Origin of the sequence: Paraburkholderia sp. BR14312 (assembly GCF_040948675.1) — a bacterium.
Taxonomy (GTDB): domain Bacteria; phylum Pseudomonadota; class Gammaproteobacteria; order Burkholderiales; family Burkholderiaceae; genus Paraburkholderia; species Paraburkholderia nodosa_A.
In genome coordinates this window covers 450,947-502,358 of record NZ_JBFPKI010000006.1, presented here as the reverse complement: position 1 = coordinate 502,358, position 51,412 = coordinate 450,947, and the positions used below count along the sequence as shown (strand labels likewise).

Sequence of the window (51,412 nt, the reverse complement as noted above, 5' to 3'; positions counted from 1 at the left end):
CGATAACCGTCGCGTATCAGGCTCGCCATCCCGCACCAATCGCGGCGCCGCGGTACGCAAACCGAAACCATTGCCTGGCGCACGGAAGCAGCGCGAAGTGACGCTCGAGGACTTGAATGCGGCGGTAGGGGACTCACCGCAACCAGGGAGGCTCGGTGCTAAAAACCCCCTCCAGATAGATATAAAGGACTGCGAAACAACCACACCCAGAACCAACCTCAACCCCGACATCTGTATTTAGCCGGGACCCCGACATCTGAAAATGGCTTTGACATTTGATTGTAGTGGCTAAGTAGATGGAATGGTCGCCTCCCGCCTTAACGGGCCGTCCAGCGCGCGCACGCCGACTCACTGCCCCTGTTGCTGAGCCGCCTGCTCGATCAACGCGGCGACTTCCTTCGGATGCGACTCATAAACCGAATGGCTGGCGCCATCGATTTCCACCGCCTGCGCGTGAGCGCGCTTCGCGTACATGCGTTCGAGGTCCGGGTTGATGATCTTGTCCGCCTTCGCGACCAGATAAAACGTCGGCTTGATCTTCCATGCCGGATCCGGGATTTCCGACGCGAATACACCTGCCGCGGTCGGCATTTGCTCATGCGCCTCGAATTCAGCCTGCGTAATCGGAAGATCGGCTGCGAAATCGCGCGGATAGTCGACGGGATTCAGGTACAGATAGTCGTCGGCTGTCTTCACGATGTCCTCATGGGGCGTCGCATTCGGATAACGCTTGCCATTCGAGACTTCAGTCTCGCCGACATCGAGCGCATGCGCGGCAATGTAGACGAGCGACTTCACATGTTCGTCGTTGCCCGCCTCCGTGATGATCGCGCCGCCGTAGCTATGGCCGACGAGCACGCACGGTCCATCCAGGCTATCGATGACGCGCTTCGTCGCCGTCACGTCGTCCTTGAATGACGTCAGCGGCTCTTGCACGAGCGTCACGTTGTAGCCGTCCTTCGTGAGAATGTCGTACACCGGACGCCATCCGGCGCCACCCACAAACGCGCCATGCACGAGGACGACGTTCTTGATGGGCGCGGCCTGCGCTGTCGTCGCGGCACCGGCAACCAGGCAAAGCGCCGCTGCAGCATGAGCAACGGCAGAACGGAAGGAAGGGAAAGACATGGCAGCTCCTTGGAATGACGCGGTGTGAACGAATCGATTGACAACACGGCCAGTCTAAAAAGCTGCCTCGAACGAGAGGGTTACCCGGTCATTACGAAATAATGACGTGCCCGCGCCGGGCCATCCAATCAAAGGGACGGATGATTCGTTATTTTCTTGTAATCACCGGGTAACCTTGGCGACCGAAGCGCCTACCTACACTGCAACCACGCAGTAACGCCTTGCCCCGCTTAGCCATGTTTCAAGTCGCTCGGTCCTAAGCCTGTCTTCGCGTCTATGCACAGTCGATGCTGCGGCTTTCCTTCCCGACTCATCCGCTCTGCGGATATATAGGAGTATTGATCATGTCCAGGCTTCTTCTCAGCATTCTCGTCGCGGCTTCTGCGGTCGCCGTCCCGGCATATAGCTTCGCGCAGTCCACTCAACCGCTGACCCGCGCCGAAGTGCGTGCGGATCTCGTGCGTGTCGAGCAGGCCGGATACAGCCCGGGCCGCGGCGACGACATCGACTATCCGGCCGACATTCAGGCAGCCGAGGCCAAGGTCGCAGCGGCACAATACGCGCAAGCTTCGGTGCAACGCGATATGGGTGGGGTATCGATGGCGGGCAGCTCGGCCGCGGGTTCTCGTTCGCATACGCCCGCACCGACCACCTGTGTGGGCCCGGCCAGCTTCTGCATGACGTATTTCGGCAGCTGAACCCCGGCGCAGCGTATTTAGTGGCCCTACCTACTGAGACGGCTCGCCTACCATGGACGGCGAGCCGATCTCGCCCGTTGCCAGCGCAAGCGTCGCAGCGGCAGAAAGCGCGGCGCTGTAGCTGTCGGCATACGCGTTCTGCGCGGCGAGCAGCTGATTCTGCGTGAGGAGCGCGTCGGTGATGGTGCCGACGCCGTGCCGGTACGCGGTGAACGCCGCGTCGTAAGTCGTCTGCGCGGCCTCGACCAGTGCCTTCGCGGCGTCGTTCGACGCGAGGCTCGTCGAAAGCCCGTTCTGCGCGGCAACGATCTGCCGGACGGCTTCTTGCCTCGTATGGGTCAACTGCGCGGACGCACTGTCTGCATCGTTGCGCGCCTGCATCAGCACGGCGGAGCGCAAGCCGCCGTCGTATAGCGGAATCGTCACGCCGAGGAATATGCTGCCGCTGCGGCGGCTGCCGTTCAGGTTCACCGTCGCCGCCTGATCGCCGACCGGGGGAATCGCCGTGATCGACGTCGTGCCGGTGCCATACGCGGCCGCGGCGGAGAGAAATATCCTCGGCATGAAGGCGGATTCGGCCGCGCGGATCTTCGCCTGGTTGGCCTGTTCCAGCGCATAGGCGCCCTGCACGTCCGGCCGCCGCGCAATCGCATCGGTCACGATTTCATCGACGCTCTGGTGCAGCGCCGGCGTGAGCATACGCGCCGGCAATGGGGCGATCAGCGGTTTCGACAACGGCGAGATGCCGAGCGCCGAGACGAGGCTCAGATAGCTGTCACTCAACGCGCCGTCCGCCTGCACCTTCAGGAGATTGGCCTGGGCGCGGTTCTGCGTGGCCTGTGCAACCTCGACGACTGTGCCCACGCCCTGCTTCCGCCGTGCGCGCGCGGCGCTGAGAATGCCGTCCGCGTTGTCGAGCGCCTGCTGCGCGGTATGCTCCCGCGCGCTCGCGGCTGCGTACGCGTAGTACGCGATGCTCACGTCGTGGATCACGTGCTGGTGAACGGACGTGAAGGCGACGTTCGCCGCCACGGAAAGCTGTTTGGCCGCATCGACGCGCGCACGACGGCCGCCGAAGTCGAATAGTAGCCATTGCAGCGAGAGTACCGAAACCGTGCCGTGAATATTCGAGTTGGTCGATGTGGTGCCGAGCAGCGGCGTCGATGCGGCGCCGCTCGCCGCCTGGTATCCGCCCATGGCGGTCGCGGTGAGCTGCGGCAAGTAGGTGGTCTTCGCGATGCCCGCCGCGAGCGCCGCATTGCGCGCGTCGTTCCAGGCGATGCGCGTGAGCGGGTTCGTCGACTCCGCTAGATCGATCAGCTCGGGCAGCGTGTACGCGTGGTTCGCATCGAGCGCCGCCGCGGGTTCGATCGAAGCGAGCGCGGCGCTGCGCGGCAACGTGTAGCCCGCCTGCGTCGCCTCGCTGGCGCTGCGCGGCGGCCCGGGCACGATGTTGCCGCCGGCGTCCGTCTGCGGCTGCCAGGGGCGGTCCGGCGCCGCAGGTGCAAGATCGATCGACGACGTCGCACAACCCTCGAGTCCCGATATAGCCAATGCGGCAGCCAGCGTGGCGGCCAATACCATGAGCCGGGGCGTCGGTTCAGGGGCGCGCATCGGTCGTCGTCTCCGTGGCCGAAGCTGGGCGCGTGATCTCGGCGATCTGTCCGAACCGCCTGGCGATGACGCTTTGGAGCGCATCGAGCGCGGGGTCGGCCGTGCGGTCCTCAACGGCCTCGGCACCTTGCGTCTGCATGTCGGCGGCATGCTGTGCAGCTTGCCCGTGCGTGTCGTCGCCGGCAGCGAGGCGCTCGGCGATCTCAGCCAGCCGCGACGCGCCCGCGCGCCCTGCCGCCAGGACCAGCGGCGCCTCCAGCGCCTCGATTTCCGCAAGTGCACGCCGCCGGCTCGCCACCCACTCCGGCTCGGGACGCACCCACGAAGGCTCGTAATGGATCAGCCCGATATCCTGGCGCAGTCCGCCGTACTGGGCGAGCGCGCCTGCCGCGAGCGCGCTGCGCGTGCGGGCGTCCGCGGCGCGCGCGATGCGGCTCCATTGCGCCACGAGCGCCTTGAACGTCGCGTCGATCCGGCTGGCGATGCTCACCGGCCAGACGCGCGTGAAGACCAGATAGATCACGACGTTGCCGATCAGGATGCCGATCACGCGGTCGCGCGCGAGCGTCAGGTCGAACGCGGGCGCCGCGCCCTGGATCACGCACAGGAAGAACGCGAACGCGATCTGCATGCCCGCGTAGGCGATCCGGGCGGAACCCATCGCCACCCACGCGGCCAGCCAGGCGCCCGCGAACACCAGCGCCATCAGTTCGCCCACCGAGGTCAAACGCGGCGTGACGAACACGATCGCCGCCGTGCCGAGCAACGCGCCGACGAGACAGCCCGCAATGCGCAAGGTCAGCTTCTCGACGGTTTCGGCCGTGGTGCTGAGCGACACCATATAGCAGGTGATGAAGCACGTATGAATGCCCTGCCAGTCGAGTTGCTGGTACAGCACGTAGCAGAACATCGCCGCCGCGGTAGTCTTCAGCGCGTAACGGACGTGATCGGGGTTCGAGAAGGCATCGGCGTCGAAAAAGCCGCTGCGTGCAGGAGGGTCGGCGGTTTTTTCGGAAGCCGGAACAGGCGCGGCGGCGCCTTCCGCAGGCGGCACCGCGAAGCCCTCCAGCGCAGCGCGCAGGTCGGCAAGCACGAGCGCCGGTAGCGCGGCTCCCTCGGGCAGCTGCGGCATATCGAGCTTGACATCCACGGGATAGCCGCCCGCCTCCAGCATCGCGGCCATCTGCCTCATCGTTTCGGCAGGCTGTGCCGCGCACGCGTCGGGCAGGCGCGCGCCGGGCTCGCTCGCCGCAAAATCCGTCGCGACCAGGATCGCCGTGGTGGACGCCGCCGCCTGGCGCAGCGCCGCGCCGTCGGCCGGCGTCAACGTGCCTTCGAGCGTCGAGAGCTTCAGCCACGTGAGGATCTGGTGATCGCCCTCGCGCATGCACGCTTCGAACGCGGCGCGCTCCTCGTCGCTCGCCGTGCCCGTGAGGCGGTGCGCAGCGAGCCTCAGGCGCCGCGCAAGCTGCGCGGTAGCCAGCCGGCGCGGCGACGGTGCGATCACGAGGTTCACGACGATCGCCACGCCGATCGGAATCGCAACCATCAGCCATGCGTACATCAGGCCACGCGTCGCCGCTTCGCCAAGCGGCGCGAGGCCGAGTTCGTCGAGCCCGAAGCCGACGATCATCGCCAGGATCGCGCCGATCGGACGAAGCTTGCTTGCCGACGTGGCGAATAGCAGTCCGAACGACAGGAGCGCCATGCTCGCCACGCGCAGCGGCGGCTGGTCGATCGTGAAGATCGCGAAGATCATTACGATCCCGATGATCACGGTCACGAGCAGCATCAAGGCGAACGACATGACCACGCTCGTCATGCGGTCGGGCCGGTTCAGGAAGAACACGATATAGACGGCAGTCGCGGCACCGGGCGTGCCGTAGCCGACCGTCACGAGCGCCGTGAGCGCGCAGATCAGCGCAATGCGTGTAACGATCGCGGCGCGGCCGGGAAACGGCGCGAGCAGCCTGGCGATTTCCCGCGGACCGGGCCGCCTGATGTCACCGGCAAGACTGGCCATGCCGGACCTCGACGATCGCACTGGCGCCGATGCGCACCAGTCTGTTGACCGGCGCGTCGATGCGCACGCGAACCGGGAAGCGTTGCGCCACGCGCACCCAGTTCACCGACTGCTGCACGTAAGGCAGGCTGCGCGGCAGGTTCACGCGGTCCGTGTCCATGATGCCCGCGCCGATGCCGATCACCTTGCCGCTCATTGGCTGTCTGCGGTCGATCATCGAGTACACGGTGGCGCAGTCGCCCACCTCGATGGCGCCGAGCGCCGTCTCGCGGAAGTTCGCCACGGCAAACCATTCGCCCGAGTGAACCAGCGTGAAGATGGACTGGTTCGGCGCGACGGTCTCGCCCGCGAGGATCGTCAGTCCCGTCACGTAGCCGTCGAACGGCGCGCGTACGACCGTATCGTCGAGGCCGCGCTGCGCGATCGCCAGCGCGGCCTCGCGCGCATGCAGCGCCGCGATCGCGTCGGTGTCGTCGCCTATCGTCTGCGCAGAGGAACGCTGCTGCACCTTCGCCTGCGCGAGCGAGACGCTCGCGTCGCGCTGCGCCACGACCGCCTGGTCGAGTTGCTGCGCGGACACATAGCCTTGCGCCTCGAGCGGCCGCAGGCGCTCGACGCTGCGCGTCGCGAGGTCGTAGTTGTGCGTCGCACGACGAGTCTGGTCGGCCGCGATCGTCGCGTTCGACGTCTCGCCGATCAGCGTGCGGCGGCGCGTGGCGAGCGAGGCGCGCGCCAGCTCGACTTCGGCCTGCGCCTGTGCGACCGCGAGCCGGTACGGCACCGGATCGATTTCGAACAGCACGTCGCCTTTGGCGACATGCTGGTTCTCCTCCACGGGAACACGTATGATGCGGCCGCCCACCGGGGACGCGACGTGGACGACGTCAGCGTCGATGGACGCATCGTCGGTGGACGGATAGCGCGACGAGCGGTCGTACGCGTACCAAAGCGCCGCGGCGCCGAGCAGCACGATCACGACGGCGAGCGCGCGGCCCTTCCATGCATGTCGAGGATTCTGGCCGGCCATTTTCATGTCAGAGCTGCCCCGTTCCCCACAGCCAGACGAGCACCCCGGCGACGATGCCGATCGCGGTGCAGACGGAAAGCTGGTACGGCACCACGCGAATCCAGCCAGTCGAGATGAACACGCGATGCGCGACGAGCGCACCCACGATGCCGATCATGGCGCTCACGAGCCAGTACGGAAAGTACGCACCGAAGAGCGACCAGGACGGCGCACCGCGGGCCACGCAACCCGCAAGCGGCATGAAAGCCACGAATGAACAAACGAGAGCGAGTCTGGGCCATGTACGTTGTTTCATCGTTTCTTCTACGCTTCATGACTGGGCTTCATGACTGGAACAGATGCTGAATTCCACTCGTACCGGCAACCCACGCGCGCATCGATGAGTTGCGTCCCGCATTCCCCAATTCACGGCAGCCCATCATAGCGCGGTTTGTCGCACCGCCGCCCCTGGGGCGCCTACTGGCTGCGCCGCTCGCGCTGCCGCGGGAACACGAGCGTAAAGCGCGTCACGCCGTTGCTGCTGGATGCTTGCCACGTGCCGCCGTGCAGCAACATGATGCTGCGCACGATCGAAAGCCCGAGCCCGCTGGACTCCGACGAGCGGTGCCGTGACGGATCGGCCCGATAGAAGCGGTCGAAGATCCGTTCGAGATGATGCGGCTCGATCGTCGGTCCGCGGTTTTCGACATGGAGCGTCGTGGCCTCCGGTCCTTGCTGCGCCACGGTCGAGATGGCCGTACCCGGCTCCGCATACCGCAAGGCATTCGCAAGCAGATTGCCCAGCGCACGGCGCAGCAGATCCGGATCCGCGCATACGTGGCCTTCGCCGCGCCATTCGAGGCTCACGTTGCGGTCCTCCGCGAGACCTTCGAAGTACTCCTGCATGCGCTCGAATTCCACCGCGAGCGGCACGTCCTTGCGCTCGATGGCGTTATCGGCCTGCTCGGTGCGCGCGAGGAACAGCATGTTGTCGATCATCTTCGACAGGCGTTGCAGCTCCTCGTAATTCGAACCAAGAAGCCGTTGGTAATACGCGATGTCGCGCGTCTGGCTCAAGCCGACTTCGGTCTGCCCGAGCAGATTGCCAATGGGCGTGCGGAGGTCGTGCGCCATGTCGGCCGATACCTGTTTCAACTGGGTGAACCCGCGCTCGAGCCGGTCGAGCATGCCGTTGAATGCGGCGATCAGTGCGTCGAGTTCGGGCGGCGTGGCGCGCTGCTCGATGCGCGTCGAAAGCGTGCTGACGCCGATCGCCCCGGTTTGCGCCGCGAGAACACGCAACGGCTGCATGTTGCGGCGCGCGAGGACGAACGCGAGCAACGCGACGATAGTCGCGCCAGCGGAGGCGAATAGCAGTATCTGGTTCCGATATGCCCGCAGCAATTGCGTACGCTCGGTCAGCAAGCGGCCGGAGATGATCTGCAGGTCCTGTTTCCCGGCTACGTCGTGCGCCGCAGCGGCGACGTAGATGAACGGCGTCCCATCAGCCGCAACCGTATGCTGCACGGCGCCGAGTGTGAGCGGCATGTCGACCGGCACCGGCTTCATGTCCGGCACCGCCCTGTGACCGGGATTCACCGTAATGAGCGGCGCTTCACCCGGAAAGCCCACGATCAGCAGCGATTCCGTATTGCCGAGCATGTTCGCGAAAAGATGGGGCTTGTCGCGTATCAGCTCGCGCACGTCGACATCGTTCATCAGCGTGCGAAGCTGGTCCACACGCGTCACCAGCGCCGCGTCGTCGCGCACGATCAATTGCCGCTCCAGCCCGCGATACAGCAAGGTGCCGAGCAACGCCATCGCGGTAAAAACGATGAGCGCGTATAACACCGCAAGGCGCGTGGTGAGCGAAAGCCGCTTCATGCTTCGTACTCGAAACGGTATCCCACGCCGTGAATCGTATGAATCAGACGAATCGGGAACGGGTCGTCGATCTTCTGCCGCAGCCGGCGCACCGCCACATCGACCACGTTGCTGTCGCTGTCGAAGTTCATGTCCCAGACGCGCGAAGCGATCAGGGCGCGCGATAGTACCTGACCTTGATGCTCCAGAAAGAACGCCAGCAGGTTGAATTCCTTGTTGGTGAGCGTGAGGCGCGCGCCGCCCCGGTCGACTCGCCGCTTCGGCACATCGACCCGCAGATCCCCGACTTCGAAGACCTGCTCCTCCTGCTTTTGTGGCTGGCCGCGCCGCAGTATGATGCGGATGCGCGCCAGCAACTCGGCAAACGAGAAAGGCTTGACGAGATAGTCGTCGGCGCCGAGATCGAGGCCCTTGAGCCGGTCTTCCAGCGTGCCCCGTGCGCTCAGGAACAACACTGGAGTCTTGATGCGGGCACCGAGCTTCTTCATGACGGTCCAGCCGTCCATCTCCGGCATCATCACGTCGAGCAGGATCAGGTCGTAAGCCATCTCCTGTGCGAGGTGCAGCCCGTCGATGCCGTTCGTGGCCACGTCCACCACGTAGCCGGCTTCCGTCAAGCCGTTCTGGATGTACTCGCTGGTCTTGGCTTCGTCTTCGATGACGAGGATTTTCATGGCGTCGATCCCTGCACTCTCATGCGCGTGTCACTGATTCTGTGCTCGTTTGCGCCCCTATGCCAGCCGGGCGTGATAGCAGTCTAGGCAGTGCGTTCCAACAGGGCCGTTACTCAATCATTACAGAGAAATGACGAAGTGCAGCGTGTTCTCTCCCTGATATTTTTTTGTAATGACTCAGTCACGCTGCTGTTTTTGCCGCACGCCTAGACTGCGAATCCGTTGTACCGCAGACCGACTTGCGCAGCGCCATTTCCGCGGAGTGCTATCGATCACCGGTACCGCACATTCCTCCAATGACCCAGATTAGGAGTCCTCCATGGAAACCACGCAAAACATGGCCAAACTCACCCAACGCATGACGATTGGCGACTTCCTGTTGCGCCGCCTCGAGGAAGCCGGCATTCGTCATTTGTTTGGCGTCCCTGGCGACTACAATCTCGCGCTGTTGCAGCAACTCCACGATACCGGTGCGCTGGAATGGGTCGGCACCACGGGCGAGTTGACCTCCTCTTATGCCGCGGACGGTTATGCGCGGCTCAACGGCCTGGGCGCGCTGCTCGTCACGAACGGGGTCGGCGCGTTGAGCGCACTGAACGGCGTGGCCGGCGCCTACGCCGAGCACGTCCCCGTCATCTGCATCAGCGGTTCGATCCCGCTGCGCTCCATCGATCGCGGCCTCGGCATGCATCACACCATGGCCGACGGCAACTTCGACCACTTCCTGCGCGCCTATGCGCCGGTGACGGTCGCCCAGGCGAGGATCACGCCGCGCAACGCCGTCGTCGAGATCGACCGGCTGATCCTCACCGCCTGGCGGGAAAAGCTCCCGGTCTATATGGAGCTGCCTTCCGACATCGCCTACCTCGAGATCGAGGTGCCGGCCGCGCCGCTCGTTCTTGCCCACGTTCCGAGCGATCCGGAACGGTTGCAAACGTGCATCGCCGCGCTCGCCCAACAGTTTTCCGCAGCAACGGCACCGGCGATCCTCGTGGATACGGACGCCGACCGGTTCGGCGTCGCCCCCGAACTCGTGGCGCTCGCGGAAAAGCTGCAGGCCCCGGTCGCGGTGATCAACGCCGCCAAGGGCGTGATCGACGAATCGCACCCGCAGTATGTCGGCATCTACGCCGGCAACGGCAGCGAGCCTGGGGTACAAGAGACGATCGAGAGCAGCGACTGCCTGCTCGCCGTGGGCTACCGGCCGATCGAAGTGACTACGGGCGATTTCTCGGCAACGCTTCCGGCCCGCACGATCCACGCGCGTGCGCACGCCGTTGACATCGGCGAAGACAACTATCAGGCGGTGACGCTCAAGGAGGTGCTACGGGGCGTGATCGATGCCATCCCGCTGGTTGCGACGCGCGTGCAAGGCCCGGTCGACGCGCCGGCCGCCCGCATGCACGTCGAGGCTGCCGCGAAGCTGACACAAGCCGCCTACTGGCAGGCTGTCCAGGATTATCTGCGGCCCGGCGACGTCCTGTATGTCGACAACGGCACGTCGTTTTCCCTGCTCGGCCTGAAGTTGCCGCCGGGCTGCACATTCATCGGATCGATCAACTGGGGATCGATTGGCTATTCGGTCGGCGCCCTGCTCGGCGCGCTGACTGCGGCGCCCGAACGCCGCCACGTGTTGCTCATCGGCGATGGTTCGTTCCAGGTCACGGCGCAGGAGTTGTCGACCATTCTGCACCACGACCACAAGCCGGCAATCCTGCTGATCAACAATGGCGGCTACACCATCGAACGCGGCTACCTCGGCAAGACCGAGCCCTACAACGACATCGCGAACTGGGCCTACGCGGAGCTGCCGAAAGTGCTCCATCCGGGCGCCGCCGTGCAGTCGTTCGTGGCCAGGACCTGCGGGGATCTGCAAAACGCCCTCGCCGCGCCGAACGACAGACTGGTTTTCGTCGAATCGATCATGGACGCCTGCGATGCGCCCGCGCCGATCACGCGCAGCAGCAATCTGGGCGCCGAACTCGACTACGGTCCGCGCGGCCCCCAGCACCGCGAAGGTCTCCAGCTGCGGTAAAACGAGAACGCCGCCTCGCAAAGACTCAGGTCTGCGATGGCGGCGCGTGTTGTTTCTCGCGCAAGAAGCCGGGCACGCAATCAATGCTGCGCAATCTTCCCGCCGAGTTCATCGTCGACGAACGCGCGCACGATATCCTTGAACGACGCGTCGCCTTGCAGGCCAAGCTGGGTCGCGCGTGCAATGTCCCACTGCGCGGGCCAGCTGCCGACGATCTTCTCCACACGCTCATCCGCCTTCCATTCGATCCGTGCCGCGACGGCATCGCCCGCCACGTCGCGCAGCGCGACGATCATCTCGTCGACCGTCACCGAGACGCCCGGCAGATTCACCGTGCGCCGGTTGCCGAGCGCGGCGCCGTCGACCTCGCATCCGGCAACGAGGCATTCGATGGCCTTGCGCGGCGAGAGCAGCCACAGCCGCGTCGAACCGCTCACCGGGCACACCGTCGGCTCACCGTTGAGCGGCTCGCGAATGATGCCGCTGGCAAACGAGGACGCCGCTGCATTCGGCTTGCCTGACCGCACGCTGATGGTCGGCAGACGCAGCGCGCGGCCATCGACGAAACCGCGCCGCGAGAAATCGTTGAGCAGCAACTCGGCGACGGCCTTTTGCGCGCCGTACGACGACTGCGGATTCAAGGCGGTGTCGTCGTGGACGACCTCGGGCAGATCGCCGCCATAGACGGCGACCGAACTCGTGAACACGACGCGCGGCCGATGCCCGCGCTCGCGGCATACGTCGAGCAGCAGCCTCGAGGCGTCGAGATTGATCCGCATGCCGAGATCGAAGTCCGCTTCCGCCTGGCCGCTGACGATCGCCGCGAGATGAAAAATCGCCGCCGTCTTCTCGTCGATGACGCGTTCAAGCACGCTGCGCTCGGCGATGTCGCCGACTTCCACACGCACGCGTTCGTCAGCCGGTCCCGGCGCCGCGACGACGTCGAGCAGCACCAGTTCGGTGATCGGCTCGCGCTGCCCGTCCGCGCCCTTCAGTTCGCCGCGTGCGAGCAGCTCGCGCGCGAGACGCTGGCCCAGAAATCCCGCACCGCCCGTGATCAGTACTTTCATGTCGCTGTGGTTCCTCCAGTGTGTCCGTCGAATGCGCTCAGGTATGTGCGCTCAGCTGCGCGCCTTCAGGTACGGCCTGATCCATCCAAGCCCTTCCGATGTTCCTGCGCGCGGCCGATATTCGCAACCGACCCAGCCGTCGTAGCCAAGTGCGTCGATCAGCGAGAACAGATACGGGTAGTTCACTTCGCCAAGATCCGGCTCGTGCCGCTCGGGCACGCCCGCAATCTGGATATGCCCGATGCCCTTGATGTCACGCTTGAGCTTGACGGCGAGATCGCCTTCGACAATCTGGCAGTGGTAGAGATCGAACTGCACTTTCAGGTTCGGCGCACCGACTTCCGCGCAGATCGCCTGCGCGTCGTCTTGCCGGTTCAGAAAGAAGCCGGGAATATCGCGTGTGTTGATCGGCTCGATGACGACGGTAATGCCGTCCGCCTGGGCGGCCTGCGCCGCATAGGCAAGGTTCTTCAGATACACCTCGCGATGCGCGGCGCGCGATTGCTCCGGTTTGATCAACCCGGCCATCACGTGCAGCTTGTCGTTGCCGAGTACACGCGCGTATTCGAGTGCGGTCTCGATACTGCGGCGAAACTCGTCATCGCGGCCCGGCAGCGACGCGGTCCCGCGCTCGCCCGCCGCCCAGTCACCCGGAGGCGCATTGAACAGCGCTTGCGCGAGGCCATTGTCGTCTAGACGCTGCTTGATGTCGGCGGCCGGAAACTCATAAGGGAACAGAAACTCCACGGCCTCGAATCCGTCGCGCGCGGCAGCAGCGAAGCGGTCGAGAAACGCGTGTTCGTTGTACATCATCGAAAGATTGGCGGCGAAGCGTGGCATCGAAGCGACTCCTTGAATACGGTAAGCGTTACCAGCGCGCGCCGAACACCGTGCGCAACTCCTCGAGCGCGGTGTCGTCGAGCGGCGCGGGGCGCGGGTTCGTCATCAGCCACAAACGCGCCGTCTCTTCCAGTTCTTCGATCACGTACGAAGCCTGCGAAACGGAACGCTCCCACACGACCGGCCCGAGCCGCTCGAGCAGCACGCCGCGCACGCCATCGGCGAGCGAGGCGATCTGTTGCGCGACTTGCGGATCGCCAGGACGCCGGTAGCGGATCAGCGGAACGTGCCCGACCTTCATGACGTAGTACGGCGTGATGGGCGGCAACACGTCGGCGTCGCTCCAGACGCCTGCGAGCGTCAGCGCGACAAGGTGTGTCGAATGCGTGTGCACGATGCCGCGCGCTTCACGGTTGCGCTCGTAGACGCCGCGATGCAGCGCCAGCGTTTTCGACGGCTTGCCGCCCGACACCGCATTGCCGTCGAGATCGACCTTCGCGATCTCCGCGGGATCGAGGCGGCCGAGGCAGGCATCCGTCGGCGTGATGAGCCAGCCGTCGTCGAGCCGCGCGCTGATGTTGCCCGCGCTGCCGACGGTGTAGCCGCGCTCGTAGAGGCTCGCGCCCGTCACGCAGATTTCCTCGCGGACTTTCGCTTCGCTGCTCGTGTGAATGGCCGCCGTCATTTCGCACCTCCGTCGAGCATATGCAGCGCCTTCGCGAAGAAGTCGACTGCGCCGAAGTTGCCGGACTTGAGCGCGAGCGCAAGCGGTTCGGCCGCGATCGTGGCGGTGGCGGGCACGCCTGGATCGATCTGCTTGCCGATGCGCAGCATGTCGACGCCCAGCGCCTGCACCACCGCGCCCGAGGTCTCGCCGCCCGCGACAACGAACTTGCGTACGCCGAAATCGCGCAGCCCGCGCGCAATCGACGCGAGCGTGCGCTCGACCAGTTCGCCGGCTTGCGCCACACCGAGTTCGCGCTGTGTCGCCTTCACCTCGTCGGGCGATGCCGTCGCGTAGATCAGCACGGGTTGCTGTGCCGCGCGCATGTGCTCGCGCGCGAAGGCCAACGCTTGCTCGACGACGGGCTCGCCGCGCGCCGCCGCGAGCGGGTCGATGCGGAACGCGGGACGCGTTTCGCGCCATGCGGCCACCTGGGCATTCGTCGCCTTCGACGCACTGCCCGCCAGCACCGCCGACGCGCCGTCGATACGCGGCAATTCGCCTGCATCGGCGGCATCGGCGAGCAAACCGGCGCGGCGGAAATTCGCGGGCAACCCGAGTGCGACGCCCGAACCGCCCGTGATCAGCGGCAGGTCCGCGCACGCCTCGCCGAGCGTGTAGAGATCGGCATCCGAGACGGCATCGGCGATTGCCATGCGCACGCCGTCGGCCCGCAGCGCGCCGATCGAGGCGCGCACGGCTTGCGCGCCTCGCGCCACGGCGTCGTAGCGCACGAGGCCGACTTTCGAGCGCGTCTGACGTTGCAGCACGCGCACGAGGTTCGCGTCCGTCATCGGCGTGAGCGGATGATGCTCCATGCCCGACTCGTTCAGCAGCACGTCACCAACGAACAGATGCCCGCGATAAATCGTGCGGCCGTTTTCCGGAAACGCGGGACAGGCGATGGTGAACGGCACGTCGCCTTCGATGGGCGACAGCGCGTCGAGCAGCGCGCCGGCCACGGGCCCGATGTTGCCTTGATCGGTCGAATCGAAGGTCGAGCAGTACTTGAAGAAGAACTGGCGGCAACCTTGCGCGCGCAGCCATTCGAGTGCGGCAAGCGACTGCGCCACGGCGTCGGCAGCAGCGATCGTGCGCGACTTCAGCGCGACCACGAGCGCGTCGGCTTCGATGCGCGTGTCGGCGGCGGGCACGCCGATCGTCTGCACGGTGCGCATCCCGCCGCGCACCAGCATGTTCGCGAGATCGGTCGCGCCCGTGAAATCGTCGGCGATGCAGCCGAGCAGCGGCTTGCCCGCAGAGGCGTTCGTGTTTGTCATGTTGTTGCACCCTTCCCGCTCAGCGCTTCGCGGGCACATCGATGCCCGGGAAAATCTTGATCACGGCCGAATCGTCTTCGCCACCGTGACCTGCCGTCGAGGCCATCATGAACATCTGATGCGCAGCCGCCGACAACGGCAGCGGAAACTTCGAGCGTCGCGCGGTATCGAGCACGAGGCCGAGATCCTTGACGAAGATGTCGACCGCTGACAGCGGCGTGTAGTCGCCGTTGAGAATGTGCGGCACGCGATTTTCGAACATCCACGAGTTGCCGGCGCTGTGCGTAATCACGTCGTAGAGCGCGTCGGGATCGACGCCTTCGCGAAGACCGAGCGCCATCGCCTCGGCGGCGGCGGCGATGTGCACGCCCGCGAGCAACTGGTTGATGATCTTCACCTTCGAGCCCGCGCCATGCTGCTCGCCCAGCCGGTACACCTTGCCCGCCATCGCGGCGAGCACGTCCTCGCACGCGGCATACGCGGCGGCGGGCCCGGACGTCATCATCGTCATTTCGCCCGATGCCGCGCGCGCTGCGCCGCCCGATACGGGTGCATCGAGCAGTTGCAGGCCGGCCGCTTCCACGCGGCGGCCGAGGTCGATCGCGAAGTCGGGCGCAACCGTCGCGCACGCAATCACGACGCCGCCCGGCTTCATCGAATGCACCGCACCCTTCTCGCCGAACAGCACCGTTTCCGTTTGCGCGGCATTGACGACGAGCGTGACGACCACGTCGCACCGCGCGCCAAGCTCGGCGGGACTCGCACAGGCCGTGCCGCCAGCGGCCACGAACTGGTCGAGCACTTCGCGGCGCACGTCGCATGCATGGACGTTGAAACCGCCGCGCAGCAGCGAACGCGCGACACCCATGCCCATCGCGCCCAGACCGATCACTCCGACATTTCTCGACATACCTTTTCCTCTACGAACAGGGCCGCAGACAGTGCGCCGCGGATTGCGCGAGCGAATGCATCTGCGACCTCAGCCGATACCGGCTTCGGCCAGACGGCGCGCCGCGTTGTACATGTGGGTTTGCGCGGCATTGCGCGCGGCCATCGGGTCGCCTGCGCGGATTGCGGCGGCGATCGCGGCGTGTTCGTCGCGCACCTGCCGCGAGAAGTCCTCGCGCAGCGCCTCGTTGCGGCGCGTGATGACCGTGCCCGCTTCGAGGTATTGATTGAGAAACGTCAGCGTCTTCAGAAAGTACGGATTGCCCGTCACGCTGGCGATCGCGCGGTGAAACGCGACGTCTTCGGCAACGCCGTCGCGGCCTTCGGCGACGGCCTCATCGATCTTCTTGAGTGCGGCGTCGATCGCCATCATGTCGGCGTCGGTGCGGCGCATGGCGGCTTCCGCCGCGACTTCGGCTTCGATCGCGCGGCGCACCGCGAGGATCTGCAGCACCGAGCCGCCTTCCATCGCTTCCGCGTAGTCAATGCGCAGCGGCCGGATCGCGCCATGCGCGGCCACGTACACGCCGCTGCCCTGACGCGGCTCGACCACGCCTTCGTTCTTCAGACGCGAAATGGCCTCGCGGATCACCGTGCGGCTGACGCCGAACTCCAGGGCGAGCACGGCTTCCGTCGGCAGCTTGCCGCCGCGCGCGAACGTGCCTTTGTCGATCTGTGCGAGCAGCTGTTGCGCGACCGTGTCGCTCAGCGCCCGGTTGGGAATCTTCTCGAACATATCAGCAGATTTGCCATGTCATAGGGTCATCATACAAATTTTGGGACATGGGTCTGCATTGGGGAGAACCCTTAAAGCTAACCCCGGGTGTCACACGGCGCCTTTCGGAAAGCGCGCCGTCATGCGGTCATTCAGGAAGGTCGTCTATTTCGAGATCGAGGAGCGCCATGCTCATCGACTTGCCGTGCGCATCCAGCGCCAGCGAACGCGTCACGCCCCCACCCAGCGCGTTGCCGAGCACGAAATTGAACGCGTCGAGAAGCGGTAGTTCGTAGCGCACGACCTCGCCTTTGACGACGTCGGCGAGATGCGCCTTGACGCGCTCCGGCGTCAAGACGTTGTGCAGATGGGCGTAGTGCTTCGCGTCGTAGCAAATCACCGAGATGTTCAGCGTATTGCCTTTGTCGCCAGTGCGGCCATGGGCCAGTTCACGCAGTTTCATCGCTTGCCTCGACAACCTGGAATGCCGGATTTACCTGTTCGCGTGGCAGCAAGACAGACTGCACGGCGAGCACCTCACGAGTCGATTTCGTGACGCCCCCGCCGCCCGCGGGCCCGTTGGTGTAGAGCGTTTCGACCTCGTTGCCGATGCGCGCCGCTTCCTTTGCGTTCGCCGCGCGCCCTGCCACGCGAACGCGCACTTCGTACGGCGCGTCGTGACGTGCCGCGAGGGCGTCGCCATAGAGCGCATTCACGCCGATCAGGTCAAAACGCAGTTCGCTCGTGTCGACGCCCGTGGTCGCGAGGCGCTCCCGCACGATGTCGAGCGCAAGTCGCGCACGTTCAACCGCGCCCGGTCCACCGTAGGAAATCTGCCCCTCTCCGATATAGCCATCGACATACGCGACCGATACCTTCAGTGTTTCCGTACGTGTACTGCCGCGCCCGCCGGTCACGCGCACGCGGTCTTGCGCCTCTTCCTCGACGCGCACCCCGCTGAAGTCAGCGACGACATCGGGCTGAAAGTAGCGTTGCGGATCGTGAATCTCGTAGAGCAATTGTTCCTTGCATGTCGCCTCGGTCACGCGGCCGCCCGCATGCGACACCTTCGTCACGACGACGCTGCCATCGGCGCCGACTTCGCCGATCGGAAAGCCTAGCCGCGCGAGATCCGGCACGTCCTTGAAACCAGGATCGGCGAAATAGCCGCCTGTCACCTGTCCCGCGCATTCGAGCAAATGACCGACGACGGTCGCCTGCCCGAGCGTGTTCCAGTCGTCCATGCGCCAGCCGAACTCGTGAATGAGCGGCGCGGCGAACAACGACGGGTCCGCGACGCGACCCGTGAGCACGATATCCGCGCCCGCCGCGAGCGCCTCGACAATCGGCGCTGCGCCGAGATACGCATTTGCCGAAACGATGCGGTCCGTGTAGGCGCTGACATCGTCGCCGGACTCTTCGAAGCGCAGTTGGGAACGCAGGACGACATCGAGCACATCGTCACCGGTGACTGCGGCAATCTTCAGTCCGCTGAGTCCAAGTTCCTGCGCAATCCGCGCCGTCTTGATCGCCGCCGCGCGTGCATTGGCCGCGCCCATGTTCGAAATGATGCGTACGCGGTTGCGCACGGCGACCGGCAGTACGGCGCGCATGCGGGCTTCGAGCAGCGGATCGTAGCCGAGAGCGGCATCGTGACGGCGCGTTTGTTGGGCGATCGCGACCGTGCGTTCCGCGAGGCATTCGAACACGAGGTAGTCCAGCGCGCCATGCTCGGCGAGTTCGACAGCGGGTTCGATGCGGTCGCCCGAGTAGCCTGCACCCGCGCCTATCCGTACGCGCCTTGGTGATTCGGTCCGGTTCATGACTTCTGCCACTCCTCTTTACAGCGGAAACACGCCCAGCACGACGCACGCGATCGTCATGACGATCGACGCGCCGAACAGCAGCGGAAACGTGAACTTCTGATGATCCGCGAGATCGATTCCACACAGGCCGACGACGAGAAACGTCGCGGGCGTGAGCGGGCTCACGGGAAAACCGGTGGTCATCTGGCCGAGCAGCGCGGCCTGCCCGATGTGCACCGCCGGCACGCCGAGCTGCGACGCCACTTCGGCGATCACCGGCAGCACGCCGAAATAAAACGAATCGGGGTCGAAGAGCATCGAGAGCGGCATCGACAGCACGCCGAGCACGACCGGAATGTGCCCCGCAAACGCAGGCGGCACGAAACCGACCGCGGCCTGCGCCATCGCCTTGAGCATGCCGCTGCCCTGCATGATGCCGGTGAACACGCCCGCTGCGAGCAGAATGCCCGCCATCATCAGCGCGGCGCGCGCGTGGGCGTCGATGCGCTTGCGCTGCATGTCGACGTTCGGGTAATTCACCATCAGCGCGACGCACAAGCCCACCATGAACATGATCGCGGGCGGAATTTTCTCGCCCATCACGACCATCGTGCCGAGCACGACGATCGTCAGCACGATGTTGAACCAGAAGTGCTTCGGGCGGCGCAGCGCCTGTTCCTCGGGTGTGAGCTCGCGTTTGGGTAGCGGAACTGTGCCGCTGGCGGAAGAATAGCCGAGGCGCTTTTCCTCGCGCCGGCCGAGCCACCAGGCCATGCTGAACACGAACACGAGGCCGATCGCCTGGACCGGAATCAACGGATTGAAAAGCGCCGAAATCGGCAGATGCAGCGACGCCGATGCGCGGATCATCGGCCCCGTCCACGGCAGGAAGTTGATGCCGGCCGCCATCGAAACGGCCGCCGCGAGCACGCGCTTGTCCATGTTCAGGCGCTCGTATAGCGGCAGCATGGCGGGGATGGTGACGAGAAAGCAGACCGCGCCCGAGCCGTCGAGGTGAATGAGCAGCGCGAGCAGCGTCGTGCCCATCACGATGCGCGTCGGCTTGGTGCCGACCGTGCGCAGGATGCGGTCGATGATCGGATCGAGCGTGCCCGCATCCGTGATCGTGCCGAAATAGAGAATCGCGAACACGAACATGCCGACGACCGGCGCGAGGCCTTTCAATCCGTCGATGACGAACTTGCTCGTCTGAAAGCCGAATCCGCCGATCAGCGACGCGACGATCGGCACGATGATGAGCGCGACGAGCGGCGACATACGTTTTGAAAGAATCGCGGCCAGCAGCACCACGATCGTCACGAGCCCCAGCAAAGGCAGCATGTTGTGTCTCCAGTCTTGTCTTTTAGTGCGGACCAGCGTAAGTTCGGCGCTTCAATAACGCAATTGAAATGAATTGATCGTAGCAATCACAGTTCGTTATGGATCTCAATCTACGCGACATTCGTGCTTTCGTGACCGTGGCGCACGCGGGCAACTTCACGCGCGCGGCGGCGCGGCTGCATTTGTCGCAGCCCGCGCTGACCGTGCAGATTCGACGCCTCGAGGAAACGGTGGGTGCGCGTTTGTTCGATCGCAACAGCCGCAGCGTTGCGCTGACCCAGACGGGCCGCGAATTGCTGCCTATCCTGACGCGATCGCTAAGCGATATGGAGCAGGCTCTTAGAGATGCGCGCGCGCTCGGCGACGGGTCGAGCGGCACAGTGCGACTCGCGTGCCTGCCGACCTTCGCCGCCAGCGCGCTGCCCGAGTTGATCCGGGCGTTTCGCCAGCGCGTGCCACAGGCGCGGTTTCAGGTTCGCGATGTCGTCGCGAGCGCTGTCAACGCGCTCGTGCGCAATGAAGAGGTGGATATCGGTCTGACGGGCGGGCACAGCGTCGATGCGACGCTCGATGTCCTGCAGACGGGCGAAGACCGGCTGGTGATCGTGTGCCCGAAGACCCACCCGCTAGCCCGCAAGCGCAAGGTGACGGTCGACGACTTCGCTTCGATGCCGCTCGTGCTGACCGCGCCGGGAACGAGTGTGCGCGCTGTCGTAGACGCCGCGCTGTCGAACGCCCGTTGCACGCCCGATATCGCGTGCGAGCCGATGTACATGATGACCGCCGTTGCGATGGTGCGCGGCGGCCTCGGGATCTCGGTCCTTCCGGAGTCCGCGCGCGAAGTGCACGCGGAGCGAGGTCTCGTTATGCGGCCGATCGATGATCCGGCATTCGTGCGCCCGATTGCGCTTGTCAAGAAACGTGGACGGACGCTGCCTCGTGTGACGGAGGATTTTGTCGATACGGTCGATCTTGGGGGCAAGGCGGCGGGGTAACGCGGCCTACACGTAGCGGTCGGCCCTCTGCACTGTCGTTCCGAAAATGGCGAGCAGTCGTTCGCGCTTGTCTGGTATGGGTGTGCCGTCCCAATCGGTGCGGCTCAACGACCGCCGCCGCGCCCCGTTCGTACCGTTAAACGATTCGAAACCGCTCTGACGCCGCGAACTGATCTTGCCGCGATACTGGCCCGCTCGATCTGCGAGCGCTGTGGTACCCACCCAGTCAGCGTAACGATGCCACCGCGCACCTGTACGTGAATATTCATCGAGTTCACCCCAGGATTGCGCACGAGGGCCCGACGGACGTCGCCAGCCAGCATGGCATCGGACCTCCGTCGCGGCGCGGACGTCGCAACCGCCGCCGTTTGTGCGGACGTGTCGACAGCTGGACTTACGCTTGTTTGTGCGCTGGCACGGGGCACGCCGCCCGCGATGGCAAATGCCAGCGTGACACAAACGACTTGTCCTCCAAGGCGACTTCCCATGCTCCCCCCAGTGTCGACTTACGAACGGCACCTCGCGACGAATGTTCTCGCGCGAGCCCAACAGCGTGCGCAACGCCAGGACGGACACCCGGCGTGCTCATACGTGAATGTCGTCACTGCTCAATATAGCTTCTCGTCGCACAAACGAGCGGCCGTGCGCCAGCAGGCGTACCGCAGGGAAGATTACCTGCGACGTAATTGCTCGAAATCGTCGCGAATCGATCATTTCCGCCGTCCGGTCGAGCGCGATTGCACATCGATCGCAACGGACCGTTTGTTCTCATACATACGGAAAGACCATGAGGGGTGGATTGCTCCGCGGTTGGCGAGAGGTGCGAGGCACGCGTCCCGTGACTGATTCGCTTCGCTGATTACCAGCGATGTAATTGGCGAGGCTCGTTTCTCTCACTAACCTGTGCTTGTCGCCTGATCGATATCAGCGATACCTTCGACTTTCAAGGAAATACCGTGGCTCACTTCCCCATCTATACGCTCGAATCCGCACCTGAACAATCGAAGCCCGCGCTGAACGGGCTTGCCCAGGCCTTCGGCATGGTGCCAAATATCGCTGGCGCAATTGCCGGCTCGCCGAAGCTGATCAATGGCCTCGTCGGCCTGTTTCAGCAGGCGCATGGCGGCAACTTTTCCGAAGCACACGTCCAGACGCTGCTGCTCACCAATGCGGTGACCAATGGCGCCACCTGGCCGGTCGCATTCCACTCATGCCTCAGTCTCAAGGAAGGCCTGAGCGAGGCCGACGTGCAGGCGATCCGCGAACGCCGCCTTCCGCAGGACCCGAAACTCGCGGCGCTCTCGCGTCTGGCACGCACGCTGATCGAAAAGCGCGGCCACGTCGACGATCACGACATCGCTGCGTTCACCGAAGCTGGCTTCGATCAGGCACTCGTGCTCGACGTCATCCTCGTGGTCGCCGCCTCCACGATCACGAACTACACCGCGAGCGTCACCCAGCCGCCCCTCGAAGAAATGTTCCAGCCCTACGCGTGGAAGGCGTGAAGCGAGTTTGAGCGGCGGGAGCCCCACCCAAACCCGCCGCCGCAGAATGCCTCGTTCAAGCCCTTTCCCCGTCGGGAAAGGGTCTTCGATCCGGTTCCTCTAAACCAGGGTATCGGCCGCCCAACCAGCTGCGCAGGCTCCTGGCACGTTGGTTGAAGACTGCGTGCGAATCGCAGGCGCGCACCCTATGCTTACACCCAGGTCACAAAACGTTTTATTCGCACTCTTAATCATATATGGTTTTCCAGGGAGTTCGGCATCAAAACGCGCGCAGTTCGAGTCGCGGTCTCTTTCGCGATCCTGCAGCGGCGATCGTTGAAGGGCAGAGGCCAGTCATGAAGGACGTGAGCGCACCCACGGCAGCTTCGTTTCCCTACACACTCCTCGTTGCGTGCAATCGTGGCTGACTGAAAAAAACCGTATCGCGCGCCCGCCTCATCGAAGCGCCTCGATTACCCGTGAGGTAATTGAATTGCAGTCGCGCGATCAATATGATTCGCTTACGTTCTCGGGAAGAGGAAAAGGAACAGTACACCAGCCAGACAGGACGATCGGTCGATCATGGAAAGACGAAATCAGGTATGCGAAACATTTCAGCGAATCAGCGACAAAGTCGCCTTCGACATCAAGTGGGAAGGCGTTGCCCGGGTTGTCCGACCGTGGTCTATACGTTGGAGAATTCAAATGGATGAATTTCGTGATAAGGGGCTCTCTCATCCCCTGGTAGCAGGAGCCGCGATCTATCTCACCGAGGTCATGACGAGTGTCGATTCGAGTGTCGGTCGCGCATTGATCGTTGTGGCCGGCGGGCTAGCGCTTCAGCTCTATCGCAAGTTCACGCGATGCAATTGCCGCGTCGAGTAACTCCGCACCGGCTCAGCGCGGCGAGACGACAATTGCGACCCGGCGGTTTTGTGCTCGCACGATCGATCGTCGGTGTTAGGTGGATTGGATGGGTCCTGTCGTCGGCAAATGCGTCAAGCGGCGAGTGATGGTTTGTATGCCTGCACACGGATTCCAGGAAAATCGCTTAAGACGCCTTGTGGATCCAGCCGAATGGATCTGCAATCTTGCCGCGCTGAATACCGGTGAGCGTAGTGCGAATTCGTTGTGTGACAGGTCCTTCGCCACCATCACCGATCTTGAATTCGCCCGCAGCGTGACGAACCTCTCCGATGGCCGTCACGACCGCCGCCGTACCGCAGGCGAAGGCCTCCTTGACGCGACCGCTGATCGCATCGGCTTGCCACGATGCGAATGCATAAGGCTCTTCGGAAACTGTGATGCCCTCCCGTTTGGCCAGCTCAATAATGGAAGCACGCGTAATACCGGGCAAGATGGTGCCCGAGAGCGGAGGTGTACGCAGGGTGCCGTCGTCCATCACGAAGAACACGTTCATGCCGCCCAGCTCTTCGATCCATTTGTGTTCCGCAGCGTCAAGGAACACGACCTGGTCGCAGCCTTTCGCGGCCGCCTCGGTTTGCGCAATCAGGCTGGCGGCATAATTTCCGCCGCACTTGGCCGCGCCTGTTCCACCTGGTGCCGCGCGGGTATATTGGTCGGAGACCCAAACAGTGACCGCCGTCTTGCCCGCCTTGAAATACGGCCCAACGGGCGAAGCGATAACACAGAACAGATACTCGTTGGCGGCGCGCACCCCGAGAAAACTCTCCGTTGCAAACATGAAAGGCCGCAGGTACAAACTGCCATCGCCGCCAGGAACCCAGTCCCGATCGATCTTCACGAGTGCATCCACTGCGCCGACAAAGAGTGCTTCGGGGAGTTCTGCCATGGACATGCGCGCTGCCGACGCGCGAAACCGCCTGGCATTCTCGTAAGGCCTGAAAAGCGAGATCGAGCCGTCGTCGCCGCGATAGGCTTTCATGCCTTCAAAAATCTCCTGCGCGTAGTGCAGGACAGCGCAGGCGGGGTCAATCTGAAACGGCCGACGCGGCTCAATCTTCGCGTCGTGCCAACCAAGGGCACTTGTCCATCGGACAGTCGCCATGTGATCGGTGAACACGCGACCAAATACCGGGTTGGCAATGCTCGCGGTGATCTCATCGTGTGCGGTCGGTGTCGTGCTGGGCGAAATAACAAACTGGGCAATCGTTTCAGTATTCATGGTTTCTTCGAGCTATGACGAAAATAACGCGGTCGCAGGGTTCCTGCTGTCCGGCGGTTTGCGATGTGAAAGCCTTGGTCGCTGACCGTCATGAATGCGCGCTGCCGCAATTCACGCCCTCGCCCTGACGTGCCAGGGCAACCAGCGCGCCATCGGAAACGATGGCCTCACGATCGGCGAGAGCCTTGAAGCGCGCGAACGCTGCATTCAATTCTGCATCGCTATCCATCATGACACCAAGCTCACTCAGGCGCTGTTTGAAGGCAGTTCGACCAGAAAGCTTCCCGAGCACGATCCTGTTTGCGCTCCAGCCTACATCTTCCGCGCGCATGATTTCGTAAGTATCGCGCGCTTTGAGCACACCGTCCTGGTGGATGCCCGACGCATGAGCGAACGCGTTAGCGCCGACTACCGCCTTGTTGGGCTGCACCGCAAATCCGGTAATCTCCGAGACCAACTGTGAAGCCGTGACAATCTGGCTTGCATCGACGCGCACGTCGAGGTCGAAGTGATCTCTCCGGGTCTTGACCGCCATGACGACTTCCTCGAGCGCCGTATTCCCTGCCCGTTCGCCAAGTCCGTTGATCGTGCACTCGATCTGCCTTGCGCCGCCCGATTTGACCGCGGCTAGTGAGTTCGCCACCGCGAGGCCAAGATCATCATGACAGTGCACCGAAAAAACCGCCCGGTCTGAATTTGGAATGCGCTCGCGTAGTTCGCGGATCAGTGCCGCATAACCTTCCGGCATGGCATAGCCAACGGTATCGGGTACGTTGATCGTAGTTGCGCCTTCGGCAATCACACCCTCCAGCACCCGGCACAGAAAGTCCATATCTGAGCGACTGGCGTCCTCCGGCGAGAACTCGATGTCATCGGTGAAACTGCGCGCCTGACGCACTGCGCGGCGCGCCTGCTCGTACACCTGGTCGGGCGACATACGGAGTTTTTTCTCCATATGTAGCGGCGATGTCGCGAGAAAGGTATGGATGCGAAAACGTCTGGCTGGCCGCAGCGCTTCGGCCGCACGTGAAATGTCACGCTCGTTCGCGCGTGCGAGAGAACAGATCATGCTGTCTTTCACTTCGCTTGCGATTGCGCGCACTGCCTCGAAATCGCCATCAGAACTCGCTGCGAAGCCCGCCTCGATTACGTCGACCCGCATACGCTCGAGTTGCCTCGCGATGCGGAGTTTTTCTTCTTTTGTCATCGACGCACCCGGCGACTGCTCTCCGTCCCGCAAGGTGGTATCGAAAATGATGAGTTGTTCTGCCATGCCAGTCTCCTGTAGGGATCGGCAACTGCATTGATCAGGGAATGGGGGGTAACCTTTCCCGCTGGCCGACGCTGGATCACAGCGCCCGACCGTTCGCGATTATAGCCAACAATATTTCAGGTGAACCTGGGGTCAACCCGCAACTTCAAAAGCCCGGTGGCGAGCCAATGGGCGGACCGGATGGGGACCTGCAGCACGACCGTCGCGTCGGGAAGCGGATGTGCGGGGCGAGATTGGGAAGCAACCCACGAGCGAGGCGAACTGTTCGCCTCGCGGACTTCATCCACGCGCTTGTGGCACGACGCCTTATCCATTTAGATAAGTATTCTTATCACAAGGCATTCATTCAATGTGAAAACATTCCATATTGAAAACGCGTCACGCCTCCAGGGGGCCGCGCCGGAGCGCCCAGGAATCAATTGAGGCAACCGCCTCCGGCACGCCCTCAACTGCGCACCGGGTCCAAAATATGCGCTGTTTCCATCAAGCGACAGCGCGCAAAACCGGGAGTGGTGTGATGAATCGGGAACGCAGAGCGAAGATCGAGGCGGTGGCGGGCAGGCTCATTCAGGAAGTGATGACGACCGGCCTCACATGGGATGAGGCGGTCGCTGTATTTGGCCTTGCCGCGAAGGCCACGGCACAAGCTGCAGTACGTCTCGGGGCCGGCACGCCCGCGGATTGCCTTACGGTGGCGCGCATTCGGTTCGAGGACGCCTTCGCGCAGGACGTGCGGGTGGTCGTTACGGAATCCGCCACCCAGTAGCGCCCACGTCGACCATGCTCGAGTCAGGGTTTCGTCTCGGCAAACTGGACTCGCAACTCGCGGATGCGATCGAGATCCTGGGCCACATCGCTATATAGCCGCGCCACCACGGCGTTCACATCAGCGGGCAAATTCCTTTCAAGCGCACTGTGAAACCGCTTCTCCGCGGTATCTTCGCCCTTTTCGCAATCTGCAAGGATGGCGTCGTCGGTGCGGGTGCCAACCGCGGATTTCACATTGAGCCAGCCGCGATGCAACGCGCCCGCAACGCTGCCGCCGTTTTCCGGCTTGCCGCCAAGCTTCACGACGAGTTCCTGCAACTGGCGCGCGCCACGCGAGCAGTGCACGGCACTTTCGAGCAGCGCTTCGTTCACGCTTGCGTGCTGTGCCCCGTCGGCTGCTTTCGTGAATTCGTGCTCGCCGTCCTTTGAAGTTTCGATCAGCTCGTTCAGCATGGCAATGACAGTGGTCGTCATGGGTTCGCTCCCGTCGAATAAACGCGTGAAAAGCTCCATGTTTCCGCATACGCCATGCCCGAACCGTCCTGCCAGGGGTACGATCGCGCCCGCCGCAACCTATGAGAGTTTCACCGCGTCGTGCCCCCGTACCTTCATCCCATTCGTCCTTAGCGAATCCCGCGCTTGATGAGCGGAATGAGCGAGTCGATCGTTGCGGGTGTCTGCACACCGGCGCCGGTGTTGATGGTCAGTCCCGCGAAGTGATAAGCCGCCGAGAGCACGCACTGCGTAACCGGCAGAAAGCCCTGCAGATAAAGCTGCTGATCGAGCGTCGCGGTGATGAATTTGCTCTGCAGCCCGGAAATCGTGGCAGGCGCAAGATCGATGCCGCCCACGATGATTTGCCCCGGCTTCTTGCCGGCCTGCTGGAGCGCCTGCGGAATGAACCCGGTCACGCCGCCGTGCTGGGTGCCGATGGCCTTCAGATCAGGGTGCGCCTGGATAAAGGCGACCAGGATCGGCACGGCGAGCGATGAATCGGAATCCACCTGAGGGGAGATATTGAGCCGGGTCACCTTCACACCGGCCTTTTCCAGCGTCTCGGCAAGGCCGCGGTCGGACTGGCTGCGCACACTCTCGTTGAAGACGCCATATTCGAGCGCCTCGTCGCCCTTCTTGAGCCCAGCGCTCAGCATGGCCTGAGCGGTAATCTGGCCGCCAACGTAGAGTTCGACGCCAGCGTAGCCGAAGCCCTTCGCGTCGTAGAGCTTCTGGTTATCGGGCAGCGGCGTATTGCCGACGGTCACGATGATGCCCTGGTCGACCGCCTGCTTGATCAGCGGGGCGAAGGCCGGATCGCCCGGGTGGCCCATGATGCCGATACACGTCGGCTTTGCCGCCATCGCCTGGCGGAACTGCGCAAGCATCGTCTCCGGGCTCCAGGCCGAGAACTGCTCGATCACCTTGATGCCGAAGGCGTGTCCCGCATCGGCAGCCCCCGTCTGACGTGGCAATGTCGCGCCGTCGCCGGGGTTTCCGCCCATCTGCATATACATCGTCATACCGGCGCCGAGTTGCCCTGACGTGGTCGGATCGGTCGCGCCGGCGTTCATCGAAAGGCCGAACGCAAGCACGCCCGCCCCCAGGAGGAATCCCGTCATGATCTTGTTCATCTCTCTCTCCTATCTCCTGATTTAACGGCTTTATCACCTCCCAAGCCTGAATCTTTCGCGCAACGCGCGCAGCCTGGCGGGATTCTCGACCAACAGATGCAGGATCACGGCGACGATGAACACCACCCCTTCGATCGCCTGTACCCAGAAGCCGGCGATGCCTGTCGCAACAATGCCGGCCTCCAGCATGCCAATCACGAAGGTGCCGAAGAAAGTCCCCACGATCGTCGCCGTGCCGCCGAACACCGAAGTTCCGCCAATGAACACGCCGGCCAGCGCCGGCAGCAGGTAGCCTTGCCCCTGGGTCGAGAAATAGTTCAGGTTCTCGAGCGTGAGCAGAACCGTGGCGAAACCGGCCAGCACACCCATCAGCGTGAACAGCTTCACCGTCTCACGCAGCACATTGATGCCCACGACCTTCGCTACGTTGCGGTTGTCTCCGATGAACAGCACGTGCTCGCCAAAACGGTGGCGATTGAGGATGGACCACATGAATATTGCGAGCCCGAGCGCCCAGAGCGATTGCATCGGGAGCACGCCGAACAACGTGCCCGTGAAGACTGCATAGGCTGAACCGCTGGCGAGCTGCTGTAGCGCATAGGAGAGCCCGCCGGAAAGAATCGAAGCAACACCTGCCCAGAGGAACTGCGTGCCGATCGTCACGATGATCGAGGGCATCCCGACCACCGCGACCAGCACCCCATTCACCACGCCGACCAGCGCGCCGCCTGCCAACGCCGCAACAATGGCTAGCCACGCGGATCCGGTGGTGTTCACGCACCAGGCGAACAGAAAACCCGAGAATGCCATCACCGAAGGGAAGGACAGATCGATCTCCCCCGCCGCAATCACCAGCGTCAGCCCGATCGCCAGCACCACGAGCGGCGGCACAGTGGTCAGGAAGGAGAAGTAGATTGGCCAGCCCAAAAACACGCGCGGTGCCGTTGCCATGAACAGGCCGACCACCAGCGCGAATACGACCAGGCTCGGCAAGCCCTCCATGCGGGCAAATCCCGGCAGACGCAACCCCACCGGGCGCACCGGCCGTTTTTCCTTGATCGGATCGCTCACGTCTTTGTCCCCGCAACCGGCGCCGGTCCGTGCCCGCTCTGCTGCAGCGAAATCAGATACCGCGTTAGATCCTCGAGGCTCATCTCGCCTGACTTGATATCCGCGACGATGCGGCCGCGATCGAGCACGACCAGCCGATCGGCAAGCTCGTGCACATGGGCGAGGTTATGTTCGATGTAAATGCAGGCGCGCCCGGACTCCTTAATGGAGCGCACGAAGTCGAGAACCTTGCGCACCTCGCTGATGGCAAGTGCCACCGTGGGTTCATCGAGAATGATCAGATCGCTGTCGAAATACATCGCCCGTCCGATCGCGATGCCCTGGCGCTCGCCACCGGAGAGTTTCGCAATCAACGAATCCGCGTCGATCCCCACGCCGCGAAAACCGAGCTGTTGCTTGAGAATATCGTTGGCAATGCGCCGTTCTTCGGCGACATTGATGAAGCCGAGCCGATTGGTGATCTGCCGGCCGACAAAAAAATTACGCCACAGCGGTTGCTTCTCGCCGAGCGATTTCTCCTGATACACCGTCTCGAAGCGCAACCGGTGCGCCTCGCGCACGGAAAAGCGGCTCCAGTCGACCTCTTTGTCGCGGATGAACAGCTTGCCCGTGCTCGGCCGCACGACACCGGTCAACACCTTGATGAGCGTCGATTTACCCGCGCCGTTATCGCCGATCAGGCCAACGATCTCGTTGCGGCCAATGGCGAGGTCGATGCCGGAAAGCGCGCGTATCTTGCCGTAGGACAGGCTGATGCCCTGCGCGCGCACGATATGCCGCCAGTCGCTCGCAGCGGGCGCGGCATCGCTCGCCGTCACGCTGCGCTCCGGCTCGAATGAACCACAGAGATGTTGTGTACGACGATAGCCATAAAACTTTCCCCTTTGCTTATCGCTCGCCGCCTCAACTTACCTGGAAAAGTCTCTGGAATATAGTAAGACTAACAGTCAAAGTCTAGTTCAAGAATCGCCTCGCGAGACCGCTTGTTTCATCGGGAAATTACTAGTCCTGGGCATCCGAATAACGGAATGTAAGGGACTTGGGCACGTCCACGCTTGATAGCAAACTTCGCGCGCGTGAGCTGACACGGTGGCCCGTGCAGGAGGCACGACAGCACCGTTCGCTACCACGGCGTCGAGGTCGACAACGTGCTTGAGATGGTCAACAATCACGGGGCCCGCCACTGCCAGTTTCGACCGCCACGAATGAATCCACCTGAATTCACACTTCGCGCAGCGACGCCCGCCGACGAGCCATTTCTGTTCGCTTTGCGCAGGGCAACGATGACCGAGCACCTGGAACGTGCTGGCGAATCCACCGACGAGCACACACATTGGGAGCGTCTTCGCTATCGCTACGGCGACGCTTATGTCATCTGTTGCGGGTCGGAAAAACTCGGACTCTTCAAGTTCTTTCGCGACCTCGATGAATGGACCATCGTACAAATCCAGATCCTGCCCGAACATCAGGGTCGCGGTATCGCGGCCCATCTGCTCGGTGAATTTCTAAGCCACGCAGACGACGCTCGCGTCCCTGTCAAACTCAGTGTTCTGAAGGGCAATCGGGCCATTAGCCTTTACCAGCGCTTTGGGTTTCACGTGGTCGACGCGACTGACACGTCGTTGCTGATGAGGCGGCGGTAACGCCGCCGCTACATGAAATTGCGCGTATGCAGCGCCGCAAGCTGCTTCGCCTGAGCCGGCTCGAAGCCAAGGCGCACCAGCCTCGTGTAGCGGCCATCGGCCATTTCGCGCATCAAGGTTTGAACCTGCGCGTAGCCTCGCGCCACGGCCGCCGGCGTCAACTCGCCCGCGGCGATCAGGATCAGCGCGTCGAATACCTCTTCATTGAGACCCGCGGTGCCCTCCAGTGCGTCATGACGTTGCTCGACCGCGTGGGCCAGACGCGAACGCAGGCGCGGCTCGCTGTTGAGCCGGTAATGCGATGGGACATGCCCAGGGCGACATGGCGGGCCTCGTCACTGAGCGCCGGCGTCGAAACCCAGCGACTCAATATCGATAAGCGGGCTCGGCGATTCGGCCCTGGTCGTCATAGAAAGCCTCTTCCGTTACCGCACGCTCGAGCAATGCGTAGCCACTAGCGCGGCCGGGCAGCCACGACCTGAGACCCTCCAGTTCGAGCAGCGGACGCACCCGCGCGTCGTTCCAGTCCATCGAGCGCAGCAGGTCGCCAAAGCGCTGCGCCGCTTCCTGCGGCACGCCGGGGCTAACCGTCATGTTGCAGTGATCGAATGCGCCCGTCGTGGCGACGATGCGCGACGCGCCCGCCGGCAGCGTCCCTTCGTCGGCAAACGCCCGGAAGTTGCCTGCGATCATCCACGTGGCGTCGATTTCGCCGCGCACGAGGGCGCTTGCCGCATCGCGTTCGCCGCCGATATGGTCGCCGTGCTTGCCGCCCAGCACATCGAAGCGGCGCGCCTGGTAGTCCTGGCCCGCGACGAGGCCGCCCTCGTGGCGCAGATGATCCAGCGGAATCAGCGTGGCCTGAGGCGAGTCGATCGCACCGAAGCCGATCGTGCCGCCGCGCAGGTCGGCGAGTGTCTGGACGCGACTGTCACGGCGAACCACGAGCACCGAATGCAGGTCGCGGTCTGTGTCGCGCATGGTGAGCGGCAGCACGGTCTCGCCGCGCGCCTGCGCGACGCGGCTCGCGCGTATCCAGGCAAGCGGGGAATTCCACGCGAACGCAATATCGCCTGCGAACTGGGCCTCGACCTGCGTTTCATAGTTCGAATAAAGCAGATAGTCGATCGCGACTCCGCGTTCGGCAAACCATGCCTTGAAGCCCTCCCAGATCGTGACGACCTTGGGCGCATACGCAACGGCGCCGAGCATCAGGGGGGCTTTTCGTGCGCTTGAGGACATGATGGGTGTCTCCTCATCAAGCAAGCGGCAGGCCGCACAGCACGCGGCCAACGAAGTCGTAAAGGACGTCCGAGGTCGGTCCCATGATGGAGGCGGCGCGCGCGTCGCGGAACAGACGCTCGATTCCCACCTCTTTGCGAAAGGCCGCGCCGCCGCAAATACGCATCGCCGTATCGGTCACGGCGAGCGCGGCTTCCGCGGCCACCGCCTTCACTTCGAGTACGCGCAGCATCGCGTCGGGCCGGCCCGACGCCAGTGCGGCGAGCGTATCGTCGCGCAGCGCGCGCGCCTGATCGACGCGCAGCTGCGCGCGGGCGAGATAGGCGCGGATGGTCGGCAGGTCGGCAAGGGCACTGCCGCTCTCCGCGAAGCGGCTGCCGGTCACGTGAGGAATGGCGCGCGCCAGCGCGCCATCGGCGATGCCGATCGATGTCGACGCAACGAGGTTTGCAAACGCCGGCAATGCTTCGCCATTCATGATGTCGCCGCCGCCCCCGTCAGGGCCGAGCATCGCACTGGCCGGCACACGCAAACCTTCGGCCTGGATCGGCGCGGACGCGTTGCCGCGCAAGCCGAGGCCGTCGAAGGGCTGCGGACAGTGCAGCCCTTGCGCACGGCTGTCCACGAGCCACAGCGTACTGGCGCCATCCGCGGCCAGCGCCGGTCGCGACGACCAGACGTAGGAGTCGGCTTCGACGGCGGACGTCACCATGCTCTTGCTGCCGTTGAGCACGAAATCGTCGCCATCGGGATGCGCGGTGCCGACCGGCGCCCAGAAATGGCTGCGCGAGCCGGTCTCGGACCATGCCAGCGTGGTGAGGTGCCCGCCTTGCGCAATGGCGCGCCTCACTTCGATGGGGCCGTATTTTTCGATGAGGATGGCGCCGGCGTAGTGCATGGTGACGACCATCGCGGTGGACGGGCAGTCCCGCGCGATGCGCTCGACCACCTGACACGCCTGCGCGACGCCCTGCCCCATGCCGCCGACCTCTTCGGCGCTGACGAGTCCGAGCAGACGTGCCTCGCCTAGCGCGTCGAGGGCCGCGCGAGGAAAGCGCGCGAGCTGATCCGTTTGGGGAGCTTCGGGGGCAATAGCGGTGCGAACGAGCGGTTCCAGCACGTCGATCAAGGACATCGGAGTCTCCCGGACAGAGTTGGCGGAGACGGTCGTCCGGGTCTGTGCTGATGCCGCGCACGTGTTGCGCAGCCGAAAATGGAGGACGCGCGTGCGCCGCTCCGGTGCATCTGTCGCATGCAGACCTGCAACAACGACTCTCGCACTTGAAGGAGCCCGCGGCGCATCGCAGCGCCGCAGGCCGGCACATTATTGCATCTGCCGATTTTCTCTGGACGCTGGATGTACCGGCTCGTCCGCAAGGCCTGGGCGCGCGCTGCGCCCAGGCCTCAGACAGCTCAATGCATATCGCCAACGACAACGCGTGCCGACAACGCGTTCGTATCGCGCGACGACGACGCGGCGCGAATCTCGTAGCTTCCGCCATGCACCTGCCACGCGTGCGTCGTGACGTTCCACGTCGCGAGGCGCCGTGCCGGGATGACGACGGTCACCTGCTGCGACTGCCCGGGCCGCAAGGCGACCTTCGTCCATCCCACCAGGCGCTGCGGCGGCTCGCCGAGTCCCGGCGGCAGCGTCGCGTACACCTGGGCGACTTCGGCGCCGGCACGCGAGCCCGTGTTGGCAACGGTGAACGTCGCGATCACACTGCCGCCCTGATCGGTACGCGTCCGGAGCCCCGAGTACGAGTAAGTCGTATAGGAAAGGCCATAGCCAAACGGGAAGAGCGGATCGATGTTTTTCGCATCGAACCAGCGGTACCCCATCAGGAGTCCTTCGCTATAGACGACGTTCAGGTTGTTCGGGTCGATAGTCGGCTGCGGCAGATCGGCTTCCTGGCGCGGGAACGTGATCGGCAGCTTGGCGGACGGGTTTACGTCGCCGAACAGGATGTCCGCGATCGCCTGACCGCCTTGCACACCGGGATACCACGCTTCCACTACACCGTGAACGCTGCCGAGCCACGGCATCGTGACGGGGCTGCCATTCTCCAGCACGACGATGATCCGTTTGGCCTTCGCAGCCACCGCGTTGATCAGCGCATTCTGGTCGTAAAGCTGATTGCTCGCGTCCGCCTTGTTGTCCGGCAAGGACAGGTTCGCCAGATCCGTGCCCTCGCTTTCCCACTGCGTGGCGAACACGATCGCGACATCGGCGCTGGCGGCTGCGCTAGCCGCGGCGGAGGCGTTCGTGCCGTCGAAATACGTCACCGTGGCCTGAGGCGCCTTGGCCTTGATCGCGTTGTACGGCGAGGACTTGTACCAGGTCGCGCAACTCGAAAGCAGCGGATTGCCGGACTGGCATCCCGACACCGCATTGCCGTCTGCCGCGGGCACGCCTCCCGACCCGCCTCCGGACATCACACCGACATCGGCATGGCCGCCGATCACGACGATCGAGTGCAGGCCGCCAGCGGCGAGCGGAAGGACCGGCTGGTTACTGCCGGATGCCGATCCATTCTTCAGTAGAACGATCGACTCGTGCGCGACCGCGAGAGCGTCACGGTTGCCTGCCGTCTGGTCGACCGAGCCGCCGGGGGTGGGCGGGTTGTCCATGACGCCGAGGGCGATCATGGTGCGCAGCTTGCGAAAGACCATATCGTTGAGACGGGCGACCGGAACGGTACCGGCCTGGACCGCGGCCTTGAGCGCGCTGCTGAAATAAGACTGAATGCCAAAGCCCGCGCCGGCCGTGCCAAGATCGCCGGGCTGCTCTTCGTCGAGACCGGCCATCGCGGACGCGACAGTGCTATGGTTGGCCGTCCAGTCCGACTGAACCTTGCCCTTGAATCCCCACTCTTTCTTCAGGATGGTCGTGAGGAGTTCCGGATTCTGGCAGGCATACACACCATTGACCAGGTTGTACGAGCACATCACGTTGCCGGGATGCCCCTCGCGCACGGCGATCTCGAAGGCGAGCAGCTCCGTTTCCCGCATCGTCCTTTCGTCGACCACGGAATTGCTCGTCATCCGGTTGGTTTCCTGGTCGTTCATCGCGTAGTGCTTCACCGTTGCGATCACGTCCTGAGACTGCGTCCCCATGGTGCGCGCCGCACTCATCGTGCCGGTCAGGACGGGATCTTCGCCCATGTACTCGAACGTGCGGCCGTCGCGCGGTTCTCGCGCCAGATTGACCCCGCCACCCAGCCCTTCCGCGTAGCCGAGCACGCGCAGTTCACGGGCAATACGCGAGCCGTAGGCCCCCGCGAGCGCCACATCCCAGCTCGAGGCGAGCCCGATCGGTGCGGGAAAAGCCGTGGCATGCGCGTTCTGCACGTTCACGCCGCCAGCCGAATCCGCGGTGGCCAACGGGGGAATGCCCAGGCGACTGATACCGGGGATATAACCGGCGCCCTGCACCCACGATGGAAACGGGCCACCCAGACCGACGGTGGGAATGCCCGTGCCGTGCACCAGCTGGATCTTTTCGTCGAGCGTCAATTGCGATACCAGCACTGCCGCGCGCCTGTCGGCCTGGTCGCCCTTCGCTTTCCAGTCAAAGGCCGGCTGCTGTGACGCACCCGAAGCCTGGGAAAAGAACTGCGCCACAATCGAAAATGGGCTGTTGCCCCATGTATTGCCGGTGGCAGCTTGATCCGCGTACGCCACAGAGCCGGCACACAATACGCCGGCGACGGCAATCGCTATTTTCTTCGCATTCCTCACGGTGTCTCTCCTGTTTTGCCGATTGCATGAGCGATGACCCGCAGGATTGCGGGACCGTAATCGGACTACATTTTTCTTCTAGTTTTATGTTGAATTGCCCTACGTAGCGAGATGACGATAGCACCGGAGAAACGTTGGCGCTTATCGTGCCGTCGCAGAACTTAACTTTGCGTCGCAGCATCAGGGTTTGCCTTAACCCTGCGCCGTTTGCCATTCCGTCGCTACCTTACAGGCAGTTTTCGAGTCTGCGCACCCGCTCACAGCGCCCGCGCAGTGGTTCATGCGGATTCGATATCTGGCCCCATCGGACCGTTTGAGGATTGCAGCAAGGATGCTAAAGTCACCAGCTACCAGCGGTTAGCCGAGGCGACGTTTCTCCGTTCCATGGTGTCTCCCATGACGACCGATCAAAAGACCGTTTCAAACGTCCTTGCCCAACTCTCGCTCAAGTCCGCCGTCGAGCACGGCATGTCGCCACACGATTTCACGCGCCTCACCGGCATCACCGAGGCGGAACTCGTCCATCCGGACGGGCGCATCCCCGCACACAAGCACATTGCCATGCTCAATCTGCTGGAGCCGGGCTACCAGGCTTCGGAGCGGCTCGAAATCTTTTCCAGTTATTCGTTTCGCGCCCCCATCAGCACCTTATTGGCCATCGTCACGAACAGCCCGACGTTGACGAAGGCCTTTGACCAGTTTCTGCGCTACCGGGTGTTGATCGGAAATGTCGATACCGTGAAGGTAAAGCGGGCAGGCCAGACATTCGAATTCGAATACGTTCTGGACGGCGCGGGCAGAAGTTCATCGAGCGCTTTCTATAATTTCCTGCTGCTCATTCGACTCGCCGAACAGTACAACGACGACGAGCCCTATCCCACCCAGATCGAGTTGACCGGAGAGGCGTTTGCGCCCGTCTCCCAGCTCTCGCACCTGTGTGGCGCGACGGTGAAATTCAGGCAGAGCCGCAACCGCATGCTGATGAAAACCGGAGCGGCAGACCTGCCGTATTGCAGGTACAACGAGATCACCGAAAACATTCTCTGCGGGCAGGCCGATGCCGATATCAGACGCTTCGTTGTGGGCCATTCGTTTTCTTCGAGAATCGAAGATTTCGTGACGAAGATGATTCGTGAGGCGCATGCCGGTCTGCCATTTGCGAACCCCATGGAAGAAGTCTGCGGCCGCCTTGGCATTTCACGCTCGACGCTGCACCGGCGCCTGCAGATTGAAGGGACGAACTTCCAGGCTATCCTGTCTCATGCGCGCCTCGAGGAGGCACGGCGGTTGCTGCCGTTGGCCGATTATTCGGTTGCCGCGGTGAGCGATCTTCTCGGCTTTTCTTCTCCCTGCGCGTTCTCGCGTTTCTTTCTCGAGAACAGCGGCAAGTCTCCTTCGCGCTACAAGTTCGAAAACTGCAGGCTCTAGTGAGCCTTCCGGGCAAACCGCGCCTGCGCTGTACACGATCGAATATTCGGGACCAGAAAGAAAGCGAACACGCGCGTCGAAATCACGATGATGTCGATGAACAGAGCGCACTACGCAACACACCTGGAAGATCAGATCGAGGCCGCATGAGCGCTCGACGCGCCGTCACGAAGGCGCAGGTCAGTGCGCCGGTCCGAAGAAGGCCTGCGCACCTTCCGATGGCGTCAGTCCGGCGGCGAAATAGCCTTCGAGGCGCTCGGCCTTGGCGTCGTCGAGCAAAAACGGCGGACGCACGAGCCCTTGCGCAATGGCGTGGTCGTACCACCGGCTCATCCACTCGCGCAGCTTCGTTTCATAGGGTGACGGCAATTCGTCTGGCGCGATCTCTTCCATGCGCAATCTCCGCTCGCGGCCTGACTGCCGCTATATGCTTGTCGCGACACGTGCTGCGCCCATCGAAGGACGCAGGATATCGGGTGGAAACACCTGCCATCCACGGTCGGGATGGCGGAAGAAAAACAGCGCGCGCGGTCCGTCCGCTGTCTGCGCCTCGATGAACACGCTCGCGATCCGCCCGGACGGCGCACGATGCACCGTCACGACCCGCACTGTCTGCCTGCTGGTGGGGTTCAGCCACTTCACGACTGCTGCCCCTAACGACTGCCGCACCGCCATCGCCGCCCCCCACGCTTTAGGTGAAATCATCGTAGACAGCCGTTAAACCGGCCGCCATCGGGACGGGTAGATAGTTCCCTCGGGATTGTCCGGTTCGTTTGTCAGGATTTCCTTCTCGCCGCGCACGACCGCGCGTTACTCGCCCACCAGCCCATGCCGGATCGCATAGCGGATCACCTCCGCGTTATTGCCCAGCCCGAGTTTTTGCATCAGCCGCATCTTGTGGGTGCTGATCGTCTTGGCGCTGAGCGCGCACGCATCGGCGATATCGTTGATGCTCTTGCCCGACGCGAGCATCTGCAACACCTGGAACTCGCGGTCCGAGAGCACTTCGTGCGGGGGCACATCGCCCGAATGCTTCTCGAACACCATGGCGTCGACGAGTTTCGGGTCGATAAAGCGCCCGCCGTCCGCGAGCTTGCGAATCGCGGCCAGCAGCACTTCCGGATCGCTGTCCTTCGTCACGTAGCCTGTCGCGCCGGCCCGCAGCGCGCGCGACGCGACCTGGGCTTCGTTGTGGATGCTGAGCACGAGCACCGGCAACGCAGGTTCCTCGGCGCGCACGCGGCGGATGAGATCGACGCCGCTGATGCCCGGCATCGTCATGTCCAGCAGCAGCAGGTCGACTTCGCAGGTCCGCAGCTTTTCGATCACCTCCGAGCCCTGCCCGGCCTCCGCCGTCACGACCATGTCGGCAGTCGTCGCGAGGATCTGCTTGAGTCCGCCACGCACGATGGCATGGTCATCGGCGATGAGTATTCTGATCATGGGGGTCTTCGAGCGGAACGTGGATCGAAATCGTGGTGCCAGACGCAATGCCGATGGTCAGGTCTTTGCAGGGCTGACTGTCGATGCTCAACGTACCACCAATCAGCCTCGCGCGCTCTGTCATGCCAAGCAGACCGTATGCGTACCTTGCATACGCGGCGGCCACGTCGAAGCCGCGGCCGTCGTCGCGCACACGCAAGTCGAGCGAGCCGGGCCCGGTGCTGAGCGTGAGCTCGACGCGCTGCGCCGCCGCGTGGCGCGCGACGTTCGTCAGCGCCGCCTCGACGATCCGGAAGAGCGCCGTGGCCTGCATGTCCGACAAGGCCGGCTCGCCGCTTGCCATGTGCAGTTCGCACGGGATGGCGTTGTGCCGGCTCCATTGACTGGTGAGCCATTCGAGCGCCGAAACGAGGCCGAAGTTGAGCGCCGCGGGCCGCAGGTGGCTTGCCACGTTGCGGACCATCCAGATCGTGCCTTCGACCAGTTCGCGCATGTCGTCGGCCCGGCCGACGGCCTCCGGATCGTCGGTGAGCCGCATCCGCAGCAGCGAGACGTCCATTTTCAGCGCCGTCAGCAACTGGCCGAGTTCGTCCTGAATCTCCAGCGCGCTGCGCTTGCGCTCGTCTTCGCGCATTCCCTCCAGATAAGCCGACAGGGCCCGCTGCTGCTCGCGCGAGCGCACGAGTTCGTCTTCCACGCGCTTGCGGCCGGAAATGTCGTGCAGGCCGACGTAAATGGCCGGTGCGCCATCGTAGTTCGACAGCCGTGCTGTCGCCATGGCCCAGAACTGCGTCCCGTCCGGCCGACGCAGATTCACCTCCGCGTCGCTGAAGCTGCCTTGGGCCGCGAGACAGCGCACGAGTCTTTCGCGCTCCAGCGGATCGACGTAGAAGTCGACGATATTGACGTTCGCGCGCGCCGCTTCATCGAGGCGCAGCAGTTCGCGAAACCGCGCGTTGGCATAGAGCAGTTGGCCGTCGGGCATCGAGGTAATGCCCATGGCCACCGGGCCCGATTCGACGATCGCGCGAAAGCGCGTTTCGCACGCGTTGAGCCCGCGCTGCTGCATGGCGAGTTGGCGGTGGGCCGACCGCAACGCGATGTGCGTGCGGACCCTGGCCACCAGTTCCTCGACGAGCACGGGCTTGCGCACATGGTCGGCTGCGCCGGCGCTGAGGCCATCGGCGAGATTTCGATGATGGCCTGCCGGCATCATGAGCACCACGGGAATATCGCGCGTGCGCGCATCCGACTTCAGGCTGCGGCAGGTGGCCAGGGCGCCCACACTGGCGGCCTCTGAATCGAGCAGAATCAGTTCGGGCTGGGAGACGTACGAACGCTCCAGCACCTCGAGGCCGCTGTTCGCGGCGAGCACCTCGAAGCCCTCCCATACGAGGTGGTCGGCGATCAAGCGGGTCTCGTTCGGCGTACCGCCCGCGACAAGTATCGTGCAGGGGTTCGTTGTCGTGGCCTGCGAGTCAGTCATCTTGCCCACGGTTGCTCCGGCCCTGGTTACTTTGTTTTGTCCTCGTCGCCAAAGCCATGGCCCTTCGGCAACCCTTTATCACGTATGCAGGTAATACGGATTGCGCGCCCCGTTAGCCCGTTAGCCCTCTATGTTCCAGGTGCCTTACGTAGCGAACGAATGCCTCGCGGAAATTTCCGCACGGTCGATCAGTTCGTCGAGACTGCTTGCGAGTTCGCCAAGCGCCGATAACGCATACAGATCGAGCTTGTCCGCATGGTTGCGGCGCAAGTCTTTCATGCTTTCCTGCAAGCGCCGTATCGTGCCCGCGCGGCTGTCCGGCAGCGGCCAGCAGTGCATCAAATAAGCCAGCGGCATGAGATTGCGGGATTCGCACCACGTATCGAACAGGCGCATGCAGATCGAGTTCACGTCCTGCACGCGCGCCTTACGGTCGCCCCACTCGGAAATCATCGCGCGTCGCCTCTGCCAAGCTTCGAATTTTGCTGACGTCATGATGAGCCCGCCAATGATCGCGTGCAGTCGTCTTCGACTGCAAACGGTAAAGGGGAACCCTGAATCTTGTGTCGGGAAATCCTGAATGGCGGACTTCGAGGCGCAATCGCACCCTTGAATGTCTGCCGGGAATTTCCGTCCTGGCCCGAAGTAAAGCGGATTGTCGGCGAGATTACGTCGCGTTATGCTGCGCGCGACTGACCGTTCGGTTCCACACAATGCCGCGCATGGCATACGCTGATTTCGTATGAACAGAAGACAGATGATCGCGCAATGCGTCGGTATAGGCGCGAGCCTGATAACGATGCGGGCGACCATGGCGTTGCCGGTCAACCGTCCGCCAGCAAGCGTCGTATTCCTGAATCCGGGCGAAAGCGTGGAACACGATACGGGCCAGCACTGGCAACTCGTCTCGCGCTTCATGGCCGCGACTGCAAAACACTTTGGCATGCAGCTCGAAGTGCTCTACGCGGAGCGCGATCATCTGCTGATGCTTCGCCAGGCCGAATCCGTAGCGGCACGTACAGCGGCGCCCGACTATGTGGTGATCGTCAACGAAAAGATGGCCGCGCCGCAGATGCTGCAAACGCTGGCACGCTCGAGCGCCAAGGTGCTATTGATCCACAACGATCTGACCGAAGCCCAGCGTGCCCAGACCGGCAACGAGCGCGAACGGATCGCGAACTGGATCGGCACCGTCACCGCCGATGCCGGACGCGGCAGCTTTCGCCTCATGGATTGCCTGATCCGTTCGAACGGCAGCGGCCCCGCCCGCGTGATCGGCATTACCGGCGACCCTGCCACGCCGGTCTCTGCCGAGCGCGCCGCCGGGGTGCAGGCCGCGCTGGCGCGCCGGCCGCAGGACCGCATCGATCAGCTCGTCTATGGGGACTGGAGTTTTTCCGACGGCCGCGACAAGGCGCGCGTGCTGCTCTCGCGCTACCCGGATGCCAATATCCTTTGGGCTGCCAACGATTCGATGACGCTTGGTGCATTGAGTGCGGTGCAGGAGCGGCATCTGTCCACCATCGTCGGCGGGCTCGGTGCGCTGCCCGAAGCCGTGGCTTCGGTCATTCGCGGCGACCTGGCCGCGATCGTTGCAGGCGACCAGTTCATCGGCGCATGCGCGCTGGTCCTCATTCACGACTACCACTACGGCGCGGACTTTGCGCAAGTGGGCGGACCGCGCCAGCGGCTCGACTATCTGAAGGTGCTCGACAGCAGCGACGCCAGGCGTTACGCCGAGATTGCCTTTCAAGGCCGCACGTCTCCCGACTTCAGCCGTTTCTCGCGCGTGCAAAGCCGGCGTGTGGGCGCCTACACGTTCGATCTCGACACCCTGCTCGATTCCGCTTCAAAGGCCGCGTAATGCTGCAAACCCTGTTGCGTGCCCGCTTCCCACGCAGCCTGCATGCGCAGCTCATGCTCTCGCTGCTGGTGCTCTGTACGCTGGTGGCGGGCACGTCGGCGTTCTTCCTGCTCGAGCATGCGCGCGAAGGCCGGATCGCGGAACTCGACGAACGTGCGAACCGCATTGCCGATCTCCTCAGCCAGTCGCTCGCGCAGCCGCTCTGGAATGTCGATCGCGACGCGATCACACGGCAACTGAATGTGCTCAAACCGAATCCGGAGGTGGTGAGCTTCACCGTGACCGCGACCAACTATGGCGTGCTGGCCGACGCGAGCAATGCGCCGATGCCCGACCCGCAGGCGCGCGTGGTTCGCGTGCGGCCGATAGAATTCACGCCACCCGGCAATGCGCCGCCCGAAAAGATCGGCGAGGTCCGCGTGGTCCTGACGCGGGCCGCCGCCGACCGGGGTTTCGAGGCCGCGCGCGCGGCGGTGCTGGGAACGCTCGCGCTCGTGCTCGCCGTGGTGTACGTCACGACCTTTCTGCTCCTCAAACACCTCGTGCGCGAGCCCATCCGGCGCCTGGAAGAAATGGTCGACCGCATCGCGTCAGGCGATCTGGACAGCCGCTGCGCCATCGAATCCAGTGTCGAACTGGGCCGGCTGGCCGCGCGTGTCAACGTGATGGCGGAGCGGCTGCGCGACTCGACGGCATCGCTCAGGGAGAGCGAGCGCAAGTACCGGAGCATCATCGAGAATTCACTCGAAGGATTCTTCGTGCTCGATCGCAATGGCAAACTCTGCGACGCCAATCCCGCGATGGCCCAGTTGCTCGGCTACCGCGACGTTCAAGGCATGATCACGGCGCCACGCGACGACGCGGGCGCAGTTCATGCCAAGCCCCAGCCGTTTTCCAGCGGGAAAACGGCCCAACTCTTCGCGATGCTGCAATTGACCGGCAAGATCGCGGGCCTGGAAATCGAGCTGACTCGCGCCGACGGCACCGCGGTCTGGTGTCAGCTCAATGCCCGCGGCATACGCTACGACGGCGCGGCCCCCCAATGCCTCGAAGGACAGTTGACCGATATCTCGGGCCGCAAGCAGGCGATGGAGATCCTCACGCGCCATCGCGATCAGCTCGAGGAAGAAGTGCGCGAGCGCACGCGAACCGAGCAGCTGCTTCGCCATTCGCGCGAACAGTTGCGCCAGCTTTCGTCCCACCAGGAGTCGATCCGCGAAGAGGAGCGGCGGCAGATCGCCATGACGATCCACGACGAACTGGGCCAGTTGCTCACCGCGATCAAGATCAATGTCTCCTTGCTCAAGCTTGCGCTGAGCCAGGGCGCCGAGTGGCAACAAAAGGTGGGCGACATCGGCGGGCTGGCTGAACGCACCATCGACATCGTGCGCAACGTCGCGAGTCACCTGCGACCGGCCGCGCTGAATTTCGGGCTCCTGTCGGCACTCGAATGGCTCGTTCAGGACTTCACCCGACACAACGCAACGGTCTGCACGTTCCTGCTCGAAGGCCGCGAACCTTCATTGAGCGACGACCGCGCGACGGCGGTGTTCCGCATCGTCCAGGAGGCGCTCACCAATGTCAGCCGCCACGCGCAGGCCTCGCATGCCGAGGTCGTCCTGCGTTGCATCCATAACCACTTCGAACTCGAGGTCCATGACGACGGCAACGGGTTCGACGTGGCGAAGGCGATCCGTGGGGATTCGTATGGACTGCAAGGCATGCAGGAGCGCGCACGGATGATCGGCGCGCAGTTTCATATCGAAAGCCGGGACGGGCCGGGATCGACGGTTCGCATCGTGTTCAACGAGACGACGGAACACGTCAGTCGAGCGCTGCCCGCCGATAACGAACTCCGCTAGTCATGCCTCGTCCGCCTGGCGCTTTTCGCTAGATCCGAAATCCTGATGGTCGTTTCCCTGATTGGCAACCTGGCCTCATGTCCCGGCGCCCGGCGTCGGCTGTGCCAGCCGCCACGCGAGATTGGCGCGTGCCGCGGCCTCGCAATGCGAATGAAAGTAATCGGTCAGGTAGATGCGCGGCCGCGCGAGCAGCGTCTCCAGCATCCGCCGCTCGTGCATGGCGTAGGCGTGGTCGTCCAGGTCCGGGCGTTCGGCTCTCAGGCGCATGCCGTTGTCCTGAAACTGGCGGCGCGGTGCGCCCAGTGACGCGAGATCGATGTCGCACGCGAAGCGCGCATCCAGTTCATCCGGCGCGCGGGTATGCCGGGTCGCGAGAATCGCTTCGCAAATGCGCTCGCAAGCCGCGATGCGATCGTCTGCGCAGCGCCGCAGCCACTGCGCGCTGCGCTCCTCATTGTCCTGAGCGCCCGGAACATAGATCACGTCGTGGCACCACAGCGCAAGCTCCACGAGATTGCCATGCGCAATCGCCTCGCGCGCCCGGTCGAAATCGCGCAGGCAGCGGTGCACGTGGCGCAGCGTGTGGTAGTGCCGCCCCGCCTCGCCATAACGGCGCGCGAGATCGGCATAGACGGCCTCGGCGCGCGCGCCCCCGCTGCGCGACCACAGTTCGACGAAGCGTCCCTGCGTGCGGTTCACCCCTCCTCCTTTGCGCGCTGCGCAATGCTCGGAGAAAATTCCTCACGAATGTCGATGGTCGCAGATACAGCAGGTAAGGCACGAGGTCCTCGAAACTGCGCATCACGGGCTCATTATGCGCCGCATGCCCTGCGGGAACAGCCCCGATATTCACCTGGCATCACGTTGGCAACATCGATGCAAACGTATACTCCCTGCCAGTATTCGCCTATACTGCCCCACAGTATCTTCAATCGATGCCGTCATGCCCCATTCCCCCGAAGAAAAGAAGCGCGTGCTCACGCGCGTGCGCAAGGTTCGCGGCCAGCTGGACGCGCTCGAGCGCGCGCTGGAGGAAGGCGCCGATTGCGCGCCGGTGCTCCAGCAACTGGCGGCGATTCGCGGCGCGATCAACGGCGTGATGGCCGGTGTGCTCGAAAGCCACCTGCGCGAAGAATTTACCCACCTTGCGGGATCAGCGGAGTCCCCGGGATCGATCGACGATGTCGTGACCCTCGTTCGAACCTATTTACGCTAGCTCACCGCGGGATTTTTCCGCGCCGATTCGGCCGACCTTCTTTTTTTACAGGACTACTATGAAATCGCGTGCTGCAGTTGCGTTTGGGCCGGGCAAGCCCCTCGAGATCGTCGAGATCGACGTCGAACCGCCCCGCAAGGGCGAGGTGCTGGTCAAGATCACGCATACCGGCGTTTGTCATACCGATGCCTTCACGCTCTCCGGCGACGACCCGGAAGGCCTCTTCCCCGTCGTGCTCGGCCACGAGGGCGCCGGGATCGTCGTGGAAGTGGGTGAAGGCGTGACCAGCGTGAAGCCCGGCGATCACGTCATCCCGCTCTACACCGCCGAATGCGGCGAGTGTCTGTTCTGCAAGAGCGGCAAGACCAATCTGTGCGTGTCCGTGCGCGCGACCCAGGGCAAGGGCGTGATGCCCGATGGCACGAGCCGTTTCAGCTACAACGGCCAGCCGCTCTATCACTACATGGGCTGCTCCACGTTCAGCGAGTACACCGTGGTGGCCGAAGTCTCTCTCGCCAAAATCAACCCGCAAGCCAATCCCGAGCAGGTGTGCCTACTGGGCTGCGGCGTGACCACGGGTCTGGGCGCGGTGAAGAACACCGCCAAGGTGCAGGAAGGCGATACCGTCGCCGTGTTCGGCCTGGGCGGCATCGGACTTGCTGTGATCCAGGGCGCGAAGCTCGCCAAGGCCGGCCGCATCATCGCCATCGACACCAATCCGGGCAAGTTCGATCTGGCGCGCGCCTTTGGCGCCACCGACTGCGTAAACCCCAAGGATCACGAGAAGCCCATCCAGCAGGTGATCGTCGACATGACGGGCTGGGGCGTGGATCACAGTTTCGAATGTATCGGCAACGTCAACGTAATGCGCGCGGCGCTCGAATGCGCGCATCGTGGCTGGGGCCAGTCGGTCGTCATCGGCGTGGCCGGCGCGGGTCAGGAAATCTCCACGCGCCCGTTCCAGCTCGTGACCGGCCGCCGCTGGCTTGGCACGGCATTCGGCGGCGTGAAAGGACGCTCGCAACTGCCGGGCATGGTCGAAGACGCGATGGCGGGCAAGATCCAGCTCGCGCCGTTCGTCACCCACACGAAGCCGCTCTCGGGCATCAACGAAGCGTTCGACTTGATGCACGAGGGCAAATCGATCCGGACCGTCGTGCACTACTGACACGCAAGGAAGGAGACAGACCATGGCCTCGGCCATTCACCCCACGGTTGACCGCGGCATCCAGAAAGGCGCCGAAAGCTTCGCGGGCGGCACGCTGCGCTGCCCGTCGAAAGACGCGGGCTGGGACGGCCCCGGCTTCGCAGCCTTCGTGTCCTCGATCATCGAGAGCGGCACACCGCCTTCGGCCATGGCCGACGTGCGCCAGACGCTGCGCGACAAGGGCCTCGAGCCGTACGGTTGTCTGAGCCCCGCGCTCATGGACATTCTCTCCACTCAGGCTGCGAAAGCCAAAGGCACTTACCGGGAGGCCTGAAACGCTTATGGAGCGCATTGAACGACACGTCAGCCACGGCGGCAGCCAGGAGGTCTGGAAGCACGCCTCTTCCACCGTTGGCGGCGACATGAAGTTTGGCATCTATCTGCCCGAGGCTGCCATGCGCGGGCAGAAATGTCCCGTGTTGTACTGGCTTTCGGGCCTGACCTGCACGGAACAGAATTTCATCACCAAGGCGGGCGTGCAACGCTACGCGGCGGAGCACGGGTTCATCGTCGTCGCGCCGGATACCAGTCCGCGTGGCAGCGATGTGCCCGATTCGCCCGACTACGATCTCGGCCAGGGCGCGGGCTTCTACGTGAACGCCACGCGGGAACCGTGGGCGAAGCATTTCCGCATGTACGACTACGTGGTCTCCGAATTGCCCGCAGTCGTCGAGGCGGGGTTTGCGGCGAGCGAGGCGCGCTCGATCAGCGGGCATTCGATGGGCGGGCACGGCGCGCTGGTGGTTGCGCTGCGCAATCCGGGCCGCTATCGCAGCGTATCCGCATTCTCGCCGATCGTCGCACCGAGCCAGGTGCCGTGGGGCGAAAAAGCGCTCACCGCCTACCTCGGCGATGACCGCGAAGCGTGGAACCAGTATGACGCCGTGGCGTTGGTCGGCAGCGCGAGCGAACGCTTGCCGCTACTCGTCGAACAAGGCGGCGGCGACGAATTCCTCAATACGCAGCTACGGCCGGAATTGCTGCAGGCCGCCTGCGCAAAGGCGGGACAACCGTTGACGCTCAACGTTCGTGAAGGCTACGACCATAGCTATTACTTCATCGCCAGCTTTATCGGCGAGCATATGGCCTTTCACGCCAAAGCGCTGGCTTGAAACGTGCCGCGCGCCCGTTCGCTGGTTTCGGCGGACGGGCGCGCTTTCCTATGACTTGCAACTCGGGTTTCGCTGCTCGCAATCCGCCCAACAGCCTGCACGCCATGCGCTCGGGCGCCACTCCGCTCCTCGCGCTATGGTGTCTGCTGGTATAAGCGTCCCTTTCGACTATCGGCGGCCCAATCAAAGGCTCAGCAGCCCGCGATACAAGCCGTAGCCTGCCACGATCGCGGCAACGAGCACGGCCGCGAATACGAATTTCTCCAGATGCGTAAACACGTTTTCCCCGGCCTCGCGCCGCGCCTTGGCGAACAAGACGACACTCGGCGCATAAAGCAGCGACGAAAGGAGAAGGTATTTCACGCCGCCCGCATAAAGCAGCCAGACAGCGTAGAGCACGGAAACCGCAGCAATCACCAAATCCCTGCGGCGTTCCGGTTGCGACAACTCGTAAGTCTCGCCGCGAATGGCAAGCAGCAGCGCGTACGTCGCCGACCAGAAGTAAGGCACGAGAATCATCGAGGTGGCGAGATAGATGAGCGAGAGATACGTGCCCTTCGACACCAGCGTGATGAGCAGAAACAGCTGCACCATGCCGTTGGTCAGCCATAACGCGTTGGCCGGCACCTGTCTCGCGTTTTCCTTGCGCAGGAACGCGGGCATCGTGCGGTCGCGCGCGGCCGAGAACAGAATCTCCGCACACAGCATGACCCACGAAAGCAGCGCGCCGGCCAACGAAATGGCAAGCCCCACGCTCACCAGCACCACGCCCCAATGTCCGATAACGTGTTCAAGCACGCCTGCCATCGAGGGATTCTTCAGCCCCGCGAGTTGACGCTGCGTCATGATGCCGAGCGCCAGCACATTGACGAGCACCAGCACGAGAAGCACGACGAAAAATCCGATCACCGTGGCCTTGCCGACGCTCTTGCGATCCGCGGCACGTGCCGAGAAAACGGTCGCCCCCTCGATGCCGACGAACACCCAGACCGTGACGAGCATCATGTTTCGGACCTGATCCAGCACACCGCCCAGCGCCGGATTCGAGCGCGCCCAGATATCGGCCGAGAAGACATCCAGCCGAAACGCGAGGAGGCAGATCAGAATGAACAGGACGAGTGGAACGATCTTCGCAATCGTCGTGAACTGATTGATGAAACTCGCTTCCTTGATGCCCCGCAGCACCAGAAAATGCACGCTCCACAGCAGCACCGAGGAGCAGGCGATTGCGGGTAACGTATTGCCTTCGCCGAATACAGGGAAGAAATACCCGAGCGTACTGAATAACAGCACGTAGTACCCGACGTTGCCGAGCCATGCGCTGATCCAGTAGCCCCAGGCCGAGGCGAAGCCCATGTAATTGCCGAATCCGGCCTTGGCGTATGCGTAGACGCCGCCATCGAGATTCGGCTTGCGGTTGGCGAGTGTCTGAAATACGAGCGCGAGGGCCAGCATGCCGAAGGCCGTAATGACCCAGCCAATCAGTACGGCGCCCACACCCGCGGAAGCGGCCATATTCTGCGGCAACGAAAAGATGCCGCCGCCGATCATCGAGCCCACGACGAGGGCAACGAGCGCACCCAGTCGCAGCCCGTTTGTCTCCCTGTGTTCCCCAGCGGCATCGAACCCGTGGGTGGCGTCGCTCATATCCGCTCCGTCTTCGCAGTGTCAGGTCGGCGTATCCGGCTCCATTGCGAAATCAATGTTGGCAGGTATGCAGGCAAATGCAAGGAAAACGCGGTGCATTCGGAATGCGACAGGAAACGACAGGAAACGTCGGGCAATGCACGGCGCATCGCCGGCATTGCGATATGATCGCGCTTTACTGTGCCGGGATTCCCTACATGCAAGTGCTGGTCGACGCTGACGCCTGCCCCGCCGTCATCAAGGACATGTTGTTTCGGGCCGCGCGGCGTGCCGAAGTCCTGGTGACGCTGGTGGCAAACCAATATCTGCGCACACCGCCGTCGCCCTTTATCAAGTCGATTCAGGTGCCGGCGGGTTTCGACGCGGCTGACGCCCGTATCGTCGAACTGGTCGAGGCGGGCGACCTCGTGATTACCGCCGACATACCGCTTGCCGCAGCGGTGCTCGAAAAGAACGCGCAAGCGCTCGATCCGCGCGGCAACTGGTTTACGCGCGAAAACATTCAGGAACGGCTGACGATGCGCGACGTGATGGATCAACTGCGCAATGCAGGCATCGAAACGGGCGGTCCGGCGCCGTTCAGCGCGCGTGACAGCAAGGCGTTCGCCGGCCAGCTCGATCGATTTCTCGCGCGGCATAGCCCGCCGCCGCGCAAGACTGAGTGAGCGCAGAAGGCGCGAGACGTTTGGGATCGTCGTGGTCCCGCACACGCGAATCGCGCGCGATTAGAGCCGAAATATTTCCTGCGCGCCGCTAACCCCTGCAAAGCGCAGGGTTTTTGTCAGGTGATTTGACGCCAAAAATGAGGCGGCGCGACCGCGAACCCCGCTGCCTCCCGAAACAAGCCGATCCCCCGCCCGCCCCAGCCTAGCCGGACTTTGCCGCGGATCGCCCCTGCCAGGCTCGATGCGTATTGGGCAGACACGATAGTTCGTCATCCTCAACGCTGTGCGTTTCGCTCTTGCCATTGGGCGGCGTCTTTCCTATGATCATCAAACGCGAATCACTCTCATTCGCATCGAAACGCCACGCGCCGCGCAAACGGTTGCGCGTTGCGCATCGTTAGCCTTCTCGCCGTCTTGGTCCTTCGATGAGGTAACCCGACATGGTCCTTTCCGCTCCAGGTGAAAGTTCAATCATGAGTACAACTAATGTCAAACCAGGTCCAACCTCGCCCGTGCTCGACTTCGTGGCGATCGGCCTCGGGCCGTTCAATCTGAGTCTCGCCTGCCTCGCCGATCCGATCCGCGATCTGCGCGGCCTCTTCCTCGAACGCAACGAGGACTTCGACTGGCACCCGGGCATGCTGATCGACGACACGACGCTGCAAAACCCATTTCTCGCCGATCTCGTCAGCCTCGCGGATCCCAAAAGCAAGTTCAGCTTCCTCAACTACTGCAAGCAGGAAGGCAAGCTCTATGCGTATTACATTCGCGAGCGCTTTTATCTAAGCCGCGCCGAATATAACCGCTACTGCAAATGGGCTATCAGCCAACTGTCGAGCATCGCATTCGGCTCGAGCGTGGAGCACGTTGAATACGACGCGCAGCAAGGCCATTACCTGGTGCGCGGGCGGCACGTGCGCACCGGCCAGCCGTTCATGCATCGCGCCGCGCGCCTCGTGATCGGCGTGGGTTCCGTGCCGCAATTGCCGCCGTGCTGCGCCGAGCTGCGCGAGCGCTGCATCCATAGCGCGCATTACGTGGCGTGCAAAGCCGAGCTGCAGCAAAAGCGCTCGATTGCCGTGATCGGCAGCGGCCAGAGTGCAGCCGAGATTTTCTACGACCTGCTCAAGGAAAGCGACGAGCACGACTACACGCTCACGTGGATCACGCGTTCGCCGCGTTTCTTCCAGATGGAAAATACGAAGCTCACGCTGGAAATGATCTCGCCCGACTATATCGACTACTACTACAACCTGCCGGACGGCGTGCGCGAAAACATCATTGCCAAGCAGGACAGTCTCTACAAAGGCGTGAACGCCTCGCTCATCAACCAGATTTATGACCTGCTCGACGACCGCCGCAGCCGCGGCTGCAACAGCGCGCGCCTCATCACCAATTCCGAGTTGAGCGCCTGTCGTCACGACCGTATCGAAGACCGCTTTCACCTGCGCTTCGTGCAACGCGACGAGGGCGTGCAATACACCCACGTGACGGACGGCGCGATCTTCGCGACCGGCTATGGGCAGAACGTGCCCGGCTTCATCGAGGGCATTCGCGCACGCATCCGCTGGGACGACAAGGGGCGCTACAGGCTCTCGCGCAACTATGCAATCGACGTAAGCGGGCGCGAGATCTTCGTGCAGAACGCAGGGCTCTACAGCCACGGCCTGACCAACCCCGACCTCGGCATGAGCTGCTATCGCAAC

48 protein-coding genes and 2 pseudogenes (1 of these 50 only partly in view) are annotated in these 51,412 nt (G+C 63.5%); 17 read left to right on the top strand and 33 right to left on the bottom strand.

The window, feature by feature from the left end; translation table 11 throughout:
* A pseudogene (locus AB3X98_RS19995) lies at positions 1-241 on the top strand (transposase); the annotation flags it as partial.
* Between the two features lie 107 nt (positions 242-348).
* Here the strand turns inward: AB3X98_RS19995 and AB3X98_RS19990 are convergent.
* On the bottom strand, positions 349-1,128 hold the full coding sequence (locus tag AB3X98_RS19990) for an alpha/beta hydrolase (RefSeq protein WP_368605288.1): 780 nt from the start codon (positions 1,126-1,128) through the stop codon (positions 349-351).
* A 344-nt stretch (positions 1,129-1,472) separates the two neighbouring features.
* Between AB3X98_RS19990 and AB3X98_RS19985 the strand changes: the two genes are divergently transcribed.
* On the top strand, positions 1,473-1,826 hold the full coding sequence (locus AB3X98_RS19985; RefSeq protein WP_342947521.1) for a DUF4148 domain-containing protein: 354 nt from the start codon (positions 1,473-1,475) through the stop codon (positions 1,824-1,826).
* A gap of 30 nt (positions 1,827-1,856) precedes the next feature.
* Here the strand turns inward: AB3X98_RS19985 and AB3X98_RS19980 are convergent, their stop codons facing one another.
* From AB3X98_RS19980 to AB3X98_RS19955, 6 genes are all read right to left on the bottom strand, one after another.
* Complete coding sequence (locus tag AB3X98_RS19980; protein WP_069269326.1) at positions 1,857-3,440, bottom strand: TolC family protein; 1,584 nt, start codon at positions 3,438-3,440, stop codon at positions 1,857-1,859.
* Positions 3,427-5,463 (bottom strand): FUSC family protein, encoded by a 2,037-nt coding sequence (locus AB3X98_RS19975; protein ID WP_368605287.1) that lies wholly within the window; start codon positions 5,461-5,463, stop codon positions 3,427-3,429. Before AB3X98_RS19975 ends, AB3X98_RS19980 begins: the two co-directional genes overlap by 14 nt.
* Complete coding sequence (gene mdtN / locus AB3X98_RS19970) at positions 5,444-6,496, bottom strand: multidrug transporter subunit MdtN (protein ID WP_368605286.1); 1,053 nt, start codon at positions 6,494-6,496, stop codon at positions 5,444-5,446. The genes AB3X98_RS19975 and mdtN overlap by 20 nt, the downstream gene beginning before the upstream one ends.
* 1 nt (position 6,497) lies before the next feature.
* The gene (locus AB3X98_RS19965) at positions 6,498-6,785 is read right to left on the bottom strand and encodes a hypothetical protein (RefSeq protein WP_069269323.1); all 288 of its coding nucleotides are present in this window, start codon (positions 6,783-6,785) and stop codon (positions 6,498-6,500) included.
* Positions 6,786-6,946: 161 nt separating this feature from the next.
* Positions 6,947-8,353 carry a heavy metal sensor histidine kinase gene (locus AB3X98_RS19960; RefSeq protein ID WP_069269322.1) on the bottom strand — a complete coding sequence of 469 codons (1,407 nt, stop codon included), beginning with the start codon at positions 8,351-8,353 and terminating at the stop codon, positions 6,947-6,949.
* The gene (locus AB3X98_RS19955) at positions 8,350-9,027 is read right to left on the bottom strand and encodes a heavy metal response regulator transcription factor (protein WP_368605285.1); all 678 of its coding nucleotides are present in this window, start codon (positions 9,025-9,027) and stop codon (positions 8,350-8,352) included. Before AB3X98_RS19955 ends, AB3X98_RS19960 begins: the two co-directional genes overlap by 4 nt.
* A 358-nt stretch (positions 9,028-9,385) precedes the next feature.
* Between AB3X98_RS19955 and AB3X98_RS19950 the strand changes: the two genes are divergently transcribed.
* The gene (locus tag AB3X98_RS19950; RefSeq protein WP_368605284.1) at positions 9,386-11,062 is read left to right on the top strand and encodes an alpha-keto acid decarboxylase family protein; all 1,677 of its coding nucleotides are present in this window, start codon (positions 9,386-9,388) and stop codon (positions 11,060-11,062) included.
* Between the two features lie 80 nt (positions 11,063-11,142).
* On the opposite strand, the gene denD is transcribed toward AB3X98_RS19950, so the two are convergent.
* From denD to AB3X98_RS19905, 9 genes are all read right to left on the bottom strand, one after another.
* Positions 11,143-12,132, bottom strand: a complete 990-nt coding sequence (gene denD, locus AB3X98_RS19945) for a D-erythronate dehydrogenase (RefSeq protein ID WP_368605283.1) — start codon at positions 12,130-12,132, stop codon at positions 11,143-11,145.
* 51 nt (positions 12,133-12,183) lie between these two features.
* Positions 12,184-12,972: a 2-oxo-tetronate isomerase gene (otnI, locus tag AB3X98_RS19940; RefSeq protein ID WP_368605282.1), complete on the bottom strand. Its 789-nt coding sequence runs from the start codon at positions 12,970-12,972 to the stop codon at positions 12,184-12,186.
* Between the two features lie 28 nt (positions 12,973-13,000).
* Positions 13,001-13,657: an aldolase gene (locus tag AB3X98_RS19935; protein ID WP_069269318.1), complete on the bottom strand. Its 657-nt coding sequence runs from the start codon at positions 13,655-13,657 to the stop codon at positions 13,001-13,003.
* Positions 13,654-14,976: a 3-oxo-tetronate kinase gene (gene otnK, locus AB3X98_RS19930; protein WP_368605281.1), complete on the bottom strand. Its 1,323-nt coding sequence runs from the start codon at positions 14,974-14,976 to the stop codon at positions 13,654-13,656. Before otnK ends, AB3X98_RS19935 begins: the two co-directional genes overlap by 4 nt.
* Positions 14,977-14,995: 19 nt before the next feature.
* Positions 14,996-15,886: an L-threonate dehydrogenase gene (gene ltnD / locus AB3X98_RS19925; RefSeq protein ID WP_368605280.1), complete on the bottom strand. Its 891-nt coding sequence runs from the start codon at positions 15,884-15,886 to the stop codon at positions 14,996-14,998.
* 69 nt (positions 15,887-15,955) lie between these two features.
* Positions 15,956-16,660 (bottom strand): FadR/GntR family transcriptional regulator, encoded by a 705-nt coding sequence (locus AB3X98_RS19920; RefSeq protein ID WP_368605279.1) that lies wholly within the window; start codon positions 16,658-16,660, stop codon positions 15,956-15,958.
* Between the two features lie 127 nt (positions 16,661-16,787).
* The gene (locus tag AB3X98_RS19915; RefSeq protein WP_069269314.1) at positions 16,788-17,102 is read right to left on the bottom strand and encodes a hypothetical protein; all 315 of its coding nucleotides are present in this window, start codon (positions 17,100-17,102) and stop codon (positions 16,788-16,790) included.
* Complete coding sequence (locus tag AB3X98_RS19910; protein ID WP_368605278.1) at positions 17,089-18,462, bottom strand: acyclic terpene utilization AtuA family protein; 1,374 nt, start codon at positions 18,460-18,462, stop codon at positions 17,089-17,091. Before AB3X98_RS19910 ends, AB3X98_RS19915 begins: the two co-directional genes overlap by 14 nt.
* An 18-nt stretch (positions 18,463-18,480) precedes the next feature.
* Positions 18,481-19,785: a CitMHS family transporter gene (locus AB3X98_RS19905; protein WP_368605277.1), complete on the bottom strand. Its 1,305-nt coding sequence runs from the start codon at positions 19,783-19,785 to the stop codon at positions 18,481-18,483.
* Positions 19,786-19,883: 98 nt separating this feature from the next.
* Between AB3X98_RS19905 and AB3X98_RS19900 the strand changes: the two genes are divergently transcribed.
* Positions 19,884-20,780 (top strand): LysR family transcriptional regulator, encoded by an 897-nt coding sequence (locus tag AB3X98_RS19900; RefSeq protein WP_342947533.1) that lies wholly within the window; start codon positions 19,884-19,886, stop codon positions 20,778-20,780.
* A 104-nt stretch (positions 20,781-20,884) separates the two neighbouring features.
* Here AB3X98_RS19900 and AB3X98_RS19895 read toward each other — a convergent pair whose 3' ends face one another.
* Complete coding sequence (locus tag AB3X98_RS19895) at positions 20,885-21,103, bottom strand: BON domain-containing protein (protein ID WP_368605276.1); 219 nt, start codon at positions 21,101-21,103, stop codon at positions 20,885-20,887.
* Positions 21,104-21,736: 633 nt separating this feature from the next.
* On the opposite strand from AB3X98_RS19895, the gene AB3X98_RS19890 reads away from it, so the two are divergent.
* The gene (locus AB3X98_RS19890) at positions 21,737-22,285 is read left to right on the top strand and encodes a carboxymuconolactone decarboxylase family protein (protein WP_069269221.1); all 549 of its coding nucleotides are present in this window, start codon (positions 21,737-21,739) and stop codon (positions 22,283-22,285) included.
* 684 nt (positions 22,286-22,969) lie between these two features.
* Positions 22,970-23,149 carry a hypothetical protein gene (locus AB3X98_RS19885; protein ID WP_342947535.1) on the top strand — a complete coding sequence of 60 codons (180 nt, stop codon included), beginning with the start codon at positions 22,970-22,972 and terminating at the stop codon, positions 23,147-23,149.
* 166 nt (positions 23,150-23,315) lie between these two features.
* On the opposite strand, the gene AB3X98_RS19880 is transcribed toward AB3X98_RS19885, so the two are convergent.
* Both AB3X98_RS19880 and AB3X98_RS19875 read right to left on the bottom strand, forming a co-directional pair.
* Complete coding sequence (locus AB3X98_RS19880; protein WP_368605275.1) at positions 23,316-24,410, bottom strand: branched-chain amino acid aminotransferase; 1,095 nt, start codon at positions 24,408-24,410, stop codon at positions 23,316-23,318.
* A 133-nt stretch (positions 24,411-24,543) separates the two neighbouring features.
* Positions 24,544-25,683 (bottom strand): annotated as a pseudogene (locus AB3X98_RS19875) (2-isopropylmalate synthase); the annotation flags it as partial.
* A gap of 517 nt (positions 25,684-26,200) precedes the next feature.
* On the opposite strand from AB3X98_RS19875, the gene AB3X98_RS19870 reads away from it, so the two are divergent.
* Positions 26,201-26,449, top strand: a complete 249-nt coding sequence (locus tag AB3X98_RS19870; RefSeq protein WP_069263874.1) for a hypothetical protein — start codon at positions 26,201-26,203, stop codon at positions 26,447-26,449.
* A gap of 23 nt (positions 26,450-26,472) precedes the next feature.
* Here the strand turns inward: AB3X98_RS19870 and AB3X98_RS19865 are convergent, their stop codons facing one another.
* The 4 genes from AB3X98_RS19865 to AB3X98_RS19850 form a co-directional block, all read right to left on the bottom strand.
* Positions 26,473-26,925 (bottom strand): PA2169 family four-helix-bundle protein, encoded by a 453-nt coding sequence (locus AB3X98_RS19865; protein WP_368605274.1) that lies wholly within the window; start codon positions 26,923-26,925, stop codon positions 26,473-26,475.
* 149 nt (positions 26,926-27,074) lie between these two features.
* Complete coding sequence (locus AB3X98_RS19860) at positions 27,075-28,079, bottom strand: substrate-binding domain-containing protein (protein WP_069263872.1); 1,005 nt, start codon at positions 28,077-28,079, stop codon at positions 27,075-27,077.
* A gap of 33 nt (positions 28,080-28,112) precedes the next feature.
* Positions 28,113-29,150: an ABC transporter permease gene (locus tag AB3X98_RS19855; protein ID WP_368605273.1), complete on the bottom strand. Its 1,038-nt coding sequence runs from the start codon at positions 29,148-29,150 to the stop codon at positions 28,113-28,115.
* On the bottom strand, positions 29,147-29,920 hold the full coding sequence (locus AB3X98_RS19850; RefSeq protein WP_368605272.1) for an ATP-binding cassette domain-containing protein: 774 nt from the start codon (positions 29,918-29,920) through the stop codon (positions 29,147-29,149). The genes AB3X98_RS19855 and AB3X98_RS19850 overlap by 4 nt, the downstream gene beginning before the upstream one ends.
* A 435-nt stretch (positions 29,921-30,355) precedes the next feature.
* Between AB3X98_RS19850 and AB3X98_RS19845 the strand changes: the two genes are divergently transcribed.
* The gene (locus AB3X98_RS19845) at positions 30,356-30,793 is read left to right on the top strand and encodes a GNAT family N-acetyltransferase (RefSeq protein WP_368605271.1); all 438 of its coding nucleotides are present in this window, start codon (positions 30,356-30,358) and stop codon (positions 30,791-30,793) included.
* A gap of 366 nt (positions 30,794-31,159) precedes the next feature.
* Here the strand turns inward: AB3X98_RS19845 and AB3X98_RS19840 are convergent, their stop codons facing one another.
* The 3 genes from AB3X98_RS19840 to AB3X98_RS19830 all read right to left on the bottom strand — a co-directional run bounded on the left by AB3X98_RS19840 (position 31,160) and on the right by AB3X98_RS19830 (position 35,776).
* Positions 31,160-32,035, bottom strand: a complete 876-nt coding sequence (locus AB3X98_RS19840; RefSeq protein WP_368605270.1) for a phosphate/phosphite/phosphonate ABC transporter substrate-binding protein — start codon at positions 32,033-32,035, stop codon at positions 31,160-31,162.
* A gap of 16 nt (positions 32,036-32,051) precedes the next feature.
* Complete coding sequence (locus AB3X98_RS19835; protein ID WP_342947542.1) at positions 32,052-33,170, bottom strand: acyl-CoA dehydrogenase family protein; 1,119 nt, start codon at positions 33,168-33,170, stop codon at positions 32,052-32,054.
* A gap of 278 nt (positions 33,171-33,448) precedes the next feature.
* Positions 33,449-35,776, bottom strand: coding sequence for a beta-glucosidase (locus tag AB3X98_RS19830; RefSeq protein WP_368605269.1), 2,328 nt, complete (start codon positions 35,774-35,776; stop codon positions 33,449-33,451).
* A 273-nt stretch (positions 35,777-36,049) separates the two neighbouring features.
* Between AB3X98_RS19830 and AB3X98_RS19825 the strand changes: the two genes are divergently transcribed.
* Positions 36,050-37,204: an AraC family transcriptional regulator ligand-binding domain-containing protein gene (locus tag AB3X98_RS19825; protein WP_368605268.1), complete on the top strand. Its 1,155-nt coding sequence runs from the start codon at positions 36,050-36,052 to the stop codon at positions 37,202-37,204.
* Positions 37,205-37,384: 180 nt separating this feature from the next.
* Here AB3X98_RS19825 and AB3X98_RS19820 read toward each other — a convergent pair whose 3' ends face one another.
* From AB3X98_RS19820 to AB3X98_RS19800, 5 genes are all read right to left on the bottom strand, one after another.
* The gene (locus AB3X98_RS19820) at positions 37,385-37,597 is read right to left on the bottom strand and encodes a hypothetical protein (protein WP_028203895.1); all 213 of its coding nucleotides are present in this window, start codon (positions 37,595-37,597) and stop codon (positions 37,385-37,387) included.
* Positions 37,598-37,627: 30 nt separating this feature from the next.
* The gene (locus AB3X98_RS19815; protein ID WP_141710642.1) at positions 37,628-37,846 is read right to left on the bottom strand and encodes a hypothetical protein; all 219 of its coding nucleotides are present in this window, start codon (positions 37,844-37,846) and stop codon (positions 37,628-37,630) included.
* A 168-nt stretch (positions 37,847-38,014) separates the two neighbouring features.
* Positions 38,015-38,647: a response regulator transcription factor gene (locus AB3X98_RS19810; protein WP_069263858.1), complete on the bottom strand. Its 633-nt coding sequence runs from the start codon at positions 38,645-38,647 to the stop codon at positions 38,015-38,017.
* Positions 38,622-40,133, bottom strand: coding sequence for a histidine kinase (locus tag AB3X98_RS19805; RefSeq protein ID WP_368605294.1), 1,512 nt, complete (start codon positions 40,131-40,133; stop codon positions 38,622-38,624). Before AB3X98_RS19805 ends, AB3X98_RS19810 begins: the two co-directional genes overlap by 26 nt.
* 144 nt (positions 40,134-40,277) lie before the next feature.
* A complete protein-coding gene (locus AB3X98_RS19800; RefSeq protein ID WP_368605267.1) occupies positions 40,278-40,946 on the bottom strand; it encodes a hypothetical protein in 669 nt (222 codons plus the stop codon).
* Between AB3X98_RS19800 and AB3X98_RS19795 the strand changes: the two genes are divergently transcribed.
* Together AB3X98_RS19795 and AB3X98_RS19790 are read left to right on the top strand one after the other, a co-directional pair.
* Positions 40,945-41,997 (top strand): ABC transporter substrate-binding protein, encoded by a 1,053-nt coding sequence (locus tag AB3X98_RS19795; protein ID WP_368605266.1) that lies wholly within the window; start codon positions 40,945-40,947, stop codon positions 41,995-41,997. The two genes, AB3X98_RS19800 and AB3X98_RS19795, sit on opposite strands and share 2 nt — an antisense overlap.
* Positions 41,997-43,859 carry a PAS domain S-box protein gene (locus AB3X98_RS19790; protein WP_069263852.1) on the top strand — a complete coding sequence of 621 codons (1,863 nt, stop codon included), beginning with the start codon at positions 41,997-41,999 and terminating at the stop codon, positions 43,857-43,859. Before AB3X98_RS19795 ends, AB3X98_RS19790 begins: the two co-directional genes overlap by 1 nt.
* A gap of 75 nt (positions 43,860-43,934) precedes the next feature.
* On the opposite strand, the gene AB3X98_RS19785 is transcribed toward AB3X98_RS19790, so the two are convergent.
* A complete protein-coding gene (locus tag AB3X98_RS19785) occupies positions 43,935-44,558 on the bottom strand; it encodes a hypothetical protein (RefSeq protein ID WP_342947548.1) in 624 nt (207 codons plus the stop codon).
* A 244-nt stretch (positions 44,559-44,802) separates the two neighbouring features.
* On the opposite strand from AB3X98_RS19785, the gene frmR reads away from it, so the two are divergent.
* From frmR to fghA, 4 genes are read left to right on the top strand one after another with little or no spacing between them, the layout of a single operon-like run.
* A complete protein-coding gene (gene frmR, locus AB3X98_RS19780) occupies positions 44,803-45,075 on the top strand; it encodes a formaldehyde-responsive transcriptional repressor FrmR (protein ID WP_028203886.1) in 273 nt (90 codons plus the stop codon).
* Between the two features lie 58 nt (positions 45,076-45,133).
* On the top strand, positions 45,134-46,243 hold the full coding sequence (locus tag AB3X98_RS19775) for an S-(hydroxymethyl)glutathione dehydrogenase/class III alcohol dehydrogenase (protein WP_368605265.1): 1,110 nt from the start codon (positions 45,134-45,136) through the stop codon (positions 46,241-46,243).
* Positions 46,244-46,265: 22 nt separating this feature from the next.
* Entirely contained in the window at positions 46,266-46,556 is a 291-nt protein-coding gene (locus tag AB3X98_RS19770) for a hypothetical protein (protein WP_368605264.1), read from the top strand.
* Between the two features lie 7 nt (positions 46,557-46,563).
* Positions 46,564-47,394, top strand: a complete 831-nt coding sequence (gene fghA, locus AB3X98_RS19765; protein ID WP_368605263.1) for an S-formylglutathione hydrolase — start codon at positions 46,564-46,566, stop codon at positions 47,392-47,394.
* Between the two features lie 183 nt (positions 47,395-47,577).
* Here fghA and arcD read toward each other — a convergent pair whose 3' ends face one another.
* Positions 47,578-49,041: an arginine-ornithine antiporter gene (gene arcD, locus AB3X98_RS19760; protein ID WP_368605262.1), complete on the bottom strand. Its 1,464-nt coding sequence runs from the start codon at positions 49,039-49,041 to the stop codon at positions 47,578-47,580.
* A 197-nt stretch (positions 49,042-49,238) separates the two neighbouring features.
* Between arcD and AB3X98_RS19755 the strand changes: the two genes are divergently transcribed.
* Both AB3X98_RS19755 and AB3X98_RS19750 read left to right on the top strand, forming a co-directional pair.
* The gene (locus AB3X98_RS19755) at positions 49,239-49,706 is read left to right on the top strand and encodes a YaiI/YqxD family protein (protein ID WP_069264168.1); all 468 of its coding nucleotides are present in this window, start codon (positions 49,239-49,241) and stop codon (positions 49,704-49,706) included.
* A 473-nt stretch (positions 49,707-50,179) separates the two neighbouring features.
* Positions 50,180-51,412 carry the 5' portion of a lysine N(6)-hydroxylase/L-ornithine N(5)-oxygenase family protein gene (locus tag AB3X98_RS19750; RefSeq protein ID WP_368605261.1) on the top strand. The gene runs 123 nt beyond the window's last position, so the window shows 1,233 of its 1,356 coding nt (coding positions 1-1,233); its start codon is at positions 50,180-50,182; its stop codon lies off the right edge, out of view.

What these genes read in the sequence shown, in the direction of transcription:
- AB3X98_RS19990 (WP_368605288.1), bottom strand. Translation starts at nt 1,128, where the DNA reads ATGTCTTTCCCTTCCTTCCGTTCTGCCGTTGCTCATGCTGCAGCGGCG.
- AB3X98_RS19985 (WP_342947521.1), top strand. Translation starts at nt 1,473, where the DNA reads ATGTCCAGGCTTCTTCTCAGCATTCTCGTCGCGGCTTCTGCGGTCGCC.
- AB3X98_RS19980 (WP_069269326.1), bottom strand. Translation starts at nt 3,440, where the DNA reads ATGCGCGCCCCTGAACCGACGCCCCGGCTCATGGTATTGGCCGCCACG.
- AB3X98_RS19975 (WP_368605287.1), bottom strand. Translation starts at nt 5,463, where the DNA reads ATGGCCAGTCTTGCCGGTGACATCAGGCGGCCCGGTCCGCGGGAAATC.
- mdtN (WP_368605286.1), bottom strand. Translation starts at nt 6,496, where the DNA reads ATGAAAATGGCCGGCCAGAATCCTCGACATGCATGGAAGGGCCGCGCG.
- AB3X98_RS19965 (WP_069269323.1), bottom strand. Translation starts at nt 6,785, where the DNA reads ATGAAACAACGTACATGGCCCAGACTCGCTCTCGTTTGTTCATTCGTG.
- AB3X98_RS19960 (WP_069269322.1), bottom strand. Translation starts at nt 8,353, where the DNA reads ATGAAGCGGCTTTCGCTCACCACGCGCCTTGCGGTGTTATACGCGCTC.
- AB3X98_RS19955 (WP_368605285.1), bottom strand. Translation starts at nt 9,027, where the DNA reads ATGAAAATCCTCGTCATCGAAGACGAAGCCAAGACCAGCGAGTACATC.
- AB3X98_RS19950 (WP_368605284.1), top strand. Translation starts at nt 9,386, where the DNA reads ATGACGATTGGCGACTTCCTGTTGCGCCGCCTCGAGGAAGCCGGCATT.
- denD (WP_368605283.1), bottom strand. Translation starts at nt 12,132, where the DNA reads ATGAAAGTACTGATCACGGGCGGTGCGGGATTTCTGGGCCAGCGTCTC.
- otnI (WP_368605282.1), bottom strand. Translation starts at nt 12,972, where the DNA reads ATGCCACGCTTCGCCGCCAATCTTTCGATGATGTACAACGAACACGCG.
- AB3X98_RS19935 (WP_069269318.1), bottom strand. Translation starts at nt 13,657, where the DNA reads ATGACGGCGGCCATTCACACGAGCAGCGAAGCGAAAGTCCGCGAGGAA.
- otnK (WP_368605281.1), bottom strand. Translation starts at nt 14,976, where the DNA reads ATGACAAACACGAACGCCTCTGCGGGCAAGCCGCTGCTCGGCTGCATC.
- ltnD (WP_368605280.1), bottom strand. Translation starts at nt 15,886, where the DNA reads ATGTCGAGAAATGTCGGAGTGATCGGTCTGGGCGCGATGGGCATGGGT.
- AB3X98_RS19920 (WP_368605279.1), bottom strand. Translation starts at nt 16,660, where the DNA reads ATGTTCGAGAAGATTCCCAACCGGGCGCTGAGCGACACGGTCGCGCAA.
- AB3X98_RS19915 (WP_069269314.1), bottom strand. Translation starts at nt 17,102, where the DNA reads ATGAAACTGCGTGAACTGGCCCATGGCCGCACTGGCGACAAAGGCAAT.
- AB3X98_RS19910 (WP_368605278.1), bottom strand. Translation starts at nt 18,462, where the DNA reads ATGAACCGGACCGAATCACCAAGGCGCGTACGGATAGGCGCGGGTGCA.
- AB3X98_RS19905 (WP_368605277.1), bottom strand. Translation starts at nt 19,785, where the DNA reads ATGCTGCCTTTGCTGGGGCTCGTGACGATCGTGGTGCTGCTGGCCGCG.
- AB3X98_RS19900 (WP_342947533.1), top strand. Translation starts at nt 19,884, where the DNA reads ATGGATCTCAATCTACGCGACATTCGTGCTTTCGTGACCGTGGCGCAC.
- AB3X98_RS19895 (WP_368605276.1), bottom strand. Translation starts at nt 21,103, where the DNA reads ATGCTGGCTGGCGACGTCCGTCGGGCCCTCGTGCGCAATCCTGGGGTG.
- AB3X98_RS19885 (WP_342947535.1), top strand. Translation starts at nt 22,970, where the DNA reads ATGGATGAATTTCGTGATAAGGGGCTCTCTCATCCCCTGGTAGCAGGA.
- AB3X98_RS19880 (WP_368605275.1), bottom strand. Translation starts at nt 24,410, where the DNA reads ATGAATACTGAAACGATTGCCCAGTTTGTTATTTCGCCCAGCACGACA.
- AB3X98_RS19870 (WP_069263874.1), top strand. Translation starts at nt 26,201, where the DNA reads ATGAATCGGGAACGCAGAGCGAAGATCGAGGCGGTGGCGGGCAGGCTC.
- AB3X98_RS19865 (WP_368605274.1), bottom strand. Translation starts at nt 26,925, where the DNA reads ATGACGACCACTGTCATTGCCATGCTGAACGAGCTGATCGAAACTTCA.
- AB3X98_RS19860 (WP_069263872.1), bottom strand. Translation starts at nt 28,079, where the DNA reads ATGAACAAGATCATGACGGGATTCCTCCTGGGGGCGGGCGTGCTTGCG.
- AB3X98_RS19845 (WP_368605271.1), top strand. Translation starts at nt 30,356, where the DNA reads ATGAATCCACCTGAATTCACACTTCGCGCAGCGACGCCCGCCGACGAG.
- AB3X98_RS19840 (WP_368605270.1), bottom strand. Translation starts at nt 32,035, where the DNA reads ATGTCCTCAAGCGCACGAAAAGCCCCCCTGATGCTCGGCGCCGTTGCG.
- AB3X98_RS19835 (WP_342947542.1), bottom strand. Translation starts at nt 33,170, where the DNA reads ATGTCCTTGATCGACGTGCTGGAACCGCTCGTTCGCACCGCTATTGCC.
- AB3X98_RS19820 (WP_028203895.1), bottom strand. Translation starts at nt 37,597, where the DNA reads ATGGAAGAGATCGCGCCAGACGAATTGCCGTCACCCTATGAAACGAAG.
- AB3X98_RS19810 (WP_069263858.1), bottom strand. Translation starts at nt 38,647, where the DNA reads ATGATCAGAATACTCATCGCCGATGACCATGCCATCGTGCGTGGCGGA.
- AB3X98_RS19805 (WP_368605294.1), bottom strand. Translation starts at nt 40,133, where the DNA reads ATGACTGACTCGCAGGCCACGACAACGAACCCCTGCACGATACTTGTC.
- AB3X98_RS19795 (WP_368605266.1), top strand. Translation starts at nt 40,945, where the DNA reads ATGGCGTTGCCGGTCAACCGTCCGCCAGCAAGCGTCGTATTCCTGAAT.
- AB3X98_RS19800 (WP_368605267.1), bottom strand. Translation starts at nt 40,946, where the DNA reads ATGGTCGCCCGCATCGTTATCAGGCTCGCGCCTATACCGACGCATTGC.
- AB3X98_RS19790 (WP_069263852.1), top strand. Translation starts at nt 41,997, where the DNA reads ATGCTGCAAACCCTGTTGCGTGCCCGCTTCCCACGCAGCCTGCATGCG.
- frmR (WP_028203886.1), top strand. Translation starts at nt 44,803, where the DNA reads ATGCCCCATTCCCCCGAAGAAAAGAAGCGCGTGCTCACGCGCGTGCGC.
- AB3X98_RS19775 (WP_368605265.1), top strand. Translation starts at nt 45,134, where the DNA reads ATGAAATCGCGTGCTGCAGTTGCGTTTGGGCCGGGCAAGCCCCTCGAG.
- AB3X98_RS19770 (WP_368605264.1), top strand. Translation starts at nt 46,266, where the DNA reads ATGGCCTCGGCCATTCACCCCACGGTTGACCGCGGCATCCAGAAAGGC.
- fghA (WP_368605263.1), top strand. Translation starts at nt 46,564, where the DNA reads ATGGAGCGCATTGAACGACACGTCAGCCACGGCGGCAGCCAGGAGGTC.
- arcD (WP_368605262.1), bottom strand. Translation starts at nt 49,041, where the DNA reads ATGAGCGACGCCACCCACGGGTTCGATGCCGCTGGGGAACACAGGGAG.
- AB3X98_RS19755 (WP_069264168.1), top strand. Translation starts at nt 49,239, where the DNA reads ATGCAAGTGCTGGTCGACGCTGACGCCTGCCCCGCCGTCATCAAGGAC.